Below are 57,671 nucleotides of genomic sequence, written 5' to 3' on the forward strand. Positions count from 1 at the left end.
TCGTGAGACAGTTCGGTTTATATCCGGCATGATCGTTAGGAATTTTGAGGAGATCTGTCTCTAGTACGAGAGGACCGAGATGGACGAATCTCTAGTGTACCGGTTGTGGTCACCTACTGCATCGCCGGGTAGCTATGTTCGGAAGAGATAAGCGCTGAAAGCATATTAAGCGCGAAGCCCACTCCAAGATAAGAATTCCCTAGGAGACTCCAGAAAGAAGATCTGGTTGATAGGCGCAAGGTGGAAGCATGGCAACATGTGGAGCCGAAGCGTACTAATAGGTCCATCGCCTTTTTATGTTCCATGTTCTCATTATAATTTTTGCCTTTGCGGCGACGCGGTGAGAATTTACGGCGAGAACATGGGAGACTTAGCTAGCAATCGGCGTTTGATACGTCGTGCGTCATTAAAATCTAAACACCTTATGGACATCAATAGTAATAATAGTGACGCTGTTATTACGATTTGGTGCCCATAGCGCTGGGGAAATACCTGTTCCCATTCCGAACACAGAAGTCAAGCCCAGTAGCGCCGATTATACTGCTTTGCGGGAAACTAGGAAGGTGCCAAATTATCGTTCTGGGGCTTTCTTGAAAGAAAGCCCAAACGAGAGAACTTATTATGAAAAATAAACTGGGAGTCAATTCCAGTTTATTTTTGTTTTAGGTGGGTCTTTTTTGCGCGAGATTTAAGATTAGTTTGTTATGTGAGAATAAGGCCGCATCGCGACCTTATAAAAATGATTTAATTTTGGATGTTATTTCTGCTTCGAGAGTTTTATAATCTGTGCGAGTTGTATAAAGCATGTAGCGTTTCCTTGGCGAGAATCCTGGATAAGCGATATTGAGTATTGCCAGAAACCAACTGGCATGTTCGACGTCTACAATCAAAAGCCCATCTTCGTATTGGTATTTGAATGGGATGTTGGGGGCTTCAGGTGGAAAGCATAGTATTGCGTTTGTGGGCATTATCGGTGTGTCTACGGCGGTATAATTGCCGTCCGATAATATTTCGTAATACTGGTAGTTATCGAAGCTATGCTGATAATACACTAAAGCTATACGTTTGTGACTCGGGTCGATATTCGCTGCAAGTTCTATCTCGATATTCACACAAAACAACCTCCTTTGTAAAGTACTGTTGTAATTTTAACATATTTTGTCTATAAAATCAAGTAGTAGTATGGCGGGTCTTTTTTGTGAGAAAAAAGTAGCTCCCTTATAAGGGGGCTACTGGATATATGTTGGTATATGAATTATTCTTCGGAAGAGGTCTCCTCGATGGCGGAAAGTAAAGAATCTTCCACATTCTTCTTTTTCTTCTTGGGCGCAGTTTTTTGAAGTTCAATATCGATGTCATAGCCAGTAAGTTTGGAGGCTAAGCGAACATTTTGACCTTGCTTACCGATGGCAATTGATTGTTGATCTTCGGAAACAAAGACCTTGGCTTTTTTGCCGTCGATTTCGACTTTATTGACTTCGGCAGGACTTAAAGCTTCGCGAATGTATTCCGAAGCGTTGTCGCTCCAAGTAATAACGTCGATTTTTTCGCGGTCGCCGATTTCGTTCATGACAGCTTGGACACGAATGCCGCGACCACCGACAAAGGTACCGACTGGATCGACACCGGGGACGGTAGATATAACGGCGATTTTGGTGCGGCGACCAGCTTCACGGGCGATGCCGCGGATTTCTACGGTGCCGTTTTCAAGTTCTGGGACTTCTTGACGGAAGAGATATTCTACGAACTCGGCGTTGCCACGGGAGAGGATGAGCTGAGCGCCGCGGTCACCGTGCTCGATATTTTTGATATAGACCTTGATACGACTACCAACGGTATAGTATTCGCCATCGATTTGCTCGGAACGAGGCATGATGCCGGAGGCTCGGCCAAGGTCAATACGAACGAGTTTTGGCTCGATGCGTGACACTGTACCGGTAACGACGGTGCCGATTTTATCCTCAAACGCCGTAAGAACGGCATCGTTTTCGGCTTCGCGGAGACGCTGAACGACAACTTGTTTAGCAGTCATAGCGGCGACACGACCGAAGGTGCTGACTTTGGATTTTTCTTCGACGATGTCGCCGAGTTTGGCATCTTTGTTGTTTTCTAGAGCTTCGGCTAGAGGGATTTCGGTAGATGGGTTATAGCCCACACCATCTTCGATGACTTCACGAGCAACGTAGACGTCGGCTTCACCAGTTTTGGTGTTCAGGACGGCGCGGACGTTCATCTCGCGATCGCCGTTATCTTTGCGCCAAGCGGCAGCAATAGCTTGTTCGATTACATTTAAGACAGTGTCTTTTGGTAAGCCTTTTTCTTCGGCAATAATATCTACCATGGCAGACATCTGTTTAAGATCTAGATTTTCCATTTGGTCCTTTCTGTTAAAAATACCGCCTCTTTTTGGGAGCCGGTCGAATCTGTATATCTTGATTGTAACAAAAAACTTGAAAAAGTGCAAGAGGTTTGGTATAATTAGAGTAACAGAGTTTGCTTGTAATAAAAAGGAAAATTATGAATTTAAAAGAGGAGGAGCGTCGTGCACGCTTGCTAAAATCTAGGGCTGAGAGGCTGCCAGATATCAAAAAACAGTTTGAGATGGCACAAAACCGTAATTTTAACTCTAATTTCGCCCCCGGGGGAAAAGATGCAAAGCTGGTGGGTAAGACAGCCAAACGCACTAAAAACGCCGGAAAAGGGCCAAAAAATGGCTCTGAGGGCAAAAATACAAACGCGAAAGCGGTAAAAGGCAACAAAAAAGTTGTTAAAACAGCACAAACTGAGGCGGAAAAGCGAAAAGTAAATCTATCTGTGAGCACACGTAAGGGAGAGATGGTGCATCATCAACGAATGCTTTCTCAAGATGTGAACGCACAAGCAACGCAGCATATTATAGGGGTGCCAGTGAATAAATCACGTTATAATGGCTATGGTGGTACTCAGGTAACGAATGCACAGTTAAAGTCGGCGCGACCAGATCCGGAATCGGTGCGAATTATCCCGATTGGGGGTTTGGGTGAGTTTGGTATCGGTAAAAACATGACTTTAATCGAGTACAAGTCTGAGATGATTGTGGTAGACATGGGGGTGCTGTTTGCCGGCGAGGATTATCCTGGGGTAAATTACATGATTCCAGATATTAAATATTTAGAAGATAATCGCGATAAGGTAAAGGCAATTTGCTTTACACATGCGCACTTGGACCATATTGGGGCGTGTAAACATTTGCTACCAAAATTTGGGCCTTTGGTGCCGATATATGGGACCGATTTTACGATTGGGATGATAGAACGGCAAATGAGTGAGCTTCAAGATGAGCCAGACATGAATTACGTGAAAGTGGATCCATTTAAACATGAAAAGTTTCAGGTTTCGGAGCACTTGAGCGTGGAATTTATCCATACTTTGCACTCTATTCCAGGAAATACGGCAATTGTAGTGCGAACGCCGAATGGGGTGATTTATCTGTCCGGTGACTGGCGGCACGAAGAAAATCCGATGGGAATACAGACGGACTATGCGCGGATAGATGAGATTGTGGCAAAGGAAGGCATTGATTTGATGCTAAATGAGTCTACGAATATTGACTCGCCGGGACGCCATCCGCATTCAGAATATGATGTGGGGGAGAATTTGGGCCGGGTAATGGACCATTATGCGAGTGGACGGGTGATTATTTCGTGCTTTTCGTCACAGATTTTAAGAATTGAATTGATTTTGAAAGAAGCAGCTAAACGTGGAAGAAAAGTTGCATTTAGTGGTTTTTCGATGATCAATAACGTGGAGGTGGCGCTCCGTGCTAAGTCTATTAAGGTTCCAAAAGATACGATTGTAAAAATGGAAGACATTATAAAGATGCCGGACGAGAAAGTTTGTATAGTGTGTACGGGCTCGCAGGGGGAATTAAATGCGGTGTTGAATCGGATGGTGACGGGTGCGCATAAGTATATTAAGATTAAATCTACTGACACGATAGTATTTTCGTCTAACCCGATTCCGGGTAATGAACCACATGTAGTAAATACTGTGGACGGGTTATTGCGTGAGGGTGCACAGGTAATCCAAAACGGTAAGACGCACTTAACGAATATTGGGCCTTTGCATTTGTCTGGGCATGCCTATTATGAGGATCATGTGGAATTTGTGACGAGGTTGCAGCCGAAGAACTATATGCCATATCATGGTGAGTTTTATATGTTAGAGCATAATGCTGAGATGGCGGAAAATGTGGTAGGGATTGCAAAAGAGCGGATATTGATTGCGGATGATGGTGATGTGGTGGAATTGACTCCGGAAAAGAAGATAAGAAAGTGTGGACGGATACACGTGGGGAATAAGTTATATGATGATGCGGATCAGCCGGTACATGAAGCAGTAGTAAAAGACCGGATTCATATTTCGCGCGAAGGTATCTTTGTGATTGTACTAACTTTGAGCAAGAAAACAGGGCATTTGATGAAAACGCCGGATATTGTGTCGCGAGCGTTTATATATTTAGATAATTCGGAAGAGTTAATTGGAAAGATACGGCATTATTTGAGGCAGAAGACGGATAAATCTATTTCTACTGACCCAGAGATGAAAGTACTGAAAGAAGAAATTAAGGAAGATATTACGCATATCTTGTTTGATGCGACTGGACATACACCGATTGTGATACCGGTGATAAATAAAGTTTAGAGTGAGTATATCGCTAAATGACTGTTGAAAGGTTAAGGTTTTTGTTCTATTGAAAAAATAATGAAGGTATCGGATAATAGAGGAAAAGGAGATAAAATGAGCGGGATTTATGACTTTAAGGTAAAAAATCGCAAAGGTGAAGAAGTAGATTTGGCGGATTATAAGGGTAAAGCTTTATTGATCGTCAATACGGCGACAGGGTGTGGGTTTACGCCACAATATGAAGGGTTGGAAGATTTGTATGAGAAATACCATAGTAAGGGATTAGATATTTTGGATTTTCCGTGTAATCAGTTTGGGCATCAGGCGCCGGGGACGGATGATGAGATTCATGAATTTTGTACAGCGAAGTATAAAACGACTTTTGATCAGTTAGCGAAGATAGAGGTAAATGGTGATAAAGCGGATCCGTTGTTCGTGTATTTAAAAGAAGAAATTAGTGAAGACCCAGAACCGAAGGGGATGAAAAATAAGGTTGCGATGGCGGCAATTTCTAAACTGCCGGGCGTAGGGAAAGAGAAAGGGTTTATCAAGTGGAACTTTACGAAGTTTTTGGTGGATAGGGATGGTAAAGTGGTAGATAGATTTGGCCCGACGGACGAGCCGAAAGATTTTGAAGGAAGGATAAAAGAATGTCTGTAGAATTGATTGATTTTTATGCGGACTGGTGTGGGCCGTGCCAAATGATGAAGCCGGTGGTGGCGGAGCTGGAAAAAGTGCACCCGGAAATAAAAGTAACATCGGTAAACATAGATGAAGAAGATGAGTTGGCCGAGAAGTATGGTGTATCCTCTATTCCCTGTTTTGTGGTGCTGAGAGATGGCAAAGAAGTGGCACGAGAAGTGGGTGTGGTGCCGCTAAAAAAGCTAGAAAAAATGTTGGAGAAATAATGAAACATTACGACGTGATAGTAGTGGGGGGCGGGATTGCCGGGATGACAGCGGCGATTTATGTGCGACGAGCAAACAAGACAGTGCTGGTGTTAGAAGGTCGGACTTATGGCGGACAGATTATTAATACGCTAAATATTGAAAACTGGCCAGGCGATATGGGAGTGAGCGGGGTGGATTTGGTGCAGAAGATTTACCAGCAGATGACGGAACTGGGTGCGAAGATGGAATTTGAAACTGTGACAGCAGTGGAGAGAAGTGACAATGGGTTTATGGTGAAAACGGAAGACGAAACATACACAGCTGGTGCGGTGATATTAGCAGTGGGGGCAGAAGATAAAAAGCTGGGCTTAGCTAGCGAAGAGAAATTTACTGGCCGGGGAGTGAGTTACTGTGCAACGTGTGACGGGGCGTTTTATAAAGGTAAAAAGGTTGCGGTGATAGGCGGCGGCAATACGGCGTTGTATGATGCATTGTATCTGGCGGATATTGTAGAAAAAGTGTATTTGGTGCACCGCAGGAGTGAGTTTAGGGGCGACGCGGTATTGGTGGAGCGGCTATGCGGTAAAAGTAATGTAGAATTTGTGCTGGGATATGTACCAGAAGAAATTGTGGGTGGTAAAAAAGTTTCTGGTGTGAGGCTGGTGTCAAGTGGTAAAGTGGCAGACGTGAAAGACGGAATGGACCTGGACATAGATGGGGTGTTTGTGGCGATAGGGAAATTACCAATGACGGGGGGCTTTGCAGGGCTGGTAGAGCTGGATACTGGTGGATATATTAAAGCGGCAGAAGATTGTGTGACGAGCTGCCCGGGGGTGTTCGCGGCAGGGGATTGCCGAGTGAAAGATATGCGGCAGTTGGTGACAGCGGCGGCAGATGGTGCAGTAGCAGCTGACAAAGCGGTAAATTATTCAAATAATTAATATGGTAGATAAAGCGACTGAGGCGGAGTGGGAAAAATCCAAACGGATAGAAGCGGAGCGGATGAAGGCCGTGCGGGCTTTGGAGACGGAAAAGTCTGATAGTGCAAATGTGGCGTATCTAGATCCGCAGACGACAAAAGTGAAAGGCTGGTCTAGCGACAAAAATGTGATATTAGCTAGTATAGAGAGACTAGGTAATAGGTCTGTAGTGTTGGCGGTTGCAGGCGTGGCGTTAGGCGTAGTGGGCTATGGCGGTGGTATGGTGACTTCGAGCTTTCAATTGGGAATGGCAGGAGTTATGATCTCTGGATTGCCAAGTGGGGCTGGTTTCATTTGTTTAGGATTAGCAGTATTGATGGCGGTGATTACGATTGGTAGTGAAATTTGGCGTAAAGTTAAACATAAACAGAGAGTTGGTGCGGCGTTTGGTTCGGCTATTGGTGCGATAGTAATTGTAGTGGTTTATGTATTAATAAGATGGCTGATTATTAGATTTGGCTAAAATGTGGTATAATAATGATGTGCTCGGATGGCGGAACTGGTATACGCGTTCGACTTAAAATCGAATGGGGAAACCCGTGCGGGTTCGATTCCCGCTCCGAGCACCATGTCGAGCTTTGAGATTAAAGTAGGGTTCAGAGTTCGCCATGAATATATTATATTGTGGCGATAAGGGGATAGCGCGGGGGGTGTTAGTTTCGATTTTGTCTCTAGTGAAAAATAATTTTGAACCGCTGAATATTTATATTCTGACGATAAATTATGAAGATACTGCGGCGTTTGCAGAAAAAGCGGCGAAGTTTTTGGATAAGTTGGTGAAAGAAAAAAATGCGAAAAGTTTTGTGAAACTGATTGATGCTACGGATGTATTTGTAGAGAATTTGCCAAAGAAGAACATGGGATCGTATTTTACACCATGCTCGATGCTTCGGCTCTATATGGATAAAGTGCCGGAAATTGCGAAGTTAGATAGAGTGTTATATTTAGATTATGATGTGGTGTGCCGAAAGGATATCAGTAATTTTTATAATATGAATTTGACTGGAGTGGAAGCGGCGGGGGTGCTAGATATTTATGGGAAGAATTTTTATCATTACCGCGGGATATTAAATTTTGATTATATGAATTCTGGGGTGATGCTATTTAATATGCCGGAATGTATAAAAACGAAAATGTTTGAAAAGGCGGTAAGGTTATGTGCGGAGCGGTGGATGATGCTAGCGGACCAAGCGGCGCTAAACAAAGCCATTGCGCGGCGAAAATTGGTGGCGCGAAAATATAATGAACAAGGTGAACGGCCGAAGGAAGATACGGTATTGCATCACTTCAGTAACAATTTTAAGTTTTGGCCGTATTTTAGGGTGCAAAAAGTGAAACCGTTTGAGGTGGAAAAGATTCACAAGGTTTTGAAGATTACGGAATATGATGATATCTTGGCAGATTACGAAAAACTTAAAGCTAATGTGATATAATGAATTTTAAGTTTATTTTAAAGAATTGAGATGGCGAAGGCAGAATTATTCCAAAAAGATATTCCGGTAGAAGAACGGGTGTTTTACTACGCTTCGGAAGAAGATGATCCGATTAAAACAGACGAACAAGAACAAAAAGTAGAGGTGGGGTTACCGGAAGGCTATGATTTTATCCCTAAAAACCTGTTCACAAAGATGTATTCGGCAGTGTTGTTTCGGATTTTCAAACTTTTTGGGCAGTATTATGAACGAGGATATTGGCAGGCGAAGTTCCATGGGCGAGAAAAATTGAAAAAGGCGAAAGGAAAAGGCTATGTACTGTATGCTAATCATACTAATCCTTTTCACGATGTGTTTGGGCCGGCATTAGCGGCGGATAGACGGATTTTTACAATTATTTCGCCGGTGAACTTGAAAATTCCGGGGATAGGGAAAGTGTTGCCATATATTGGCGGGTTGCCGTTAGGAAAAACTAAGGAAGAAAAAGCTGCCTTTCATGAAGCGGCGGACAAGAGGCTGAAGCAAGGGAATTGTTTGGTGATTTATCCGGAGGCCCACGTGTGGCCTTATGCGACGACAATTAGGAAATTCCCGGCGGGAGATAGGTCGTTTACCTACGCAGTGCGAAATAATTTGCCGATTTTCACGATGACGACGACATATCATAAGCGTAAAGACAAGAAGCGGGGAGATTTGCCGCGAATGGATGTGTATATAGATGGGCCGTTTTGGCCGGATCCGAAGAAGACGGAAGAGGAAAATCGGGCGAAGCTGGCGCAAGAAGCTTATGATTCTATGGTAAAATGGAGTAAGAAGAATAGCTACGAGTATTTTAAGTATATAAAGAAGAAAAAATGAGTATTTTTGATACGGGTTTGAACCCTTTGAAAAAAACTAAGGTTGTACCAGTTTTTTTGACGATTAATAGCGCTTATGCTCCGTATGCAGCGGCGGCGATTCATTCATTGACTCAACATGCGAACAAAAAGCGGTATTACCGAGTGATTATCTTGCATGATGGGCTGAACTGGGTGAATCGGGTACGGCTGAGAAGCCTGGTGACGAAAAACGTGGCGATACAGTTTAAAAAGATTAGCAGTAGTTTATATCTTAAGGCAATTGTTAAATATTGCTCACGGCGGAAAGGAGCAGGAGATTTCTTTTCTTCGGCGGTATATTATTATAGGTTTTTTATTCCGCGACTGTTCCCGATATATAGCAAGTGTGTATATATAGATAGTGATACGATTTTGCGCGGAGATATTGGTGAACTATTTGACATAGACCTAGAGGGGAAAATGATGGCAGCGATGGTAGATCCAAAAGTGGAGGTGATACCGGAATTTCGTGAGTACGTAGATAGAGCGGTAGGAGTGCAATATTGGGATTATTGTAATTCTGGGGTGCTGGTGATGGATATGAAGGCCTTAAGGAAGTTTGGATACTTGTCAGCTTTGGTGGATACAATAAATAAGTATGATGCTGATCTGGTGGCACCGGACCAAGATTATATGAATGTGATTTTGCGCGGAAAGATTTTGCATTTGGATGCAAAGTGGAATATGGAACCGGCGGAAGAATTGCCGAAAGATGCAAAATTGGTGCACTTTAATTTGTTTAATAAACCGTGGCATTATAAAAATGTGCCGCAAGAAAAGATTTTTTGGAATGCGGCGAGGGGGACTGGATTTTATGGTGAGCTAAAGAGACAACAGCAGGCATTTGATGCAGAAAAACAGAAGGCAGACCATGAGAAGATAGAAGCATTGATCAAGAAGGCGGGGAGGCTTTCTAAAACTAAAGAGCCGATTTTGAAGTTTGAAGATAAGTAGGGCGGGGTTTGCGGACGATATTGGAAAATATCGGTATGTTATAATTACTCTATGAAAAAGAAGAAGGCCCCAGATATGGTGACGGTGAATCGCAAGGCGCGTTATGATTATGCGCTAGGTGATGAGCTGACGGTGGGGATGAGCTTAGCGGGGCCAGAAGTACGAGCGATTCGGGACCATCATGTGCAGTTGAAAGGGTCTTTTGTAACGATAAGGAATAGTGAACTATGGCTAAATAACCTGACTTTGGGTGCGGAAACGGCGCGGAACATTAAGTTATTAGCCACAAAAAAACAAATTGCTGCGCTAGAAAAAGAGAAAGTGGCTGGGTGTACGGTGGTGCCAGTAAAGCTTTTGGGCGGTGGAAGACATATTAAACTAGTGATTGCGGTAGGGAAAGGCAAGAAAAAATATGATAAGCGTGAAACGATAAAGAAACGTGATATAGAGCGGGGGCGGTACGCATGAGAATATTTTCGTGGAATGTGAATGGGCTACGAGCGGTGCTAAATAAGGGCGCTTTGCAAGAGTTTATGACGAACGAGCAGCCGGATATTTTGTGCGTGCAAGAAACTAAAGCCAAACCGGGGCAAGCGGAGGTGGATTTTCCGGAGTATGAAGAATTGTGGAATTCGGCGGAGCGGGCGGGATATAGCGGCACGGCAATTTTTACAAAAATCAAACCGATTGCAGTGAATAATGTTTTGCCGGTGGAAGCGGATTTGGCGGATCAATTTGGCGACCCCTTAAGTGAGGGTAGAGTGCAGACGGCGGAATTCGAGAAGTTTTATTTGGTGAATATTTATACGCCGAATTCGAAACGAGGGTTAGAGAGATTAGAATTAAGGGAAAAGATGTGGGATCCGGCGGTATGTAAGTATTTGAAAGAATTAGAAAAGAAAAAACCGGTGGTGGTGTGCGGGGACTTTAATGCGGCGCATACAGAAATAGATTTAGCACGACCAGCGGCAAATCGTCATAATGCGGGGTTTACGGATGAAGAACGGCGGGGCGTAACAAATTTGTTGAAGGCGGGGCTGGTGGATACGTTTAGAGAGTTGAATCCGGATGTGCAGAGGTATACTTGGTGGAGCCATTGGGGGTATGCACGCGAGAATAATGTGGGATGGCGGATAGATTACTTTTTTGTTTCGAAAAGCTTAAAGGGCAATTTGAAAGCGGCGGAGATTTATGAGGATGTGATGGGCTCGGATCATTGTCCGATATCGATTACGTTGGAGTTCTGATGGAATATTTTGAAAAGTTAGAGAATAATACGGCGGAAGATTTGCTGTGGAATATGCCAGAGCGCAAACAAGGGGCGGTGAATGTGGTGGGCGGAAATGCACAGAATTTTCGTACGCCAGTGAAAGTGGCAGAATATTTGGTGGAGAAGTATCCGGTGGAAACGGTAAATTTGGTGTTGCCGGATGTTTTGAAAAATAAATTGCCGCCGATGCCGAATTTTATGTTTTTAAAAGCTACAGAAAGTGGTTCTTTTGCAGATAGTGAGGAGTTTGGTGAAGCTATGGGGAGGGCGGATTATAATTTGGTAATTGGGGATTTATCGAAAAATGTGATTACGGGGAAGGCTGTAGCGAGCGCGTGTGGAAGTTCCGAAAAACCAGTGATGATCACGAGAGATGCGGTGGATTTGGTGACGGAGAATGGACCGGAAAAATTGCTGTTGAATGAAAATTTGGTGATTTTTGGATCGTTAGCGCAAATGCAAAAAATGTTGCGGTCGGTGTATTATCCGAAGATGCTACTTTTGTCACAATCTCTGGTACAGGTGGCGGAGGTGTTGCATAAATTTACGTTAAGTTATCCGGTGGGGTTGGTGACTTTGCACAGCGGACAGATATTGATTGCGAGAGATGGCAGAGTGAAAGCAGTACCATTAGAAAAATCTGGTTATTCGCCGATAATGTTTTGGGATGGGGAACTCGCGGCTAAGATTGTGGCGTTGAATTTATATAATCCTGGTGATTGGGTGCAGGCTACCGTAGCGGCGATTTTTGCGTAAGTATGATATGATAAAAATATGAGACTAAAACACTTTCTTTGGGGTATGGTGATTGTGTTGGCTTTGGTGCCGATAAACAATGTCTTTGCAAGTGCTCAAGATTTTTATTTTGAGGATTTTACGGCAGATTATTATTTGACAAAACTAGAGGATGGGACGAGCAATTTACATGTAAAAGAAGTGCTGACTGCAGTTTTTCCGGAGACAAACCAGAATCACGGAATTACGCGGACGATACCGTATACGAATCAGGGTGGGGTGAACCGGACGATAGCGAATGAAGCGGCGTTGAATTTGACGGTACTAAGAAACGGGAAGTCGGAAAACGTGAATAAGATTGTGGATGACGACGGATACTATACGATATATATTGGCAGTGCAAGTGAATATGTGCACGGGGAGCAAGTGTATACCTTGGAATATGATTACACAGACGTGATTACGGAATTTGCGGCAGATGGTGAAAATGTGAGTGGAAAAGAAAATGCAGAAAAGGCGTTTCAGGAATTGTACTGGGATACGAATGGTACAGGTTGGAAACAGGAATTTGGTAAAGTGTCGGCGAGACTACACGTGTCGGCGGACATGTATGAAAATATGTTTGATGATGCATGGTGCTATGTGGGACGGTACGGTGCGAAGGGTGAAGATAGGTGCGTGATTATGCCGACTGGTGATGGCTTTGAGTTTGAAGCGGTGAAACTGGGTGCGGGCGAGAATTTGACTTTCGTGACGGAATTTGAGCCGGATACGTTTAAGGTGGTTATTAAAAAAGACTACACGTTGGTGATAATATTGGCGACCGAAATTATGTTAGCCGCAATTATCGTGATATGGCGGATATTGAAGTGGAAAAGTGAAGCGAAGCCGAAATATGACATGTATAAGAAAATTTTTGTGGTGCCACAGTATCAACCACCGAAGGACAAGAATGTTTGCGTGGCGGAAGGTGGGCAGGTTTACGTAAAGAAAACTAAATCTTCGTACGTGGCGACTTTGTTAGAATTAGCAGTAAGTAAAAAAGTGACGATAAAAAAGATAGAAGGTGAGAAATATGATTGGGCGGTAATTTTAAATGTGGAGCCGGAGAAACTGACTGGCTCGCAGAAGCAAATGATGAATATACTGTCTGGAGATGGTAAATTTAAAAAGGATGATGAAATAGCAATTCAGAAACATATAGAAACTAGTTATTTGTCGGACTGTGCGAAAAAATATGAGGAGGGGGCTGAAGATGTACTGAAGAAAAACGGGTATTTTATTAAGGAAGAAAAGGAGAAAAATAAATTTAAATGGTTATCGGTAATTTTGCTTGTGTTCGTAATGTGGGGTGTGATATTCGGGATTGAAACGATTGAAAACTTTGTAGAAAAATATGTAGCAAATGCAAATGGGGTGTTGGTTGGAGGGGGTTTGATCCCATTGCTAATACCTGTGATATTTATGATAACCGTAATAATAATATCCAAAATAGAGCAGCAAAGACGTAAGTATGCTAAATATACAGAAGAGGGCTTGAAGTTGGTAAGGTTTTTGGAAGGTCTGGAATTGTATATTAAAATGGCAGAAGCGGATAGGCTGAAGTTTTTACAATCGGTGGAAGGGGCGGATATGTCTAATGCGGGTATTGTGAAACTGTATGAAAAACTTTTACCATGGGCGAGTTTGTTTGGAGAAGAGAAAAGTTGGGCGAAGGAACTAGAAAAATATTATGATTTTGAAGGTGTAAATGAAGTTATTAGTTCTGATGTGCTGAATGGGATTATTGCTTCTAATATGGTGCGGGATATTAATAATACAATTATGAAATCGACAAGCTACGCGAATGCTGGTGGCGGGGGAAGTTCTTTCTCGTCTGGTGGCGGAGGCGGTGGATTCTCCGGCGGTGGGGGCGGAGGTGGAGGTGGGGGCGGCTGGTAAAGCTGCCGCTACTTCTTTTCTTTTTTGGCTTTTCTGGTTAATTCTTTTTCGATGTCTACCGCATCACGGGAAATGTTCTCGCGGCGTTGGCGAAGGAAAAGCCACATGTAGATGTATACTGAGCAACCGGCGGCAAAGAGGATGTATTTGACTGGGTTAGGCCAGCTGGTGGCGAAAAGTACTACAGCATTAATGATGCCGATGCAGATGGTGTAGATGTAGCGGCGAACGAGAACAAGTTTTTTGGCGAGAGGGAAGTTTTTCTTGGTGAGTGAGTTTGGCGTACAGTTGTCTGGATGACCAAAGAATTTGCCATAAACGATAAGCTCAATAATACTACAGATTACGACGTAGAAGATGATGACAGAAATGCCGAAGATGGCATTGACATGTAGAGTCAAGAAGAGTACTTGAGAAGCTGCGAGAAGGACATCAGAAACCATGTCGTAAAGGGCGGCGTATTTGCGATATTTGGGCTCTTTGCCTTTAGGGAAAGGCCATTTACGAGCGCATGTACCATCGAAAGTGTCTGTAAGTACAGCAGCGAAGAAAATGATAAAAGCGCCTTCAGTAGATCCGCCAAGGATAGCCCAGAAGAATAGAACAATGGCTAAAATGAATCTTGATAATGTAAGTATGTCTGCTAAGTATCTCATATTCGTAATTATAGCATAAGATGAAATATATCTTCGAGAGTCTTGATTCTTTGAGAAATTAAGGTCTCTTGGCGATGTTTTAGCATAATTTTGCTCATTTGCTGGATTTTGTCTGGGTGATTAAGTAAATCGTTGAGGGCCTCGGCCATTTGGAAGGGAGTAGGGCCAGAACTTAAGATATAGCTGTCTTTCGGAATGATTTCTTGCATGTCTGGGTCGCAAATAAAAACTGGTACGCCACTGGCTTCGGCTTCCACTAAAGTCATTGGGTAGTTGTCAAAATTATAAGAGGCTAATACGTCTAAGTGGGATTTGAGGATAGCGTTTTGAACTGTATTAAATTTGCTGTTGCCGTGGAAGGTGACGTTTAGGTGGTGTTTGGTGGCGTAGCGTTTGGCTTTGTTAAGATTGGCACCGTCACCGTAAACGTTGAGATGATATTTCCCGTTAACTTGATTTAATGCGCGCAAAAATGGCAGGATACGCTTTTCGCCGGAGAGACGCGAGTGCCAAATGATTTCTAAGGTTTGGCCTAGCTTTAGTGTTTTTACTGAGGGGTTAGTGGGGAAGTTTTTGTCTGGGTAGCCGTTGGGGAAGATCTTGATCTTGTGCTTGACCCCGTAGTGGTTAAGTTTTTTGGCAAAGTGGTGGGATGGCGTGATGACACAGTCGGCGTAGTTGGCGTGGTTTACCATTAAAGTCCACATTTTAGCTTTAGCGACGGTGTTGGCTAAATAATTGTCTTTATGAACTCTTGTGGGATGGGGTATATACCAAGAGTGAAACCAGTTTAATAAAGTAGCGACGATGGTGCGGAGACCAAAGGGGATAATACTGGTGACGCCCATATCTTCGCGACCATGCATTACTTGGATAGAGGGAATTTTTAACTTTTTGGCAAGGTGTAGACCAGCGATAGAGCAGCCAGATTCGTAATGGATATAGTAAATATCAAAATCTTTGATTTCGGGATGTTCTTGAAGAAGCCATTTTTCGACGAGTTTAGGGCGACGTGAGACTGGCGTGAGGCCACGGAAACACCAGTGACAACTTGGTACTGGGAAAATATTTTCTTTGGCAAGATTTTGTCGCTCTTTTGGAGTTTTAGGGTAACTAGTACTAAAGATGTAGACGGTGTGGCCGCGGCGTTCAAGTTCGGTTTTTTGGGCATTAATGGAAGAAGTGATGCCACCGGTAAGATCTAGGTAGCAATCCGAGAAAAATGCGATCTTCATATGCTATAATAATAACATATTTAAGTGGAGGTATTTATGTTCTATAGGACTGCGGAAAGTGTTTCTCCGAAACACCCGGATAAATTGTGTGATCAGATTAGTGACGCGATTTTGGATGCGTATTTAGCGGCAGATCCGGATGCGCGTGTGGCGGCCGAGGCTTGTGGCGGGCACGGCGTAGTGTTCGTGACGGGAGAGATTACTTCTACGGTGGATGTTGATATTCCTTCTGTTGTAAAGCGTATTGCTGGCGATGTGGAAGTGCATACTAAAATTGTGAAGCAATCGCCAGAAATTGCACAAGGGGTGGATACTGGTGGTGCGGGTGATCAGGGGATAATGATTGGCTATGCGTGTGATGAGACACCAGAAATGTTGCCTTTGGAAGTAATATTGGCGCGACGGTTGAATCAATATATTTATGAAAAATACCCATACGACGGTAAAACGCAAGTAACAATTGCGCCGGATGGAACGATTGATTCAATCGTAGCAAGTTTTCAGAATGTGCCAAAAGGGGAATTGGAGAAATTGGTGCGTGAGTTTGTGGAGAAGGAGGGGCTAGAAGGGAAGTTGGAGCTACATATTAATCCGGCGGGGGATTGGCAACAAGGTGGATTTGATGCGGATACTGGTTTGACTGGGCGGAAGTTGATAGTGGATAATTATGGACCAAGAGTGGCGATTGGCGGTGGGTGCTATTCGGGTAAAGATCCGTCAAAGGTGGATAGATCAGCGGCATATATGGCACGGAGGATTGCAGTGGATTATCTTAGAAAGCGGAAAGCGCACGAAGTATTGGTGCGGTTGGCTTACGCGATTGGTTATGCCGAGCCTTTGGAAAAGACGGTGATTGTAGATGGTGAGGCTGAAGAGATTGAGGGGTATGATCTTACACCGAATGGGATTATAAAATTCTTAGATTTGAAGAGACCGATATACGAGGGTACGGCATGTTACGGGCATTATGGCGAGGGGTTTGATTGGGATAAGTAATTAAGCTAGAAAAATACCCCGGGAGGGGTATTTTTTTGTGATATTTTTGCTCGATTGTCAATGGTGGGCGAGGAGGGACTTGAACCCTCACGGCCTTACGACCACAAGATTTTGAGTCTAGCGCGTCTACCAGTTCCGCCACTCGCCCGTGATGTTATTTTACCATATTTTCTCTAATTATGCTATAATTTTGTTATGGATTCCGAAAAAGGTGGGCGATCTTCTAGTGATTTGCAGAGACAGACAGCTGCTCAGATAGCCAGAAAGAAGGTTCTGGCGGCTTATGCTGCTTCGGCCAAAAAAGCGGTGAAAGAGACGGAGAATGACGGGCATCTGAAAGATGAGCCGATTACTCCTAAGATTAACTCGGAGTCTTGGAAAAAATATCATTCGGCTTGGCAGGATTATTATCAGAAGTATTATAGTGATTACTATTCTAAGGCGGCACGAACTTATATTGAAAAGGAGCGTTTAAAAGATGCGAGAGAAAAGGCCGAAGAAGAAGAGATTTTGGGCTCTCTGACTCGGGCAAGTATGAAAAGCGATAAGAAGGCTGGGCTCTCGTTGAGACGTGATGATTCTAGTGAAGAGGGAACTACGAGTGCCGAAGATGACATAAAGAGCCGATTGCGGCAGAGGATTAGAAAAAAAGCGACCGAGAATGTTAAGAAATCGCGTCGGAAACGTCATTTGTTGCCGGTTTTGGCTGGCGTGGCGGTAGTGTTGTTGATTTTATTTTTGCAATATAATAGATTGATCTTTGCGCCAATTATGGCTTATGTGTCACCTGGTAACGCTCCGGCTTCGGAAATAGAAGCGATAGACCCGACTGTGACGCAGACGGTTTCGGCGGAACCGCGTTTGATTATTCCGAAATTGAATATAGACGTTCCTGTGCATTTCGGTATTTCGGTGAGCGAAGTGATGTCTGCCATGAATAACGGAGTGGCGCATTATAGGATTGCGGGGGCAAGTGCGTATCCTGGAGAGATAGGAAATTTAGTGATTACGGGACATTCGGCGGGAGATGTTTATAGTTCTAATCCATACAAATATATTTTTTCGGGTTTAGAGCGGCTGGGTGATGGAGATTTGATTTATATAAATTATAATTCAGTGAGATATACATATAGGGTGATTAAAAAGGAGGTGGTGGAGCCGTCTAATGTAGCGGCTTTGGTGGTGGACACCAATAAGCCTTTATTAACTTTGGTGACTTGTACTCCGTTAGGTACTTCTAGATATCGTCTGCTGGTGACGGCGGAACAAATATCGCCGAGTTATGATGGTGCAGATAAGTCTGAAGATATGCCTACGGTGGATCAGAACGTGAGTGAAGATTTGCCGTCTAATGAGCCTTCCTTCTTTGAGGGCATATGGAATTGGTTAACTGGTAATTAATCAGTTATGACTTCTCTAATTAATGTGTCATTGTTGAAGTAGTATAGCCACTTGTTGTTGGTGATGGCGGCGGGGAAGTAGGGGGATGCGTTATTGGCAATGACGCGATGGTTGAGCCCGTCGTAGTCATAAACTGAGAGACTGTTGTTTTCGACCGAATAAACCATGTCGTTGTCGATCCAGCCGTAATTAGTGCTGGCAGTTTGCCATTCCGTGACGGCGAGGGCTTCCATATCGAGAGTAGCGATTTGACTGTCTAATGACATAGTGATGAATTCGCCGTCATGACCGACTTCTATGGTGTTGGGGATAAAGCTTAGATTAAAGGTGTCGATTAATTTGAAATCTTCTTTTTGATAAAGAGAAACTGTGGTATCTTCTAGAACGGTGATATATTTATCTTCATAGAAACGACTAAGAGTGGTTTTTGCTGGGGTGGTGGTATTTTGGAGTTTGGCGATGTTGCTGTCACCGATTTTGAAGTAACCGATATAATAATTGGGTGCATCGGATTCGGTAAGATTGGCAGCGGAAAAGACGATTTCGTTGTTGTAGTGGTCAAAATTAATAACGCTTTCGACGAGGACTGCAGACAGAGATTTGTTGGATATGTCTATTTTATGGAGGTTTCCATTTTGAATGGCGAGGAGATTATTAGAAGAATTGTCGAGGATTTGGATTTCGCTAAAATTATTTCCGAACTCCCTGGTAATATTGACGCTTTTGGCAACATTTTTGATATCTAAGAGTACCCACTCGGTGATATTTTCTGGTGATTGAGTTTTAAAGAGGACGTGGGAGCCGTCGTAATCCCAGTGAGTGTCCAAAATTTGGCCGGTGAAAAGCCCTTTTTCGGCGTTGTCGGCAAGACTAACACTAGAGAAAAGTTGTGAAATATCGATAGCTTTTGGTTCGATATTGTCAGTGTCTAGGTTGATGTATGCCCATTCGGTGGTGTTGTTGACTAGTAGAAGTGAGTTGTGGTCGGGAGAGATGGTGGCGAGAGTAGTGCCAGGAACGTTTAATATTTCTTCGGCGGTTCTATCTAAGAGGAAAAGGCGGGGATAGTGCAACCTGTATAGTAGTCCTTCGGAGATATTGATGGTTTTGGACCAAGAATCGTAGCCATCTTTGGTGAGAGTAATGGTGTGTTCTCCGCTAGGCAAGACTTTTGAAGTGTTGGTGCGTTGAAGCCAAGAGGAACTACCATCTATGTAGACATCGGCGCCGGTCGGGACGGAGGATATCTGAAGGAGCCCTTGACGTTCTACTTTGAAGTCGGAGTTAATCCAGTACCCAGAAACTAATAGCGCGAGGATAATAACTGTTAAGATGACGGCGACCACCATGATAGTTTCAGAAACAATGATCTTGAAGCTTTGGCGTCGCTTGATTTTTTCTGGATTCATATGTTTGTATTATAACATAAAATGCCACAAAATTAGCTCTTGCGTTTTCGTGTTAGGGATAGTATGATGATTATAAGAATAAGCGAGGTAAAAATGCAAAAATCCGATATTAATCAGCAAGCTGCTACTGTTCGTCGAAAGACACGACCATCTACCACGCTGAATCGTAAGTATGTGAAGAGGCCAAGTAAAAGCGGCGATGTGATGGTGTCGGTAAAACGTAGTCCGCAGGTGAGACATTTTAGTTCTGCCCAGGTGACAACTAAGAAGGCACAAGATAACACGCCGGTGGCTCCAGCCAAGGCGCATCCTATGCAGGCTGCGGCTATTAGTAAGATGCAAAAAAGAACAGCTTCTATGCCGGTTAGCAGAATGACAGCGAAAGAACTTAAGGATCAGGCTATTAAAAAGGCTTTGGCTGACGCATCGCGGTCTATGAATGAGAAGAAGATGGCTGAGGAAGTGAGAAAATCAGAGAAAGAGAAGTCGACAAGGATGCATTTTGGGCTTGGTAGAATAGTTTTGGCTTTGTCGTGTGCAGCAGCAGCGGTTTTTGCGATTGTTTATTTTGTGAATTTGAATATGCCAGATATTTCTATAAGGGTGGCGGCAATACAAACGGGCATCGAAGCTTCATATCCTAGTTACGTGCCAAGGGATTTTAGTTTGTCGAATATTGCATCGGAGGACGGAAAGGTCACTTTGAGTTTTAAGAGCAACGAGACTGGTGATGAGTTTTTGCTGATTGAAGAGCAATCATCCTGGGATTCTAATGCTCTACTTGCTAATTTTGTAAAAGATGAATATGGTGAAAATTATTCAATCGTGCGAGAGCAGGGGCTGACAATATATATGGGTGAGGACGGTGCTGCTTGGGTGAACGGTGGAATGGTCTATAAATTGAATGCTGCTACTGGTTTGCTTACAAAGAAGCAAATTTGTTCGATTGCTGTGTCGCTGTAGGGCTCTGACTTTTATATTGAGCGAGCTACCGTGTTGAGGCGGGCGAGGGTTGTTTCGCGTCCTAATACTTCCATGGTGAGGTTGAGTGCTGGGCTAAACGGGGCAAAACTGATAGCTATACGGATGAGGCCAAAAAGTTCGGCGGGTTTCTTGTCAGTTTCAACCAGGAGCTCGTTAAGAGAGTTTTGTACGTTGTCTGCATCCCAAGCTTTAGTGTTAGTGAGTTTTGTGATGGTTTGTTTGAGTAAAGTTTCGAGTTCGGATTCGGAGAATTTTTTGAGAAATTTATTTTTAGTTAATAGGTCTAGGTCAATGGTTGGATCTTCGAAGAAATAGCTAGTCATGTTGCGAAGATCGGAAAGAGTTTTGAGACGATCGTAAATGATAGATAGGACTTTGATTTTATAGTCGTCAGGATAGTTTTCGGCGCTTTGTGGCCAGAAATTTTGGGTGCGTGGGTATAGGTTCTCGACGCCTTGTTCATCGAAGATTTTGCGAATCCATTGACCATTGAGCCAGATTAGCTTAGTTTCATCGTAGCGTGCGCCTGAAGTCTGGATGCGCTCCAAAGAGAAATTCTGGATAAGTTCGTCTTTAGTGTAAATTTCTTGTTCGGTGCCATCGTTCCAACCAAGACAAGCGAGGTAGTTTAGCATAGCTTCTGGCAGGATACCATCGTCGCGATACTCAGTGACGGATTTAGCTCCGTCGCGTTTCCCAAGTTTTTTGTTACCTTGCGAGGCGAGGATGTGAGGCAGAGAAACCAGCTTCGGACGTTTTAGGCCCAGAGCTTCATAGATCGCTAGGTAGTTTGGTGTACTTGAGAGGTATTCGACACCGCGCATTACGTGCGTGACGCCCATTTCGGCATCGTCTACGATATGTGCAAAGTTATAGGTAGGGTAACCATCTTTTTTGATTAGGATAATGTCATCTAGAACTTCGGGACCGGCGTGCATATCACCCATGACTTCGTCGTGCCAAGAATAGTTTTTGGGTTCAGTTTTGAAGCGAAGTGGGATGCCGGGTTGCCATTCTGGGACATCTGTAGGGCGGAAGTTCCGGTAGAGGAAGGGAATTTTTGCTTGATTACATTGTTCGCGGTATTCGGCGATTTTTTCTGGAGGGGTAGGGTCGGCGTAGGCACGGCCGGATTTTATTAATTTGTTGGCCCAGTCGTGATAGATTTTTTGACGTTCGCTTTGGAAGTATGGGCTGTGGGGGCCTTCTACAATTGGGCCTTCATCCCAGTTGAGACCAAGCCATTCGAGGGTATTTTCGATGAGTTCGGTGGCGCCTTCAACATAACGTGCGCGGTCGGTGTCTTCAATGCGTAAGATGAGAGACCCGTTTGATTGGCGGGCTAAAAGATAGGGATAGATTGCCGAGCGGACGTTGCCAATGTGAATATAGCCGGTAGGGCTGGGAGCAAATCTAGTAATTGCTTTTTCCATAAGACATATTATAACATATTATTGAATTGATGGAACTTGGCAGGATGGTCGCTGGTATTTATATTGTGACAAAACTAAAAAAGAATTGTGCTAAAATAAGTATAAGTAATATCAGGAGTTAATATGACGCCAGAAAAACAACCTATAGATAAGAAAAGTTTGATTTTCTTGATTAGTGGCATAGTTGGAGTGGTAGCTGGGATTGGGTGTTTGCTGGTTGGGATTTTTGGCGTAAAGATAGTTGGGGCGGATGTAGTTTTTCCGCAGGTCGGTGAGGTAGAAAATAGGGAGGTTAGTTATAGTGATTTGACTGGGGAGCCATTGGCAGATGCGGCGGCAAAAACAGCTCCAGTGTATTGTATACAGACCCCCAATGGTACAGATGGTGCGCGGCCGCAGGCTGGGTTGAATGAGGCTGGCGTGGTATTTGAAGCAATTGCTGAGGCGGGTATTACGCGGTTTGCAGCGATTTATCAAAATCCGAGTTCAGCAGTGATTGGCCCGATTCGATCGCTTCGTATTTATTATCTTGAGTGGGATACGCCGTTTGATTGTACGATTGTGCATGCTGGGGGATCAGGGGATGCATTGGCGGCAGTGGCGGCGGGGGGATATAAAGATTTGTCGGAGGACTATTCTTATATGTATCGTGGAACTTATGGTTCTAGATTGTGGAACAATCTGTTCACGACCGCGGCTTATTTGAAACAGTTTAGTGATGATCATGGATACAATACTTCAGACGTACAAGGGTTTGCGCGGATGACACCAGAGGAATCGGCAAAGTCTAGAGTGGATGCCTTAGCGGCGGAAGTCTTGGATATCGTGAAGGCTACTAATGTAGACACATCGGAAATGGTGGATGGCGTAAATAATATTGCTTTGAATTTTGGGGGTTGGGCGAATTTTAATGTTCGTTACGCTTATAATGCAGAGACTAATACTTATTTTAGGAGTTATGAATCTGGCGTACCGCACGAGGTGTATGCGTGTGACGCTATAGATTTAGGAGAAAAAAATCCGGAGGACGTATGTAGCTTAACACAAATTAACCCTTCGGTGGTCGTAGCAATGGTAGTGCAAGAGAGTAAAGCGTCAGACAATTATCATGAGGCGATTTCTACGATTGGTACGGGAGATGCGTATATTTTTCAGAATGGCGTAGCGATTAAAGGTTCGTGGGCTAAAGGTGCTAAGGACGAGCAAATTAAGTTTTTCGATGAAAATGGTGAGGAAATGGCTTTAGCTCCGGGGCAGACTTTTGTTTCGGCGGTGCCAGCGTATGGCAGTGTTGAATATTAGGTGAGTTTGTGTTAAAATAGTGATAGTGGCTCCTTCGTCTAGTGGTCCAGGACGTCTGGTTCTCATCCAGAAAATCGCGGGTTCGACTCCCGCAGGAGTCACCATTTTTTTGGAGAAATATAGGTTAGCGGAAGTCGGACCTTCGGTGCGACTCCCGCAGGAGTCACCACATTGACATTTTAGCGTAAATGTGGTATAATGAGAATATGGTGCCCCAGTTGGGGATTTTTTGTGTCGAAAAAATGGATAAGAAAAACCCACCGAACAGATTCGGTGGGTGATGAATTAGTGTTTGTACGGGCGACTGTAGCTGAAGGGTTTGGTGGAAACTTGAAAGACGTGGCCGTCGTAGTTTTCGGTGGCTTTAACGTAGGTCGCTGCAACCAGTTCGGCTAAGACTCTGCCCATGTCCGCGGCAGGAGCATTTTTGCATATAGCATATACGGCGAGCGTACCGGATTCTTCTTTTTGGTACGGCAGACTGTGCCCACTGTCTTTTGTCGGATATTTGTAATTATAAGGTAAGATTAGGGCGGATTTTTCTTTGATGGCTAGTGTCGCGATTTGGTCGCTGTCTTCGTTCGCCATGCCCTGACCGATATCGAGACGGAAAGCAATTTCTATATTGCCAGGGCCGTAGTCTCGTTCGACGATGATACGAAAATCATATTGGTTTTGGAATTCGTATCTTAACGATCTTTCTGATTCGCCTTTAATTTCGGTTTGACTAGGACTGATGCGCTTTGCGATGGCTTTTTCGATATTGCCAGCTATAGCTGCATCATGTTCGTGGGTGAAATAATGACGATATTCTTCCGGGCATCCTTTTACGTACATAGTTTAACCTCCTTTGTACCCGAACTAAGTTTAAAAAGTTCCTAAGAACTAAGCTTACATTATAAATTATATCATATTTTCTGAATAAGTAAACTTAGAACTCTTAGAGCTGTTTGCTTTTTATGCTAAAATCTGCTATAATTTAGATATGAAAAAGTTGCCGATTATAGCGTTAATAGGACAGACGAATGCTGGGAAATCTAGCATTCTTAATCGTATGGCGCGCAAAAATATTGCGATTGTGGCGCGCGAAGAGGGTACAACACGTGATAACGTGATGGCGACAATAGACGATAGTTTTATATTGGTGGATACAGCGGGACTGAAAGACCCGAATGATGATTTCGAGGCTTCGATTCAGGATCAGATTGCGGACGCTATAGATGTAGCGGATGTGATATTGGTGACGCTGGACTCGGCAAGATATTTCGACCATCGTGACGCAAAGATTGCGAAAGATGCGCTGCGTTCTGGGAAGCCGGTCTACTTGGTGCTGAACAAGTGCGATCTTGGGGATTCTTTGCCAATAACAGAATTTCGGGCGCTAGGTGTTGCACCGGAAAATATTTTCTATGTGTCAGCGACGACTGGGCAGGGGATTAGTAAACTAAAAGATGCTTTGCCAAAGGGCAAAATTTCGCAGAAAGATGATGTATTGAAGATTGCGTTCATTGGTAGGCCGAACGTGGGGAAGTCGAGCCTGTTTAACTCATTAGCGAAAAAGCAGCAGGCGATAGTATCGAGTCTACAAGGAACGACGCGGGATGTAAACCGGGTGACAGTAAAATACAAAGGGCGGGATCTTGAGATTTTGGATACTGCTGGTCTTCGCAAGCCGGGGAAACGTGAAGTTGGCATAGAAAAGTTTTCGGCGATTCGGACTTTGGCAGCGATTGAGGAAGCTGACGTTTGTGCATTGCTTATCGATTCCACTGAGCCTCATTCCAAGTTAGATCAATCCTTGGCTGGTCAGATTGTAGAGGCTGGTAAAGGCATCATTATGGTAGTGACGAAATCGGATTTGTTGGATGAGGCTACGCCTACGAATTATTTTGGTGAGGAAAATGTAGGGAATCGTACAGCAGCTGATTTTTTGATAGATAGTTTGGAGAAGGATTTTGATTTTTTGCCGTATGCGCCGGTGCTGATTACGAGTTCGGAGACGGGGGAAAATGTAACTCGGTTATTTGAGCTGACTTTGGAAATAGACAAAAATCGCCATACGGAAATTAAAACTTCGGATCTCAACAAGATTTTGAATGAGGCAATAGTGTTGCATCCGCCGGCGGGACTAAAGAATACGCGGCCAAAGCCGAAATATATCGTACAGACGGACGTTTGCCCGCCGTGGTTCGTGGTGCATGGACGTGAGCTAGGGCTTTTGCACTGGTCGTGGAAGAGGTTTTTGGAGCGGAAGATTCGTGAAAAATATCCGTTTGTGGGAACTCCAATAATGTTTTCGTATCGTAGTGATAAGGGGAAAGAATAATGAAACTGGTGGTGGGATTAGGAAATCCTGGAGCGCGATATAATTTTACGCGGCATAATTTTGGGTTTTTGGCGTTGGATTTTTATTTTAAAGTGCGGGGGCTAGAGTGGAAGGACAAGCCGAAGTTTGGCGCATTGTGGGGGCGAGATGGCGACACGATTTTTGTTAAACCGCAGGAATTTTATAATGAAACTGGGCGAGTGGTGGCGGAATTTATGCGGTTTTACAAGATTGATGTTTCGGATATTTTGGTAGTGTGCGATGATTTTAATTTGGAATTTGGCAAGTTGCGGTATAGAGCGCAAGGTTCGGCTGGCGGGAATAACGGGCTAAAATCTATTATTGCGGCGCTAGGAATGGAAGAGTTTGGTAGGTTGCGCTTAGGCACGGGGAATGACGAACTGCGCGGTAGGATGGGGGATATGGATTTTGTGTTGTCTAAGTTTACGCCAGAAGAAAAGGAAAAATTACCGGATATCTTAGAACAAGTTGTAGAAAAAATTGACGAAAAAAATGGAGGTGCCTACCGGAATTGAACCGGTGTACGCGGTTTTGCAGACCGCTGCGTAACCACTCCGCCAAAGCACCACCTGGAAGTATTATAGCATATTTGGCTTTGCTTCTTTGAAAGAAAAATTAACTGAAAATTGGTGGGGAAGTTAAATTTGCATGAGGAGTATGCCGATAACGATTAGGATGGTGGCGATAAGATGGACAAGGACGATTTTTCTTTGTAGTTTTTCACGGCCAAACTTAGGCCAGATGAGAGTGAGGAGGATCCCCATAAAGAAGATAACAATTGGCTCAGCGGAGTCTGAAGTCACTGAGGCGATTGCTACGGCAGGTGCGGCAGTTAATGCTCCGCGGTAGGTAAAATCTTTGACTAGGCTGGTGGAAAAATTGAGTAATAGCGGGCGAAAAACTTTCTTTTTACTTGACTTAACGACATAATGAAAACGTTTGCGCCATTTTGGACGGCAATATACGATTAGAAGGTTGCCAATGCCTTTGCCTAAAAAGATGAGAATCATTTCATGTACGAAGTTGACGCCTACACTGTTTTCTTTGACGAAAATAATGTTGCCAATGACATCAATTAGTACATAGAGAACAGCGTAGAGGGCGGCGCGGATCTTGATTTTACGGCTGCGTTTGCGAGAAGAAAGAATGATGAGCAGCGGTGCAGCGAGAATGATGATGAACGCGATTAATTGGAACGGGGAGAAAGTTTCGCCGAGAAAAAACCAGCCGAAAATTAGGTATAAGATAGGTGATAACTGGATAAAGATGCCGATATTGGTAGAATCGTCTATTTCAAGAGCTTTGTAGTATGGAATGCCGGAGAGACTATTAAGAAATCCGGCCAGGAGTATTAGAAGGATGGTTGATGCAGATAAGGTGAAGACGTCAAATCCGGAAATAATTGCGACGACTATGGATGCAATGATAAAAAGGTAGCCGAAGAAAAGTTTTTGCGATACTGCGTGTTTATCTTTGAAGTAGACATCTGAGGTGTAGTTATCAATAAAAATACGTAAAACGTCGAAGAATACGGCGACGGCGACGAGGATTAACCAATTCATGCTAGTGCTCCGTAGATAATGCATCCGTAATAAATTGCGAATATAGTAAGCATAAGAGCACCATCAACGCGAGAGATTTTATGATCTCGGCGTGTTAGGATGAACAATAAAACGGCAGATGAAACAAGCATGATTAGGTCGATAGCCTGGAAACTTTCTGGAGTGATAGTTCCGAAGATGGCGACCGGTAGTCCCATAACTATGCAAATGTTAAAAATATTGCTGCCGATGATGTTGCCGACTATTAGATCGGTTTCTTTATGGCGAGCGGCAATGATAGTCGTGACAAGTTCGGGCAACGAAGTCCCGATAGCGATAACAGTGAGAGCGATAATACGATCAGAGACCCCTATGGTGGAGGCAAGAAAAGAAGCACTGTTAACCACGAGTTGGCTGCCTAAAACTAAACCGACTAATCCGACTACAGTGAGAAAAAAAGATTTGCCAAGTTTGTACTGTGGTTTTTCGCTTTTTTGAGATTTGATTTCGTGATTACGTTTTGCCATGACGATGAGATAATAGAGGAAAATAGCGAAAAAGAGTAGACAAATAATAGCGTCACTACGAGTGATGGAGTTGGTGGCGGCGTTGGCTAGGGACATATCTAGGGATAATACTACTAGGGCAGTAGAAATGAGCAAGAGGATGGGGAGTTCTTTTTTGACGGTATTCTTATTGACGGTAATAGGGCAGATAAGGGCGCCAACACCGATTAGTAGTAGTATATTGATGATATTGCTACCAATGACATTGCCAAGCAGCATGTCAGTGGAACCAGAAGCGAGGGAACTGATAGAGACAGCGAGTTCTGGTGCGCTGGTGCCAAATGCTACAATTGTGAGACCAATTAGAGTTTTGGAAACTTTAAAATTAGTAGCGATAGATGAAGCACCGTTGACGAGCCAATCTGCGCCTTTGATAAGAATGGCGAAACCGATAATTAGGAGGGCGATTTGTAGAATTATTTCCATATGTTTGTCTTGATTATATTTATGTTAATTATAGCATGGAACTTTACAAAATTAGCTATTTTTGGTATATATGGGGTTATAAGATACAAAAATAAAAACGATAGACAAAAAGGAGAGTTAAATGAAGGTAACTTTCAGGGTGGCGAGTAAGAGAAATTTGAAGAGTATAGTTGAACTATGCAACGAGTGTTTTGACGAAAATACTTCTTTGGCTTATGCTAAGAAAATTTGGAAGAAGAATAAACACGACAAGAACCAAATTTATATAGTTGGTTATGTAGATGGCAAGATTGCGGCGCATGCCAAAGTTAATATTATTCCGACGATTTATGAAGATATGAATACTTACGCTATTTTGAATCATATTTGTGTGAAGCCGGGTTTTCGGCGCTTGCATATCGGTACGAGGTTATTGGATGCTTGTTTTAAGGTGGCGAAGCAGCATAATTGCAAGACGGTAGAATTGTGGTCGAAGAATTTTCGGGTAGCGGCGCATGGGTTGTATCACAAGTACGGCTTTGAGGTGATGGATGCAAAATTTTTTGAAAAACGTGTCTAAAGGAGGCATCAATGAAAATCAATAACGTTTATGTGGGTGGGTGGTATCAGAGAACAATGTTGCAGCTCTCGGAGATTTATGATTTCTTGCGAAACTGTGAGGTAAAAATTAAACTTGATAAAAAGAAGCTAGAGGTACATCGCAAAAATTTGGAAATTGGAAACATTTCTTATGGCGTGTCTGGTGAGGAATTTGTGTATTTTACCACTGCGAATGGCATTAGCGTAAAGATTTTTGAAGACGGGTTGATAATACTTGGCAATAAAGATATTAGCGAAGATACACTTTTTACAGACATTGATAAAGTACAAAATTATTACGAGACGAAATTGTCTCCAGCTTTGAATTATTTGTTTAGTTTGGGTGCGCCGGTACCAAAAGAGTTGGCGGGCATAAAAAATATATATCCTTACTTTATCGTGTGTGAGAAAGCTACCGATTCGGAGATGCAGGGTTTGTTGGCGAAGACCGAAGGGCAACAGTATTTTGAGTTTAAGAATAATAAATATGATGTAATTCGGGGAGATAAATATTACTTTATCAACAATAAGACGCGCTCAGGTGATCAAATAGAACGTTATATTGAAGAGCAGGTCTTTATTCGTGAATTTAAAGCGCAGTTACATCGGTATTTAAATATTCATCGGATTATTTGGGAGAAGATTGATCAGGTAAAAGCTCATTCAAGGGTGAAGGGGGCGGATATTGTAAAATTTACTACAAAGTTGGAAGCTTATGCCAAGACGATTAATTTGATTGATGGGCGAATTAAACAAATGAGCACTTACATTCCGACGCGAGAAAGAATTGCAAAGAGCGATAAAGATTTGGAAGAGTTTTTGGAAATTTCTGGATACCGCTACGAAACTTTGCGCGATACATTGGACTATATCAAATATCTTTGGAATATGACAGAGAATTACGTAAGTGCGGCCTTGAAACAGTTTGAAAGTTTGAAGAGTGATATTACAAGTAAATCAGTAAATAGTTTGACGATTGTGACGTCGATGAGTGCTGGTGCGGCGATTTTGGGATTATTCACTAAAGCAGAGCCTACTTTTACGGCGTTTGGATTTATGTATTTCTTTATTTTAGCGTTAGTAGGTTGGGGATCGCAGAAGATTTTGTCTTACGTTGGTAATCGTCAGAAGTACGATGTGACCGACGTGGAATACGAAAAAGATATAAAATAAAAAAATGGTGCGAATGAAGAGACTCTAACTCTCGACCTCTTCCTTGGCAAGGAAGCGCTCTAAACAACTGAGCTACATTCGCACGTTGATGTAGTTATTATATCATATATTTTTGGTCTTGCATACATTTTTGCCGAAAAAACTGTGCTATAATGGTTATATAAATTAAAAGGAGAGAATATGTCCACAGGTGGAATTATAGCAATTGTGGTGGTCGTGGTTATTATCTTGATTATCGCAGTAATAGCGGGGTCTTATAATGGCCTAGTAAAGTTAAATGAGCGCGTGAATGAGGCATGGTCTGATATTACTGTGCAGCTTAAATATCGTGCGGATTTGATTCCTAACGTGGTAGAAACAGTGAAGGGTTACGCTAAGCACGAGAAAGAAACCTTCCAGATGGTAACTGAAGCACGCAGTGCAGTGATGGGTGCGAAGACTGTAAAGCAGGTAGCTGAGGCGGAGAAGGAAATGCAAGGTGCCCTTGGCCGGATTTTTGCGATCGCGGAGGCTTATCCTGAACTTAAGGCCAATGAAAATTTTAAAACTTTGCAGACACAACTCCAAGATGTAGAAGATAAAATTCAGGCGGCGCGCAGGTTTTATAACGCTGGTGCGAAGGAACTTAATACTAAGATTATGACTTTCCCGACTAATTTGATTAATAATATGGTGGGACATTTTAAGAAGCGGGATTATTTTGAGGTAGAAGAATCTGAGAAGGCAAAGATTGAGAAGGCACCGGAAGTAAAATTCTAATTAATATTGTTGTAGGCGTAAATAGAGGCTGACAATGTATAAACAGATTGCTGAGAATAAGCGCAAGACCGTGTTTATAATAATAGGGTTTGTGATAATGATTGGCGCGATTGCGGGGGTTTTTGCGTATTTTTATAAAGACTCGTGGATTGCGGTGTGGACGGTTGTAGTATCGATTATTTACGCCTTAATACAGTATTATCTTGCTGGAGATATCGCGATGGCGATGACTGGTGCGAAGGAGATTGCCAAAAAAGATAATCCTAGACTTTACAATATAGTGGAGAATTTGTCGATTACTACTGGATTACCGATGCCCAAGGTATATGTTATAGATGATAAAGCGCCGAATGCATTTGCTACGGGTCGTGATCCGAAGCATGCAGCGGTGGCTGCTACTACTGGACTTGTGGACATTATGGATGATAAGGAATTGACTGCAGTGATGGCGCATGAGATGTCGCATGTAAAAAATTACGATATTCGGGTGAGTATGATAGTATTTGGGTTGGTGTGTGTGATAGGGCTAATTTCCGATATTGCGTTTAGGATGATGTTTTATGGTAATCGACGACGCGATAATGAGGGTAGTCCGGTGGGATATGCGTTGATTGTAATTGCTGCAATACTTTCGCCGATAGTGGCCGGAGTGGCGCAGATGGCGGTTTCGCGACAGAGGGAATATCTGGCGGATGCGTCAGCGGTTAATATTACACGGTATCCGGAAGGTATGATAGCGGCGCTTAAGAAGTTGCAATCACATTCGCAACCGATGAAGAGCCAAAATATTGCCACAGAGGCCATGTATATAAATAATCCTTTGCGGAAGGGTTTCTTTAGTAATCTGTTTAGCTCACATCCACCGATCGAGAAACGAATAGAAAGGCTGGAACATGGTAAAAAAACGTTCTAAAGATACTAGGGTGAAGGATAAAACTCTAGAGAAGATTTTGATGGATGCAGAAAAACCTCGTAGAGTGACGGTAGAGAAGAAGAGATTTAAATTAAAGGGTTCTTTGAAACGAGTTAAAGCTAAAGTTAAAGAAAAACGTGTGGGGCGAGTGCAGTTGCATAGATCTTTTCGGCGATCGTACCGCGATGACTATCATCGCGAGATAGAAGTTCCGGGTATTATGTACCATATTTTTGCGGCATTTCGGATAATTTTTAAAAACTGGAAACTGTTTGTACCTTTGCTAATTATTGTGGTAATATTGAATTCTATTTTGGTGGGGATAATGAGTGAATCTACTTATACGCAGTTTCAGGATGTGCTTGATCAAACTAGTGTGCAGGTAGCTGGCGGTGATATTGGCAATGTAGCAAAGGCTGGATTGCTTTTGATTTCTACGGTTACGACTGGTGGGCTATCTGGTGAATCTTCGGAGGCAGCGACGGTGTTTGGTGTGATAATTTTCTTAATTATTTGGCTTACGACAATATTTTTGCTCAGACATAGATTAGCGGGACATAAGGTGAAGTTGCGAGATGGACTGTATAATGCAACCACGCCGCTTATATCTACGTTTGTGGTCTTTGCAATAGCAGTGATTCAGTGCGTACCTATCTTTTTGTTGATTATAGTATATTCGGCGGCGGTGCAAACGGACTTTTTGGCAACTCCGTTTTATGCTTTAGTGTTCTTTATTTTTGCGGCTTTGATGATACTACTGTCTGGATATTTATTGTCGAGCTCTTTGATAGCATTGGTGGCAGTATCTGCTCCGGGTCTTTATCCTCTTAAGGCTTTGAATGCGGCGTCTGATTTGATGATGGGACGTAGAATAAAATTTATTTTGCGGGTGGTGGCATTAATATTGGTGCTGGCAATAGTGTGGGTGATAGTGATGCTGCCGTTGATTGTGTTTGATCTTTGGATGAAGACCTTTGAGTGGACGGCAGGGATACCATTTATTCCAGTTTGTTTGAATGTGATGACTTGTTTTACTGGCATATATGTGACGACGTATCTATATTTGTATTATCGCTGGATGTTGAATTATGACGAAGAGTGAAGTAGAAGATAGAATCCTAAAGCTCCGGGAATTGATCAATGATTATCGTTATCACTACCATGTGTTAGACGAATCGATTATGTCTGAAGCGGCGGCGGATTCGTTGAAACATGAGTTGGCTAGGTTGGAGTCAGAATATCCGGAATTGGTTACGCCGGATTCGCCAACACAACGTGTAGCTGGGAAACCTTTGGATAAATTTGATAAGGTGATGCACAAGAGGCGAATGATTAGTTTAGCAGATGTATTTTCGGAAGAGGAAATTAAGGATTGGATCTCGCGCAACGAAAAACTAACTTCGGGAAGGAAGATTGAGAGTTTTTTTACAGATATCAAGATGGATGGTTTGGCGTGTGCGTTGAAATATCGTGACGGCATGTTTTATCAGGCAGTGACGCGTGGGGATGGTATGGTAGGTGAGGATGTGACGCAAAATGTTAGAACCATACAAAATGTACCATTAAAATTAACTTTCGAGCAATACCCGTCTTCTTCGGACACACTCAAGGCCGTTCGGTCAAGCTTACGGTCCTCAGAAGAGAGTATTGTTTCGGAAGTTGAGGTAAGGGGTGAGATTGTAATATTCAAAAAAGATTTTGAGAAATTAAATGAGGAACAACGAAGAAAAGGATTGCCAGAATTTGCTAACCCGCGGAATCTTGCGGCAGGATCGATACGACAGTTAGACCCAAGTGTTGCGGCGAGTAGGCCGCTAAGGTTTATTGCGTATGATTTAGTAATACCTGATTCTGCGACTTGGCATGAGGCTTATAAAAAGTTGAAGGCGTTTCGATTTCAGACTTCGGGCGAAGATAGGGTTTTTGGGGCGGATGAAAAAAGTAAATTGTTTGAATATATTAGGAATTTGGACGAGTATCGGAAAAAGTTACCGTTTAATACAGACGGGATGGTGATAAAAATTAACGATCGTAAGATATATGATGGTTTAGGGATTGTGGGGAAGACGCCGCGCGGTGCAGTAGCTTTTAAGTTCCCGGCGGAGGAGTCTACTACCAAGGTGCGCGATATTGTAATTTCGATTGGTCGTACGGGTGCAGCTACGCCAGTGGCAATTTTGGATCCGGTAGAGGTAGCTGGTTCGATAGTGCGACATGCGTCTTTGCATAATGCCGATGAGATTGCACGATTAGATGTGCGAATTGGTGATACGGTGATTATATATAAAGCCGGTGATATTATTCCACAGGTGAAAGAGGTTTTAAAGACTTTGCGTACGGGGGATGCTGAGCCTTTTGATTACGAAGAAGCCTTGCGACGACAATATCCGGATTTGGAGTTTGAACGACCGGTTGGCGAAGTGGTGTATCGGGTGAAGGGAGAAAGCTCAGATTATATTTTGAAGCGTGCGATAGAGTATTATGCTTCTAAGTCAGCGTTGAATATTGAGGGATTAGGCGAGAAGAATGTGGCGGCTTTAGTGGATGCAGGTCTAGTAAAATCTATAGCGGATTTATACAAATTAAAAGTTGATGAGGTAGCGCGTTTGGAGAGATTCGGTGAATTGTCGGCGCAGAATTTGGTTAGTGCGGTGGCGATGTCTAAAACTCCGGCGTTAAATAAATTTATTACAGCTCTAGGTATAAGGCATGTTGGAGCTCAGACGGCTGCAAGCCTTGCGCGGAATTTTAAGTCTTTAGAAAAGTTGGAAATTGCAACAAAAGATGAGCTTCTTGCAATACCGGATATAGGTGAGGTGGTGGCAGAATCGATCTTGGCGTATTTTAATGATGAAGAAAATCTTAAATTGCTAACAGAAATGAAAGAGTTAGGTGTAGTGCCGGTGGTGGAAAAAACTGATGATTTACCGTTAGCGGGGAAGTCGTATATAGTGACTGGGACTTTAGCATCCATGGGGCGTGAAGAGGCAGAGGATAGGTTGCGCGCTCTAGGAGCTGTGGTAACTTCTTCTGTTACTAAAAATACTACGGCGTTGATATTGGGTGAGAAACCTGGAAAATCAAAAACGGATAAAGCGGACAAATTAGGAATTCCACGTCTTTCGGAAGCAGAATTTTTGGAGTTAACAAAAAAAGTGGTGACCTCACCGAGAGTCGAACTCGGATTGACGGGATGAAAACCCGTTGTACTAACCGTTATACTATGAGGCCAGCCAGTGGATTTATTATAACAAAAGCTGCCAAAAACTGCAAGAGCGGGCGAATGTTATGGTAAACTAGTATATATGAGTAAACTTTTCAAAAGAACAAAAATTTTAGCGACGATTGGGCCAGCGACGAATACGGCCGAAAAGATTGAAGAAGTGATTATGGCGGGGGTAAATGGGTGTAGGCTAAACTGTTCGCATGGATCAAACGAAGAGCGCGATCAGCAGATAAAATGGATTCGTGAAGCAGCAGCAAAAAAGGGGCGTAGCGTGGCGATCTTGCAGGATTTGCAAGGGCCAAAGATTCGTTTGGGTTTTATTAAGGACAATCATTTGGATTTAAAGGTTGGTGACGAATTGATATTGGAAGCGGCAGAGGGGTTTGAGCATGATGGTGGAATGGTAGTGCCGGTGCAGTATAATTTAGCCGAGAAAGTGAAGGTGGGTGAACCTTTGTCGATGTTTGATGGAAAAGTAAAAAGTGAGGTGATGGAAGTCGTCTCGGATACAGCGATTAAGGTGAAGATTTTGAACGACGGATTTATTATGTCTAAGAAAGGCTTAAATTTGCCGGATACGGATTTCGGTGGGGACATTTTGACCGAGAAGGACATGGCGGATATTGAATATGGTGCTGGATGTGACTATGATTATGTGTCTTTGTCTTTCGTGCAGTCTGCAAATGACATTGAGAAATTAAAACAGATTTTGTTGTCGTTAGGTTCTACAGCTAAAGTTGTAGCAAAGATTGAAACAAAGAAAGCGATTGAGAGTGAAGAGAATTTGGAGGCTATAGTAAAAGCGGCCGATGGTATTATGGTGGCGCGTGGAGATATGGCGGTCGAGGCTGGTGCAGAAGTAGTACCGATTATCCAGCGCAAATTGATTGCGATGTGCAGAGCAAACTCGAAACTTTGTATCGTAGCGACGCAGATGCTTAGTTCGATGGTGGATTCGCCGGAGCCTACACGTGCGGAAGTTAGCGATGTAGCTACAGCTGTAGTGCAGGGTGCAGATGCAGTGATGCTTTCTGACGAGACTGCGAACGGTAAGTATCCTCTAGAAACAGTAAAAGCTATGAAAAAGGTGATTTTGTATACGCAAAATCATTCACGTTTGGCAGCAGTGTCCAGAGCGATTAGCAAAGATAAGATTTATGATGCGATTTCTAACGCTGCGGCGAGATTAGCTGAGAATATTGAGGCTGATGTGATAGTGTGCCAGACGGCGTCTGGGGTAACTGCTACGACGATGGCGGCGCAGCGACCAAACTTGCCAATTATTACTGTGACGGCGAATCAAAGAGTAGCGAACCAGTTGGCGCTCATATACGCAAATTCAGCATTTGTGCGTCCGTATTCACCAGATTTCGGTTACGATTTAGCAAAAGAATTGAAGAATTCAGAGTATTTACATACTAAAGAGGGCGAGAAGGATTTGTTGGCAGTGATAGTATCTGGAGATAAGGACAAAATTGGCACAGATACAGTAAAAGTGCGTTATGTATAGGAGGATGTGATGTATCAAACGATTCGCGATGTAGATGTAAAGGGTAAGACTATACTAGTGCGGGTGGATTACAATGTGCCACTTGATGGCGACAAAATCACGGACGATCTTAGAGTGCGAGCGAGTCTGCCGACGTTAGAATATTTGCGTGCGGCAGGTGCAGAGAAAATTATAGTGATTTCGCATCTAGGGAGACCGGAAGGAAAGGATGAATCTCTCTCACTGGGAATAGTAGCAAAGGCATTGGGGAAGATGCTGCCGGATGTGGCTTTTGTCTCTGAGGTTGATGGTAAAGAGGTAAAGGAGGCCGTTGCTAGATTGAAAAATGGTGGGATTTTGATGTTGGAAAATTTGCGGTTTTATTCTGGGGAAAAGGCGAATTCGTCAGATTTTATTCAGAGCATTATTGAAACGACTGGTGCAGAAATTTATGTACAGGATGGGTTTGCGGTGGTGCATCGAGCGCATGCTTCGACGGATGCAGTGGCGAAGTTTTTGCCGGTGTATATGGGATTGTTGCTAGAGAAGGAAATAACGAACTTAGAAAAAGTAGCTAATGATCCGGAAAAGCCTGTACTTTTGATAATTGGCGGGTCAAAAGTTGAAGATAAAAAACCATTGATTGAAAAGTTCATGAGAAGCGCTGATCGAATCGTGGTAGGTGGAAAGATTGCAGCGGATGGTTACGAAGGTAAAGGAAATATCTATGTAGCGGAAGATTTCGATGAAGATAGTGCTGGAGCGAAGTTAGATGTAGGTCCACTATCTATGGCAAAGATTGCTGGTTTTATTACAGATGCTAAGACGATAATATGGAATGGCTTGCTTGGCAAAGCAGAGGACCCGGCTTATGCAACTGCGTCGACTATTACTGCAGAGATGATTGGCGAAAAGGAGGATGCTGAGACTGTTATATGTGGCGGTGATACGACTGGGTTTGTGGAGAATTTGATGAAAGACCATTCGAACCTGAAATATTCGTTGGTCTCTACTGGTGGTGGGGCAGCTTTGGAGCTCTTGGCGGGTAAGAGGTTGCCTGGGCTTGAGGTGATTAAGAAGAACTAGAGTTTAAATACCGGTAAGCGGAGTGATATCTGCGCCTAGATGGCGAAGGCGGGCGGCGAAGTCTTGATAGCCGCGATTGATAGGATAAATGTTGCGGAGAATGGATGTGCCTGGTGCGGCTAACATGCCGATAAGTACAACTACGGCAGGGCGGAGAGCTTGGGGTGCGACTAACTCGGCCGGGCGCCAGTTGGTGGGACCTTCAATATAAACACGGTGAGCATCGAGGAGCTCTACTTTGACGTTAAGGTTAGCTAGTTCGGTAGTATAAACGGCGCGGTTTTCGAAGACCCAGTCATGGATAAGCGTACGTCCTTCAGCGACAGCAGCGATTACTGAGAAAAATGGCAGATTGTCGATGTTGAGACCAGGGAAAGGCATAGGGTGGATTTTGTCTACTGGTGCTACGAGTTTTGATTTTTTAATGGTAAGATCCACTAGCCTGGTACGACCGTTCATCGAAAGATATTCGGGGGATTTTTCGAACTTAGCATGCATGTTTTTTAATACTTCTAGTTCGATTTCTAGGAATTCGATTGGGGCGCGAAGTAGGGTGATTTCGGAATTGGTAACAAGTGCGGCAGCAATAAAAGACATTGCCTCAATGGGGTCTTCGGACAGGTGATAGTCGATATCAATATCGATGCGAGAGCGGCCGTGGATAACAAGCGTGGTAGTACCGACACCGGTAATTTTGATGCCAAGTTTTTCCAAAAAGAAACAAACGTCTTGAACCATGTAATTGGGCGAAGCACCAATAATAGTAGTTTTACCAGGGAATAGAGCGGCAGCCATTAATACATTTTCAGTAACGGTATCGCCACGTTCAGTAAGGACAATGTAACGACCCTCTTTGCTAAGCAGAGTGTTTTGATCGACTTCTACTTCATAAAAGCCACTGTTGCACTCGGCGTCGACCTTGAGCCCAAAAGTTTCTAAGGCTTTAAGATGCGGTTCCACGGTGCGAGTACCAAGTGAGCAGCCTCCGGCGTAAGGAAGCTTGAATTTGTTGTAGCGATGAAGTAATGGCCCGAGGAACATAATAATAGAACGTGTGCGACGGGCGGCTTCGATGTCCATTTCGTCTAATTTTAATTCGCGGGGTGATATAATTTCTAGATCGCGGTGGCGGTTTTGCCAGCGGCATTTTACGCCAATTGACTCTAGGACTTCGATGATACGGAAGACTTCCTCGATACGGGCCACACGATGGAGTACGGTGCGCCCTTCGTTTAGCAACGCGGCGCAAAGTAATCCGACAGCGGCGTTTTTGGAAGTATTAATGGTGATTTCGCCAGTGAGTTCTTTACCACCTCGGATGCGGAAACTTTGTGAAACAGAGTCATTAATAGAGAGAATCTGATTGCCTAAGGCCTCAGAGAGTTTTTTGATCATCTCGAGAGAGATGTTCTGGCCACCTTTTTCGATGCGGTGGATGGCAGACTGGGAAGAACCGACGGCTTTGGCGAGGTCTTCTTGAGTCCAATCTTTTTTGAGGCGCATGTGTTCGATGGTCTCACCGATGACTTGTTGGTATGTCCTAGGCTTTTTCATGTTTATAATTATATCATAGCGCGAATAATTTGAAAAGGCTTAGGTATGGTATAATTGGATGATGGATACGATTCTGGGAGGTTTGAACTCGGCACAAAGAGAGGCGGTAGAAACTTTGGAAGGGCCGCTTTTGATATTGGCGGGGGCGGGGTCGGGTAAGACTAAAACTCTGACACATCGAATTGCTAATTTGATAGCGCATGGGGTGCAACCGAGTAATATTTTAGCAGTGACGTTTACTAACAAAGCGGCGAAGGAAATGCGAAATCGTCTGTGGGATTTGCTGCAAGGGGTTTCGGGGCACGGGCCGCTTCGGCCCGTCGTTACGGGCGAATCGCCCTCTTTCTCGGTTGTAACCTCCGAACGGTCCCGAGAACTCCTTGTGGCAAATCCATCCGACCCTCCGCGTTCGTTCATGCCTTATATGGGTACTTTTCACGGGATTGCGGTGAGGATATTGCGGATTGAGGCAGATGCGGCAGGACTAGATAAAAATTTCGTGATTTATGACACGGATGATCAGGTTTCGTTGATTAAACGGATTTTGAAGAGTTTAAAGCTATCTGATAATAAAAATTTGAAACCAAAATCTATTCAGGCGATTATTTCTAGTGAAAAAAATCAAGGTAATGGGCCAGAAGAATATGCGGCGGGAGCGTTTTATCCGAACCAACAAAATATTGCCAAAGTTTTTAGGCATTATGAAGAAGAAAAGGCTAAGGCTGGGGCGCTAGATTTTGACGATTTGCTTTTGAAAGAACTAGAACTTTTTCAGAAAAATTTGAGCGTGCGAAAAAAGTGGCAAGAAAAGTTTCGACACATTTTGATAGATGAGTATCAGGACACGAATATGGTGCAGTATAGCATTGTGAAACTTTTGGTGAATGAGCGGAAGAATATTTGTGTGGTGGGGGATGATTGGCAGTCTATTTATAGCTGGCGGGGAGCGGACTTTACGAATATTTTGAATTTTGAACGGGATTATCCAGGCGCAAAGGTGATAAAGCTGGAGCAAAATTACCGTTCTACTGGCAATATTTTGGCGGCGTCGCAAAAAATTATTAACGAAAATAAAACGCGGACGGATAAAACTTTGTTTACGGAAACCGGCAAAGGTGAGCCGGTGGAAATAGAGTCTTTGCGCGACGAGACGGAGGAAGCAAACTACGTGGCGCTAAAGATTATGAGTATGCAGCGGCAATATCCGGATTTTAGTGATTTCGCGGTGCTGTATCGCACCAACGCGCAGTCGTATACTTTTGAAAAAGCGTTTATCAATATGCATATTCCGTACAAGATTGTAGGTGGTGTGAGATTTTACGATCGGAAAGAAGTCAAAGATGTATTAGCAATACTGAAATTATTAGTGAGTGGGCGCGATAAAGTGAGCTTAGAACGAGTAGTAAAAAATGTACTCTCGGGCGTGGGTGAAGCATCACTTGCGAAAATTTTAATGGCGATAGATGCGTTGCCGGATGCGGAGCCGCTGAAAAATTCGGATCTTTTGGAAGTACTAGGTGCAGCGAAAGCAAAAAATGGGTTTATGCGACTAGTAAATTTTATGAAAAAAGTTTCGCTGGATGAAAATCCGGGTGAAATCGTGAAAAAAGTGATTGAATATTTTGATTTTAAAACTTTGACGGATGATGGCACGCCGAGCTCGGAGGAGCGAATGGGAAACTTGGAAGTTTTGGCGAGTAACGCGGCGGTGTATGATAATTTGGAAGATTTTTTGGCGGATGCGAGCTTGATGTCTAGTGCGGATGAAAGTTCGGTGAAGAATTCGGTAACATTGATGACTTTGCATGCGGCAAAAGGATTGGAATTTCCGGTGGTGTTTATGGTAGGGATGGAAGATGGGCTGTTCCCAAGCGGTAGAGCGACGGATAATGAGGAAGATTTAGAGGAAGAGCGGCGTTTGGCATATGTGGGGATGACGCGAGCAATGCGGAAACTGTTTTTGACGTATGCGGCGAGTAGATATTCGTATGGGAACCGAAATTATAATATGCCGTCGCGGTTTTTGACGGAGTTGGGATATAATCCGTACGGATCTTCTGGATATAAGGATAACGATGGTGATGGATTTAATGATTTTACGGAGGACGATTTTGACCCGTTTCCGGAAGACGTGCCGGTATTCGAATAAAAATAAACTCCTGACTTGCTGGAGTTTTACTAGTTTTTACCTGATAAAATATTTTGATTGGCATTGCACGTCAGTTTGAAGCATCGCTCTTGCCGTCCTTTGCGAGATGATACGGATAATCCCAAAAGCCATTTTTGCACCAATCTGCGCCAATTTCGAAATTATCCGTATCAGCTCGGATTTCTCTCTATTCTCCAGGGAGGCTCAACAAGCCAAAACTATACAAAATGCCTAAATAACTGTGCTATATGCTAATTCAATTCAAGACCTTGGCTACAGCTCCGTTCTTTGTTGAGTTTCTTTTAATGTTTCTTTGGCTGGGATGTAGTCTCCTAAACACTCTTCTCTTAAAGTCTCATAATATCATCTTGGAACTTTTTACCAAACTCCGGGCCATTATCTGTTTGAATCGTATCAAAATTAAAACCAAACTTCTTTCTCGCTAAAAGTACAGCTTTTGCAGAATGATATTGTTGTATCTATACCACTTACTTTTAGCTCTTTCTAAATGTGCTCGTTTAATAATTCTCCTGACACTAGATAGACTAATATCTATGCCTTTATCTCTAGCTTTTTCTTGTAGTTTTGTTTTATTATAGGACATAGGTAGTCTCTACTTTCTATAGGTTATTTTACTTTTAAATCTACAGTTTAGAGGACTACCTTTTTGTTGGCAATATTTGTTGCGAGGGTGCTGAGTTAATATGTAAACATTGACATTTTATTTAAAGTGTGCTATAATTGTACTTATGGAGCTTATGATTAAGTTTCAGGCAAATTAATAATGATTCCCCCCTGTTATCGGTAGGATCAAGAGTACCTTTACTGGCACTATTGATTCCGCCGATAACGGCGAGAATATTCTTTTTATTCTTGAAGGGGGAATTACCGTGGACACTACTAAACCGAGAAATTACCAACAGAGCTGCCTTGAGAATCTCGCTCTTGCGAGAGAACAAGGCGCGAATAAAGCATTGGTTGTGATGGCGTCTGGTCTAGGTAAAACCTTGACCGGCGCTTTCGACATCAAGAACTACCTGAACTCGGCCCAGGGCACATGCCAAAACAGGCGTGTGCTCATACTCTGTCACTCCGAAGCAATCCTGAGCCAAATCAAGGAAGTCTATAAGACTCTGTTTGGCGAAGAATACAGATACGGAATGTACAACGGCTTTGAGAAAGCGACTCATCAGACAGACTTCCTGTTTGCAAATTTGCAGTCTGTAAATCTGCATAAGGATGAGTTCGATCCGAATGAGTTCGTTTACATTCTCGTAGACGAGGCTCACCACAGTCCCGCAAAGACCTACCGGCAAGCGATCGAATACTTCCACCCGCAGTTTCTGCTGGGTATGACGGCCACGCCGGAACGCATGGATGATGCTGTTCTCTCCGAGATATTCGGGGAAACGGCGTTTGAGTATCGGCTGGTGGACGCTGTCCAAGACGGATGGCTGTCCGAAGTGGAGTATCGTGTAAAGACGGATGAATTACAGAAGCTGGAAACCATCCTAGATTCCGGCGAGAGGTTCTCCCTGTCTCAACTGAACCGTGAGGTGTTTGTGCCGAAGCGGGATGAAGAGATTGTCCGGATTATTCGCGAGGATATTTCGGGCAAGAACGATCCCACGATGGTTGTTTTCTGCCAAACCATTGCTCACGCGGAGAAATTCGCAGAGCTGATGGGCGACGCGGTGGTAATCCACTCGCAGATGAGCAACGAGGAACGGAACCGGAGGCTGAAAGGCTTCCGCTCTGGGGAAATCAAGACCGTTTGCGCCGTGGACATCCTGAACGAGGGCATCGATGTACCGAGGACTGACGTGATCGTTTTTTTACGCGTTACGCAGTCCAAGATCGTGTTTACCCAGCAACTGGGGCGTGGCCTTCGCCGCGCTAAGGGGAAGGGTAACGTCCTCGTACTGGACTTCGTCTCGACGGCGACCCGGCTGGAGATGCTGTACCGGTTCGAGCGCGAGTTCAAGGAGGCAACCGGGCGTTACGTACGTAGGAAGCAAACCGAAGAGAGGGAGTATTTCAATCTCGATATCGAGGCCCCCGTCTTCCGCGAGCGAAAGGTGGACATAATGGCTCTGATCGAGAGGGCGAGGCGCGTCAGCGAACGTTATAACTCTACTTATACAGACGAGGAACTGATTTCTCTGCTAAAGGCATTTGCCGAAAAACGGGGGCATGCTCCGACGCAAACAGAAGCAGATATGAGTCAAGAAATACCGGCTTCGACGACATACGTAAAACGATTTGGAACTTGGGAAGCAGCGATGTCTTTAGCGGGAATGAAAGCGTATCGTAGTTATTATTCTGATACAAAGATGATTGAATTGCTGCGCAATTTCATTGAGCGATTAGGGCACATTCCAACGATAGGTGAAATTGATGCAGACGAAACGATGCCGTGTTCCGCGACGTATATCTGCCATTTTGGTTCTATAGAAAGCGCAATCAAGAAGGCTGGATACAACTATGGACGCGCCAAAAGAAAAGTATCGTATGAAGAGGGAATAGTTCTGCTAAAAGAGTTTTTCGAGAAGACTGGACATCCGCCCAAGACGACAGATCTAGGGAAAGGAGTTCTTCCCTCCTATCTTTTTTACACGAGGAAATACGGTTCATGGTCGAATGCATTAGCACTTGCAGGGCTTGGAGTGGTTGGAAAAAATGCAGGCTATTCTGATGAAGAAATGTTAAATCTACTTAGGGATAAGGCAGAGCGTGATGGCAAGGTGCCGTCACGCAGAGAAGTAGAGGCAGACCCCGATATGCCGAGTGCGACGACTTACAGAGCACATTTTGGAAGTTGGGAAAATACTCTCAGACTAGCTGGTCTGAAAAAATGAGGGTGTTCATTATAGGCCCCGACTTACGTCGGGGCTTTTTCATGCCAACAATAGAGTTTACTAATATTGTTATTGATCGACTTCACCTGATTAATGAATATATGACAGCAATCGCGATAGTAATAATTATTGTAGGCTTGAGAAATAAGTTAACCACAGACAATAGACGTAAGTTTGTTTTTAGCTCTATTATACCAGATAATATAGATACGATTGCTAGCGGAACACCCAATGTCCAATAGTTATAAGCCACTAAACTGCGCCTGGTCCATTTTCATTTGCGCTTCCACCAGAAACTATCAGGCAGTAAAATCAAACCAATATTGGGATAATAGTAGTTATTATTGATAAAACCGAGTAAGCTTTTCGTTCTTGCATTCTGTTTTGTCCTATTTCTGTAATGCTTTCAGTCGAAGGCTGAATCGTCGGATTACTTTCTTTAGATCACAAGATTTGTACCCCTTCAACTACTGTCCAAATATATGATATTACTATGAGATGTTGCAAAAACATGGTTATTACAGATGTATTATAGCGATTGTCTGCATTGCTGCACAATGCGTTAGTTATCATGTGCGGGGCATAGCACGCAATAGCTATAATAAAATGGTCTGGGTGATCAGACTTGAACTGACGACCTCAGCGTCCCGAACGCTGCGCGCTACCAACTGCGCCACACCCAGATATATCTGTGGTCTGGGATAGGAGATTTGAACTCCTGACCTCACGCACCCCATGCGTGCGCGCTACCAGGCTGCGCCAATCCCAGATTGGTAATATAATATTCTTGACGTTAAGTCAAGAATATGCATAGTTATGGTCTGGGTGACAGGACTTGAACCTGCGACCTCGACTTCCCAAAAGTCGCGCGCTACCAACTGTGCTACACCCAGCCACGGTATTATTATAGCACATTATGCATGGATAACAAAACACAAAATAGATTATAAAACTAGATTGAATTATGATAGAATTATAGGATAAGGAGAAAAAATAGTGGCGGAAAAAATGACCAAAAAGCCAGCGGGGCGGCCCGGCAATATGAATAAGTCGAATACGATTAGAAGTGTTTTGTTTACTTTTATTTTGATTTGTTTTGGAGCGTTGCTGATTGCAAATATGAATTATGGTGGTATTCAGAAGACTGAGGTGCCGATTTCTGAGGTAATTCAAAGGGCGAATGATCCAAATGGTAATATTGCTAAAATTACTGTAACTGGCGAAACTCTGGATATTACTTTGAAAGGAAATGACAAAGCGACTGAAACTTCGCGTAAGGATTCGTCTGGCACGCTTTATGATCAGGGTTTGGTGAATTATTGTGATAGTTTAGCGGGTGAAGAGTTGGTAGAATGTCAAGAAAAATATCCAGTGATTGAGTATAAGGAAGACACGAATACTTGGGGAATTGTGTTGGATGTGGCATTGACGGTACTGCCGATTATTGCGATTGTGATATTTTTTAGTTGGATGATGAGACAGGCAAGTGCGGCGAACAATCAGTCTATGAGCTTTGGCAAAGCAAAAGCGCGGTTGTATGGGCCAGACAAGAAGAAAGTAACTTTTAAGGATGTGGCAGGAAACGAGTCGGCGAAACAAGATTTGACGGAGATTGTGGATTTTCTAAAATCACCGAAAAAATACGAGAAATTAGGTGCTAAAATTCCGCGTGGCGTGTTGTTGGCTGGTGAGCCGGGTACGGGTAAAACTTTGATGGCTCGTGCGGTAGCGGGCGAAGCGGACGTGCCGTTTTTCTCAATTTCTGGTTCGGAATTTGCTGAGATGTTTGTAGGCGTGGGCGCGAGTCGGGTACGTGATTTGTTTTCTAAGGCGAAGAAAAATGCTCCGTCGATTATCTTTATTGATGAAATTGATGCGGTGGCCCATAAACGTGATGCGCGGGGTGGCGCGGGCCGTGAAGATGAACAAACTCTAAATCAGATTTTAGTGGAGATGGATGGGTTTGATAATGATAGCGGCGTGATAGTGATGGCGGCGACTAACCGGGTGGATATGCTAGATAAGGCGCTTTTGCGTCCGGGGCGGTTTGATCGGCACGTGAATGTGGCTTTGCCGGAAAGAAAAGATCGGCTGGAGATTTTGAAGGTGCATTTTAAGGGTAAGCCGGTAGAGGAGAATGTAGATTTAGAGGCTTTGGCGAAGAAGACAGCGGGGTCTAGCGGGGCGGATCTTGCGAATATCGCAAACGAAGCGGCGATTACGGCAGCGCGGGAAGGTCATAAAGCGATTTCGAACAAAGATTTGACTGAAGCGTTCGAGCGAGTAGCGATAGGGCCGGAGCGCAAGAGTAAAGTGATGAACGACAAGGAACGTAAAATTACAGCTTATCACGAGGCGGGCCATGCGATAGTAGGGCATGTATTGCCAGACAGTGATCCGGTACACAAGGTGACGATCATCCCGCGTGGGCAAACTGGAGGTGTAACCTGGTTCTTGCCGCCAGAAGATAGAAGCTATAAGAGTATTTATGAATTGAAGGATATTTTGGCGCGAGCGATGGGCGGTCGCGTGGCGGAGAAATTGATTTTTGGTAAGGATGCAGTGACAACTGGGGCATCTTCTGATTTAAAGAATGTAGCGGAACTGGCGAAGTCGATGATTATTGAAGAAGGTATGGGTGATGGCACGCGGAATTTGGTGTTCCCGAGCGAAGCTGCCGGTTATTATACGATTTCAACAGGTAAGCCATATTCAGAGAAAACGGCGGAAATAATTGATGCGGAGATTAAGAAGCTTTCAGACGAAGCGGCAAAGCGGGCAGAGGAAGTACTGAAGGCGAATAAATCAGTGTTAGATAAATTGGCAGAGGAGTTGTTGACACACGAAACTTTGGAAGAAACCGAGTTGGGGCCGATTTTGAAAGATGCGAAAATTCCAGAAATTGTAAAATTACATAAGTAAACTTAACAAAAGTGTGGAGGTGAAATGGAAAGATTGATTAATTATTTTGTGCCAGAGAAATATATTCTGGATCTTGAGGTAGATAAGGGTGCTAAGACTATCGGCGGTAAGGTGATGGTGTTGGGACAGGCAAAAGCGGAAAATATTAAATTTCACGCAGTGGGTTTATCTGTTGACTCGGTGGTGGTAAACGGTGAAAGTGCCAAATTTGAAGTGGCAGATGGCGTTTTGACAGTATTTAAAGTATCTAGCGGCGATTTGAAGGTAGAAATAGGGTACCACGGCACTTTAAATGAAAATATGCAAGGAGCGTACCTTTCTACCTATGAGTATGATGGCAAAACAGAGGTGATAGTGGCGACGCAGTTTGAAAGTCATTATGCTAGAGAGGCTTTCCCTTGTATAGATGAACCGGAGGCGAAGGCAGTGTTTGAATTATCGATTTCTATTCCGGATAGTTCGGAAGATATAATATTGTCTAATACGCTAGAACTAAAGTTTGATTCGTCGCCGCGTCCGTCCGGCCCGTCGCCACGGGCGGACGGCGCTAATTCTCGCGCTGCCGCGCTCCGAAATGCGCCGAATCAAACTTTAGCTTCTGGCTATAAAACTATTTCTTTCCAACCAACTCCTAGAATGAGCACATACTTACTCGCCTGGGTGATTGGTAAGTTTCACGGTAAAACGGTGAAAAATGCGCATGGAGTGGAGATTACGACGTATTGTTCACTAGCGCAAGATATAGATTCGGTGGATTTTGCTAATGAGATTGCCGCGAAATCTTTGGAATTCTATGATGACAATTTTGGCGTGCCGTATCCTTTAAAAAAAATAGACCAAGTAGCGTTGCCAGACTTTGAAGCGGGAGCGATGGAAAACTGGGGATTAGTGACATATCGTGAGTCGATGCTTCTGGCTGGTAAAAATGCGACGCTTGGTACTAAAAAAGGTGTAGCGCTAACTGTGGCGCATGAGTTGTCGCACCAATGGTTTGGTGATTTGGTAACAATGGACTGGTGGGATGATTTGTGGTTGAACGAATCGTTTGCTAGTGTAATGGAATATTACGCGGTGGATTATATTCATCCGGAATATAAGATTTTTGAAGGATTTTTCACGGGGGATTCATATGCGGCATTAATGCGTGATGCATACAAAGATGTGCAATCGGTGCATCAGGATGTAAATAGTCCAGAGGAAATTGCTACGCTATTTGATGGAGCAATCGTGTATTCCAAGGGTGCACGACTGATGTTGATGTTGATTCGGGCGATGGGTTGGAAAAATTTTTGTAGAGGCATTCGTGATTATTTTGAGAAGTTTAAATATCAGAATACGGTGGGGGATGATTTGTGGGCGGCATTGAAGCCATATGCCGAGTTTGACCCGGGCAAATTAATGCACGCATTTATTGACAAGCCGGGATATCCGGTGGTAACTGGAGAAAAACAGCAGAGATTCTTGTTGGACGGGCCTTTAGAAGATGAAAATTGGCCGTTGCCAGAAATTAGTGAAGACATGAGCGGACATTATATTTTGAATTTGACGGATGCGGAATTTGAAGAAAGGCTGGCGCGGTTTGATGAATTAGATTTGGAAGAAAAGCTGCGGCTTTTGATAGACCGGAATTTGTTGGCGAAGACGGAATTGGTAAGTAGCGCATCATTGCTACCGCTGGTGGCGAAGTTTAAAAATGAAGAAGCGGCGGCGGTATGGAATATTGTTTTGGCTATTGTGGGGAATTTAAAGATTTTCTTTGAAGCTGGTTCGGCGGAAGAAAAGAAATTTAAGAAATTTGTGGGCGAACTGGTGGCGCCGAAATTGGCAGAGATTGGTGTGAAGACGCGAAAAGATGACGACGAAAACACCATTCGGCTGCGAGCGATATTACTTAGCTTGGATTACTATGCGGAAACAGTGGAGAATCTGGAAAAGCTGGCGGCAATGTACAGTAAAAATTACGAAAAACTGGATACGGAGATTCGCGAAGATATTTTGGATGCGAAGCTTTATTTAGAGCCGGGCGTGATAGACGATTATTTGAAAGCGTATCAAAAGATTGCCGATCCAGAACTGAAGTTTGAGTTGTTATTTGCTGGAACTTTATCGAAAGATGAAAAAGTGTTAGCGAAGATGCTAAGTTTACTGGAAAAACCGGAAATTGTAAAGCCGCAAGACCAAACGCATTTGTTTATTTATCTATATCGTAATTTGAAATCGCGTGAGCAAGCGTTTGAATGGCTGACAAAACATTGGGACTATGTAAAGAAAATGGCGGGAGATAAATCCTTAGATAGCTATCCGCGATATATGGCGAATGTGATTCGGGCGGAAAAAGAATATCGGGCATGGCGAGATTTCTTTGAGCCAATGAAAGATAATCCGGCACTAGCGCGCGCGATTAAGATTGGCGAAAGAGAAATTAAGGCACGGTTAAAACTAATTGCAGATGATAAAGTGGCGGTGTGCGCTGAGCTAGATGCTATAATGTAAGCATGAACGTTTTAGAATATGCTAAGGGGGTAGAAAAATTAGTAGACCCGATGGCAGTGGGGAAAGTGCAGTATCTGCAGACGAAGTTGAGACGGTTGCCGGTGTGCTGGCAAAAGAAAATCGTGAATAGCGCTACGAAGAAAGCAGACAAAATGCCGTTCGTGGTAGAGCCGTACTGTACTTTCTTGTTCTATGAAATTCCGGATCCTAGTAAGGTGCAGAAATTTATGCCGGACGGATTTTTGCCAGCAAAAGCGGCGGTGTTTGAGGGTGGGGCGAAAAAGTATTATGGGATAGTGAGTATGTTCCGTATCCATACTAGCGTGTTTTGGGGTGCGCGGGCGGAATATTATTTGGTAGCGGAGAATACGAAAACGGGCTTGCTCAGTTGGATAATGATGGACTATATTAGTGATACGATTTCATACGATGAGAAACATGGACTGAAATCGCCGGATGCGAAAAAAGCGGTGATGACGACGACTTGTGAAGGGGATTTCGTGTGCGAAATGCGAGCGGATGATGGCAAACAGAAGGTGATTTGCCAAGCGAATTTGATGCGGGCCAAAATGAAACTGCTGAATCAACGGCTGTGGATAGAGGGTAACACTTCTATCGCCTATGGTCGGTTGGCGGGCGAAACGGACGGGGACCTATTTTCGCTAACTTTCTTTCCGGAAGAAATGAAACAAGCGTTAGAAATACCGATGGAAGACGTAGCGCTAGCGGAAGTGGCATCTAGTCGGACAGGAAAGTTTGGCGCGGTGTTAGATAAAGTGGTGAGTTTTCCTTTCGCACAGCACATGCTAAGTGATGCGCCGGGACAGCAGACGCATTACGATAGTGAAGTGGCGCTAAGGGCGGCGGTTGAAGGTGTGGATTTTAATAAAATTAGAACTTTGAACGATTAGTGATATTTAAAACCAAGTGCTTGATAAAAATCCATTGCTGAGTATAGGCGGAAGATTTTGGCGGTGAGATTGTAGAGCTCGTCCGCCATTATAAGTGAGAATAAAGTGATGGCAAGGATGAGAAAGGTTTTGCGGCTGAGTTTTTGTGAAAGATAAATACAAGATGGTAAAATGATATACATTAAAAGAAGCGAGGAAAAACCAAAGAACAGTACACTACGTAAACAGACAAACCCGCCGATATTGCCGAAGTTTAAGATTTCGGTATTGTAATCCCAGTAGCGGGTGCCATTGCCGATGGTGTAGACCAGCCAGCCGGCTACAAGTTCTAAAATACCGGTGACGAGAAAGGAAATGAAAAATACGGCTATGGGGTGCTTTTTGATTTTGTAGGTGGTGAGTAAAATTAGGATGCTACCGATGGCGTAGATATTGATCCACGGAAGGAAATTGCCACCTTGCATATACCATTCTTGCATGCCGCCGTTGAAAAAGTAAAAGATAAATTCGTATACCCAGCCGAAAAAGCCAGAAATGACGATTAATAGAAAGATAACGCCGAGTTTTTGGTACGGTTGTAATTTTAATTTGTCATCTAGGTAATTATGGAATAATTTGCGGTATTTTAACATAAGTTTATTATAGCAAGTTTGGCAGCAAAAAAGCAGTTAAAACTGCCGTGGTGCCCGCGAAGAGATTCGAACTCTTACACCGGTGAAGGCACTAGCACCTGAAGCTAGCGCGTCTACCAATTCCGCCACGCGGGCCTAGAGTGATTGTACCATAAAAATGCCCCGAACGGAATGTTCGGGGCGGGCGAGATTAGAGAAGGCTTAGAAAAGCATAGAAGGAAGCTACTGAGTCTTGGTAAAGCTGTATTCCAATACCAGACCATTATCGAATTCTTCATCTAATCTCTTGAGTACTGCTTCTGATAAAGGTTCGTCTTTGCTATAGAAACATTTGTAATAGTGCGGGACGTTGCCCTGATCGTCGATATCGTCATCTTGGGAGATACCGGTAAGGTTTATCCGGTAGGTTCTGAATCCATTTTCTCGCAGATAGACACGAAAAGGTTGACTTCCTGAACTTAATTTGACTGATGCGTTTTGATGCATTGTTTCACCCCCCCTGAATATTTTGGATGTACGAGCAGTATTGCGTGAGATATATTTTACCATCTTTTATGGTTATTGCAATATGTGATATAATTTCGGTATAGATTGGAGGTGAGATGATAAAAGTTAATTTCAATGCGGAAGTGGACGAGGCGCGAGCACAGAAGATTTTGGCTGAAATCAAAAAAGACAAAATGGGTGGTTGGATGGAACTTCCCCGCAAGTACGATATGGGGGAATTTGCAAGGATCAAAGAAGCAGCAAAAAAAATCAATGAAGAGAGTGAATATCTGGTATGTATTGGGATCGGTGGGTCGTATTTGGGGCATAGGGCGGTAATAGAAGCTTTGCGCCCGAAGTCTGAAACGAAGATTATTTATGCTGGGAATTCTTTGAGTAGACGAGAACTAGAGTGGGCCCTTGCAAAGGTAGGAGATCATGATTTTTCAATTAATGTGATTTCTAAGTCTGGGACCACATTGGAACCAGCGATTGCTTTTGAAGCGTTTAAGAAAAAATTGGTTGAAAAATACGGGGCGGAAGAAGCGACACGGCGGATTTATGCAACGACGGATGCCAAACAAGGAGCATTGCACGATGAGGCTACAGAGAATGGTTATACGAAGTTTGTAGTACCGGATAATATTGGTGGGAGATATTCAGTGTTGACGGCGGTGGGGCTATTGCCGATGGCAGTGGCTGGCGTAGATGTAGACAAAATGTTGAAGGGAGCGGCTGAGGCGGTAGAAACAGCGGTGGAACCGGCGTTGAACTATGCTTTTATGCGGTATGCTTTGGATGCAAAGAAGTATGATACGGAAATATTTGCGAGTTTTGAGCCATCGACTGTGTATTTTAACGAGTGGTTGAAACAATTGTTTGGCGAAAGTGAGGGAAAAGATAAACGAGGAATTTTGCCGGATTCAGTGATATATTCTACTGACCTTCATTCTCTAGGACAGTATCTCCAGGATGGACGACGGAATTTGTTTGAAACTATTATTGATTTTCCAACTGATGATTTGAACGCCAAAATTGTGGCGGCAGTGCGGATTGCGCATACTGGAGGGGGAATACCAGTATTAAATATTAGCGTAACTTCGTTTGATGAAAAAGGATTTGGTGAGTTAATCTATTTCTTTGAACTGGCATGTGCAGTAAGCGCAAAACTTATCGGAGTAAACCCGTTTGATCAGCCTGGGGTGGAGAAATATAAATTAGAACTACATAAATTATTAGGATAATATTTGAAGAAACAAAAATAATAGTTTCAGGATACACTCAAGTCCGTTCGGTTGAGCTTACGGTTCTGAAACTATTATTTTTTATTTCCTGATTATTGTCCCGGCTTTGCCTTGTAATGCTTCGCTTAAATGTTCTATGTCGGTGATGATCCCGGTGCCGCCTGATTCAGCGAATTTGATGGCGGCATCTACTTTGGGGAGCATGGAACCAGTTTTGAAGTAATTGTATTTTTTATAATTATGGAGTTCTGTAATAGTGACGTTTTGTAAGGCGGTTTGATCTGGCGTACCGTATTTAATATAGACGTTGGGCACGGCAGTAACGGAAACAAAGATATTAGCCTTTACTTCTTCGGCGAGTTTTTCGGCGGCATAATCTTTGTCGATAACAGCGTCTATACCTTTAAGCCGTTTTAGAACTTTGGTGCGAGTAACGGGAATGCCACCTCCGCCGGCGGCTATAACAATCACGCCATCTTTGACAAGTTCTAAAATAGTGCGTTTTTCGACGATATCGATAGGTTTGGGGCTAGCAACTACGCGACGCCAGCCACGGCCAGCATCCTCTTTGACAGCCCAGCCGGTAACTTTGGCTAAAGCTTTGGCCTGTTTTTCGGGATAGAATTGGCCGATAGGCTTGGTGGGGTTTTTGAAAGCCGGATCGTTTTTATCTACTACAACTTGTGAAATCACAGTGGCAACTTTTTTATGTTTGCCGAGTTTGGCAAAAGCGTTGTTGATAGCTTGAGTGAGCCAGTAGCCGATTTGGCCTTGGCTCATTGCGACAGCAGTTTCTAGTGGCATAGCGGGAGCTTTGTCGGTGGCGGCGGACTCTTCGTGGATAAGAATATTACCGACTTGTGGGCCATTGCCATGAGCGACGATGATTTCGTATTTATCGGCAAGACTGGCGATAGTTTCACCTACTTTGGTGGCGATTTTTTTCTGAGCTTCAGCAGTAGCTTCGCCATTTTTTTGCAAAGCATTGCCACCGAGAGCTAAAACTACGCGTTTTTTCATATGTTTATTATAACATTTAAATGCTTGTGCTTAAAATAAACTTAATATATAATAAAGTTTATGGATAGGGCATATACTTTGACGCATCAAACACCGACTAGAAAAGATTTTGTGGATACGGCGGATTTTGATCAATCGGAGATTGTGGATATTATCAAACTTTCGCGAGTTGTGCGGGGATACATAAAAGAAGGTGGTTTGTTGAATTCTTTGTTACATAAGACTTTAGCGATGTTGTTTGAACAAAAGTCAACGCGAACTAGGGTGTCATTTGAAGTGGCAATGGTGCAGCTTGGTGGTCATGCATTAAATTTGGCTCCGGGCGCGATTCAGTTGGGAGCGCATGAAACAATTGAGGACACAGCGCAGGTGTTGGGACGAATGTGCGATATGATAATGTCGCGGGTGGATAAGCATGAATCAATTGAGGCGCTGGCAAAATATGCTCAAGTATCGGTGATTAATGGTATGAGTGACAGAGCGCATCCAACTCAGGGTGTTGGTGATATGATTACGATTTTTGACCATTGGCCGGCTGGGAAAAAACCGGGTGAAGTGAAAGTGATTTTTGTGGGCGATGCGACGCAAGTATGTAATACGTTGTGCGATATGACGACAAAGATGGGTATGAATTTTGTGCATTATGGACCAGAAAATCACAAAATTGGTGAGGAATGGTTAGAGATTGGTCGGAAAAATGTAGAAAAATATGGTGGCTCGGTGATGTGGACAGACGATGCTGAGTGTCTGAAGGGTGCAGACTTTATCTACACGGATGTGTGGTATGGCTTGTACGACAAAGAGACCCCGAAAGAAGAGTATATGAAGGATTTTTATCCGAAATATCAAGTGAATGATGAGATGATGGCGGCGACTAGCAATCCGAATTGTAGGTTTATGCATTGTTTACCAGCAAATCGCAACGAGGAAGTGACGGATTCGGTATTAGACGGGCCGAATTCGATAGCGTGGGATGAGGCAGAAAATCGTCTGACAGCTCAGCGCGGGCTGGTGTTATATTTTGGTCGGGTAGCGCAGGTAACGCTCGATTATATAAAACAACAAAAGGAGGGCAAAGATGCCAAAGAAGAAATATAAATTCAGGCTGTTTTCGGCAGTGCTTGCGACAGTCTGTATAATTTTGGTGGGAGATGCCGTAGCACCTACTGCAGCCATCGGGAATTCGATGTATGTGTGGTGGGCGATTATGCTAATTGGCTTCTTTGTGCCGTATGCGTTGATTAGCGCAGAGTTAGGTACGCAGTACCCGTCTGAGGGTGGTATGTATACCTGGATTAAAAAGGCTTTTGGCAAGAAATGGGCCGGTAGAGTAGCTTGGTTTTACTGGGTGAACTATCCACTATGGATTGCCTCACTTGCAGATCTCATCACTACGATGATTATGCAGATGTTTGGTATCGAGATGGAAATGTGGATGGTGCTGGCAATTCAGATATTCTACATTTTCCTAGTGACGATATTGGGAATGCTAAGGATTTCGCAGTCTGACTGGGTATCGAATATCGGTGCGATTATTAAAATTTTGCTACTTTCTGGTATTGGCTTCTTAGGCCTTTATGTGTTGTTTTCTAAAGGAACGGCAAATCCGGTAGAGGGTTGGCAAGATTTTGTACCTTTAGCATCGGCTGATGGAGGAATTGATTGGGCGGGGCTGTCATTTGTGTCGCTTATTATCTTTAATATGCTTGGTTTTGAAGTAGTGGGGACGTTTTACGATGATATGGATAAGCCAAAGAAACAAATTCCAAAAGCGATTATCCTAGGTGGGATTTTGATTGCTATTTTCTACATTTTCCCGTCGTTTGGTATGGGCGTAGGTACGCCATTTGAAGAAATCCAAACCAATACTGGTTTCTTGGATTCTTATACTGTATTAATGGCAAATGCCGGCTTTGAGGCGGCGGCAATTCAATCTATCTTGGTAGTGGTAGGCGGGTTGTTTATTTTGACACTGATTTCCAATGTTTCGTCATGGAACTTCGGTGTGTACTCGGTGATTGCATGCGCAGCCGAAGATGGGATGTTCCCGAAGTCTTGGAAGAAGCGCAATAAAGACGGCGTGCCATATATGGTAGGAATTTGGACCGGCATCGTGGCAACGATTCTAGCGGTGGCGGGTATAATTATTGCCTATGTATTCCCAGAAATGGAAGAGCTATCTAATATGTTCTGGGCATTCTTCTCACTGTCTTTGGTGTGTCTACTTTTGTCCTATATTCCAATGTTTGCGGCGTTTATCAAATTGCACAAGCAAGGGCAACAAGTTAAGAATGGCTATTGGCTAAAGATTGGTCCGGTACTACGTTGGGTAATGGGCGTTGTGCCACTAATCTTGCTGTTTGTATCACTATTCTTCACTTTGATACCAGAGCTTAGCTTGGAAGCGATTTTGGACAACTATATATTGATTATTAGTACAGTAATATGTATAGGCATTGGTGAAATAATGGTATTCCATATGAGCCAAAAAGATAAACAAAAGAAATTGGCGCGTAAAAAGAAGACAGCGCTAAAGTCTGGCAGATAGTTTATAATAAATAGTGGGGTAGTTAAAGCCCCACTATTTTAATAAAAGAAAGGAATTAAATGAGATTGAGTTCTACTCCGAAGCAAGATGGTTTTCATATGCCATCAGAATTGGCGCCACATAAATGCACTTATCTTTTATGGCCGGAACGTCCGGATAACTGGAGGGGTGGTGCAAAACCAGCCCAGAAGGCTTTTCGGGAAGTGGTAGAGAAGATCGCTAAACATGAGCCTGTGGTATTGGGCGTAAATCAATCGCAGTATTTGCATGTGTTGGGTATGAACATGAAGAATGTGCAGGTAGTAGAGATTTCTAATAATGATTCGTGGATCCGCGATACTGGCGCGACGATGGTGGTAAACGATGCTGGTGAGATGCGTGCGGTAGATTGGGGTTTTAATGGTTATGGTGGTTTGGTAGATGGGATTTATTTCCCGTGGGATTTGGACGATCAAATTGCAGCGAAGATGTCTAACATTGAGGGGGTAGATAGATATAGAACGGATGATTTTGTGTTGGAGGGCGGTTCGATTCATACGGATGGCGAAGGTACTTTGCTGGTAACAGAGGAGACTTTGTTGGCTGAAGGACGCAATCCGGGCAAGAGCAAAGAAGAGATTGAGGTAATTTTAAAAGAATATACTGGAGCCGAGAAAGTGTTGTGGTTGCCTTATGGTGTATATAAGGATGAGGATACGAATGGTCACGTGGACAATATTTGCCAATTTGTGGCGCCTGGAAAGGTAGTGCTAGCTTGGGAAGATAATCCAGAAGATCCGCAGCATGAACGATCAGTAGCTGATTTGGAGTATCTACAAAGTGTGACGGATGCACGAGGGAGGCAACTCGAAGTTGTAAAGATTCATGTGCCAAATGTAATAACAATTACAAAGGAAGAATCAGAGGGCGTAGACGTGGTGGAAGGTACTTTTCCGCGTAACGAGGGGGATCGCTTGCCGGCATCGTATATCAATTATTATAACTGTAATGGCGCGATAATTTTGCCGGTATTTAACGATGAGCATGATGCAGAAGCGGTACGAGTTTTGCAAGAGTGCTTTCCGGATCGGGTGATTGAGACGGTGTATGCGAGAGAGATTTTGCTGGGGGGTGGGAACATTCACTGCATTACGCAGCAGGTGCCCAAAGTTTAGCAAAAAGGCTAGTTAGAAAATTGAGTTGGAAGTGAACTCCAACTCAATTTTTGTTGACGGTATTTTAATTCCGTTGGAATTAAAATGGTTATGGTATAATTGGGCTATGGATAAATTATCGTATGATGGGCCGATAGTTTTGGCAATTTTGGACGGTGTGGGGTTGGCGCCGGATGGGCCGGGTAACGCTGTAAGCAGGGCTCGGACATCGTTTCTCGGCAAAGCAGCACGAGAGTATTTACACGTAGCATTGGACGCTTCTGGTGAAGCAGTGGGGTTGGTGGCTGGTCAAATGGGTAATTCTGAAGTAGGACATAACACGATGGGCGCGGGTCGGGCGATCAAACAAGGTATTGCGAAAATAGAAGAGGCTTTTGCTACTGGTGAAGTGTTTGACTCTGAAGCTTGGAAGGGTGCGATTTTAAGAGTGCTT

At 43.6% G+C, this 57,671-nt stretch carries 49 protein-coding genes, 10 tRNA genes and 2 rRNA genes (1 of these 61 running past the window's edge); 40 read left to right on the plus strand and 21 right to left on the minus strand.

Annotated features, from left to right (window positions below):
• Positions 1-299, plus strand: a 23S ribosomal RNA gene (locus tag G3RUM_RS00005); the annotation flags it as partial.
• 165 nt (positions 300-464) lie between these two features.
• Positions 465-572: ribosomal RNA gene (gene rrf, locus G3RUM_RS00010) — 5S ribosomal RNA — on the plus strand.
• Positions 573-731: 159 nt separating this feature from the next.
• Here the strand turns inward: rrf and G3RUM_RS00015 are convergent.
• Together G3RUM_RS00015 and nusA are read right to left on the minus strand one after the other, a co-directional pair.
• The gene (locus G3RUM_RS00015; RefSeq protein WP_129734171.1) at positions 732-1,112 is read right to left on the minus strand and encodes a hypothetical protein; all 381 of its coding nucleotides are present in this window, start codon (positions 1,110-1,112) and stop codon (positions 732-734) included.
• A gap of 143 nt (positions 1,113-1,255) precedes the next feature.
• Positions 1,256-2,374, minus strand: coding sequence for a transcription termination factor NusA (gene nusA / locus G3RUM_RS00020; RefSeq protein WP_129734173.1), 1,119 nt, complete (start codon positions 2,372-2,374; stop codon positions 1,256-1,258).
• 143 nt (positions 2,375-2,517) lie between these two features.
• Here nusA and G3RUM_RS00025 point away from each other — a divergent pair, with 143 nt between their 5' ends.
• The 13 genes from G3RUM_RS00025 (at position 2,518) to G3RUM_RS03840 (ending at position 13,746) form a co-directional block, all read left to right on the plus strand.
• Positions 2,518-4,683, plus strand: coding sequence for a ribonuclease J (locus G3RUM_RS00025; protein WP_129734175.1), 2,166 nt, complete (start codon positions 2,518-2,520; stop codon positions 4,681-4,683).
• A gap of 96 nt (positions 4,684-4,779) precedes the next feature.
• Positions 4,780-5,325, plus strand: a complete 546-nt coding sequence (locus G3RUM_RS00030; protein ID WP_129734177.1) for a glutathione peroxidase — start codon at positions 4,780-4,782, stop codon at positions 5,323-5,325.
• Entirely contained in the window at positions 5,316-5,573 is a 258-nt protein-coding gene (gene trxA, locus G3RUM_RS00035; protein ID WP_129734179.1) for a thioredoxin, read from the plus strand. Before G3RUM_RS00030 ends, trxA begins: the two co-directional genes overlap by 10 nt.
• On the plus strand, positions 5,573-6,496 hold the full coding sequence (locus G3RUM_RS00040) for an NAD(P)/FAD-dependent oxidoreductase (protein ID WP_129734181.1): 924 nt from the start codon (positions 5,573-5,575) through the stop codon (positions 6,494-6,496). Before trxA ends, G3RUM_RS00040 begins: the two co-directional genes overlap by 1 nt.
• Position 6,497: 1 nt before the next feature.
• The gene (locus G3RUM_RS00045) at positions 6,498-6,998 is read left to right on the plus strand and encodes a hypothetical protein (protein ID WP_129734182.1); all 501 of its coding nucleotides are present in this window, start codon (positions 6,498-6,500) and stop codon (positions 6,996-6,998) included.
• 21 nt (positions 6,999-7,019) lie between these two features.
• A tRNA-Leu gene (locus G3RUM_RS00050) sits at positions 7,020-7,104 on the plus strand.
• A gap of 39 nt (positions 7,105-7,143) precedes the next feature.
• The gene (locus G3RUM_RS00055; protein WP_129734184.1) at positions 7,144-7,968 is read left to right on the plus strand and encodes a glycosyltransferase; all 825 of its coding nucleotides are present in this window, start codon (positions 7,144-7,146) and stop codon (positions 7,966-7,968) included.
• A 30-nt stretch (positions 7,969-7,998) separates the two neighbouring features.
• Positions 7,999-8,826 (plus strand): lysophospholipid acyltransferase family protein, encoded by an 828-nt coding sequence (locus tag G3RUM_RS00060; protein ID WP_129734186.1) that lies wholly within the window; start codon positions 7,999-8,001, stop codon positions 8,824-8,826.
• Positions 8,823-9,800, plus strand: coding sequence for a glycosyltransferase family 8 protein (locus G3RUM_RS00065; RefSeq protein ID WP_129734188.1), 978 nt, complete (start codon positions 8,823-8,825; stop codon positions 9,798-9,800). Before G3RUM_RS00060 ends, G3RUM_RS00065 begins: the two co-directional genes overlap by 4 nt.
• Before the next feature lie 51 nt (positions 9,801-9,851).
• On the plus strand, positions 9,852-10,268 hold the full coding sequence (locus G3RUM_RS00070) for an SsrA-binding protein (protein ID WP_129734190.1): 417 nt from the start codon (positions 9,852-9,854) through the stop codon (positions 10,266-10,268).
• Complete coding sequence (locus tag G3RUM_RS00075) at positions 10,265-11,047, plus strand: exodeoxyribonuclease III (protein ID WP_129734192.1); 783 nt, start codon at positions 10,265-10,267, stop codon at positions 11,045-11,047. Before G3RUM_RS00070 ends, G3RUM_RS00075 begins: the two co-directional genes overlap by 4 nt.
• On the plus strand, positions 11,047-11,826 hold the full coding sequence (locus G3RUM_RS00080) for a hypothetical protein (protein ID WP_129734194.1): 780 nt from the start codon (positions 11,047-11,049) through the stop codon (positions 11,824-11,826). Before G3RUM_RS00075 ends, G3RUM_RS00080 begins: the two co-directional genes overlap by 1 nt.
• 18 nt (positions 11,827-11,844) lie before the next feature.
• Positions 11,845-13,746, plus strand: coding sequence for a DUF2207 family protein (locus G3RUM_RS03840; RefSeq protein ID WP_195157055.1), 1,902 nt, complete (start codon positions 11,845-11,847; stop codon positions 13,744-13,746).
• Between the two features lie 8 nt (positions 13,747-13,754).
• Here G3RUM_RS03840 and G3RUM_RS00090 read toward each other — a convergent pair whose 3' ends face one another.
• Together G3RUM_RS00090 and G3RUM_RS00095 are read right to left on the minus strand one after the other, a co-directional pair.
• Positions 13,755-14,402: a CDP-alcohol phosphatidyltransferase family protein gene (locus G3RUM_RS00090; protein ID WP_129734196.1), complete on the minus strand. Its 648-nt coding sequence runs from the start codon at positions 14,400-14,402 to the stop codon at positions 13,755-13,757.
• Positions 14,403-14,410: 8 nt separating this feature from the next.
• Positions 14,411-15,637: a glycosyltransferase gene (locus G3RUM_RS00095; RefSeq protein ID WP_129734198.1), complete on the minus strand. Its 1,227-nt coding sequence runs from the start codon at positions 15,635-15,637 to the stop codon at positions 14,411-14,413.
• 36 nt (positions 15,638-15,673) lie between these two features.
• Between G3RUM_RS00095 and G3RUM_RS00100 the strand changes: the two genes are divergently transcribed.
• Positions 15,674-16,633 (plus strand): methionine adenosyltransferase domain-containing protein, encoded by a 960-nt coding sequence (locus G3RUM_RS00100; protein ID WP_129734200.1) that lies wholly within the window; start codon positions 15,674-15,676, stop codon positions 16,631-16,633.
• A gap of 61 nt (positions 16,634-16,694) precedes the next feature.
• Here the strand turns inward: G3RUM_RS00100 and G3RUM_RS00105 are convergent.
• A tRNA-Leu gene (locus tag G3RUM_RS00105) sits at positions 16,695-16,781 on the minus strand.
• Positions 16,782-16,828: 47 nt separating this feature from the next.
• Between G3RUM_RS00105 and G3RUM_RS00110 the strand changes: the two genes are divergently transcribed.
• A complete protein-coding gene (locus tag G3RUM_RS00110) occupies positions 16,829-18,034 on the plus strand; it encodes a sortase (protein WP_129734202.1) in 1,206 nt (401 codons plus the stop codon).
• Here G3RUM_RS00110 and G3RUM_RS00115 read toward each other — a convergent pair.
• Complete coding sequence (locus G3RUM_RS00115; protein WP_129734204.1) at positions 18,031-19,443, minus strand: PEGA domain-containing protein; 1,413 nt, start codon at positions 19,441-19,443, stop codon at positions 18,031-18,033. The two genes, G3RUM_RS00110 and G3RUM_RS00115, sit on opposite strands and share 4 nt — an antisense overlap.
• 93 nt (positions 19,444-19,536) lie before the next feature.
• Between G3RUM_RS00115 and G3RUM_RS00120 the strand changes: the two genes are divergently transcribed.
• Positions 19,537-20,406, plus strand: a complete 870-nt coding sequence (locus G3RUM_RS00120) for a hypothetical protein (RefSeq protein ID WP_129734206.1) — start codon at positions 19,537-19,539, stop codon at positions 20,404-20,406.
• Positions 20,407-20,417: 11 nt separating this feature from the next.
• Here G3RUM_RS00120 and gltX read toward each other — a convergent pair whose 3' ends face one another.
• Entirely contained in the window at positions 20,418-21,860 is a 1,443-nt protein-coding gene (gltX, locus tag G3RUM_RS00125; protein WP_129734208.1) for a glutamate--tRNA ligase, read from the minus strand.
• Between the two features lie 123 nt (positions 21,861-21,983).
• Between gltX and G3RUM_RS00130 the strand changes: the two genes are divergently transcribed.
• Both G3RUM_RS00130 and G3RUM_RS00135 read left to right on the plus strand, forming a co-directional pair.
• On the plus strand, positions 21,984-23,162 hold the full coding sequence (locus tag G3RUM_RS00130) for a DUF3048 domain-containing protein (protein ID WP_129734210.1): 1,179 nt from the start codon (positions 21,984-21,986) through the stop codon (positions 23,160-23,162).
• Positions 23,163-23,189: 27 nt separating this feature from the next.
• Positions 23,190-23,266, plus strand: a tRNA-Glu gene (locus G3RUM_RS00135).
• A gap of 181 nt (positions 23,267-23,447) precedes the next feature.
• On the opposite strand, the gene G3RUM_RS00140 is transcribed toward G3RUM_RS00135, so the two are convergent.
• Positions 23,448-23,999, minus strand: a complete 552-nt coding sequence (locus G3RUM_RS00140; protein WP_129734212.1) for a hypothetical protein — start codon at positions 23,997-23,999, stop codon at positions 23,448-23,450.
• 148 nt (positions 24,000-24,147) lie between these two features.
• On the opposite strand from G3RUM_RS00140, the gene der reads away from it, so the two are divergent.
• Together der and pth are read left to right on the plus strand one after the other, a co-directional pair.
• Positions 24,148-25,488 (plus strand): ribosome biogenesis GTPase Der, encoded by a 1,341-nt coding sequence (gene der / locus G3RUM_RS00145; protein WP_129734214.1) that lies wholly within the window; start codon positions 24,148-24,150, stop codon positions 25,486-25,488.
• Positions 25,488-26,024 carry an aminoacyl-tRNA hydrolase gene (gene pth / locus G3RUM_RS00150; RefSeq protein ID WP_129734216.1) on the plus strand — a complete coding sequence of 179 codons (537 nt, stop codon included), beginning with the start codon at positions 25,488-25,490 and terminating at the stop codon, positions 26,022-26,024. Before der ends, pth begins: the two co-directional genes overlap by 1 nt.
• Here the strand turns inward: pth and G3RUM_RS00155 are convergent.
• From G3RUM_RS00155 to G3RUM_RS00165, 3 genes are all read right to left on the minus strand, one after another.
• A tRNA-Cys gene (locus G3RUM_RS00155) sits at positions 26,003-26,076 on the minus strand. The genes pth and G3RUM_RS00155 overlap by 22 nt on opposite strands.
• A 71-nt stretch (positions 26,077-26,147) precedes the next feature.
• Positions 26,148-27,071: a DMT family transporter gene (locus G3RUM_RS00160; RefSeq protein WP_164998317.1), complete on the minus strand. Its 924-nt coding sequence runs from the start codon at positions 27,069-27,071 to the stop codon at positions 26,148-26,150.
• Positions 27,068-28,042, minus strand: coding sequence for a calcium/sodium antiporter (locus G3RUM_RS00165; RefSeq protein WP_129734220.1), 975 nt, complete (start codon positions 28,040-28,042; stop codon positions 27,068-27,070). Before G3RUM_RS00165 ends, G3RUM_RS00160 begins: the two co-directional genes overlap by 4 nt.
• A gap of 121 nt (positions 28,043-28,163) precedes the next feature.
• On the opposite strand from G3RUM_RS00165, the gene G3RUM_RS00170 reads away from it, so the two are divergent.
• Both G3RUM_RS00170 and G3RUM_RS00175 read left to right on the plus strand, forming a co-directional pair.
• The gene (locus G3RUM_RS00170) at positions 28,164-28,601 is read left to right on the plus strand and encodes a GNAT family N-acetyltransferase (RefSeq protein ID WP_129734222.1); all 438 of its coding nucleotides are present in this window, start codon (positions 28,164-28,166) and stop codon (positions 28,599-28,601) included.
• A gap of 11 nt (positions 28,602-28,612) precedes the next feature.
• Complete coding sequence (locus G3RUM_RS00175) at positions 28,613-29,794, plus strand: hypothetical protein (RefSeq protein ID WP_129734224.1); 1,182 nt, start codon at positions 28,613-28,615, stop codon at positions 29,792-29,794.
• 5 nt (positions 29,795-29,799) lie between these two features.
• On the opposite strand, the gene G3RUM_RS00180 is transcribed toward G3RUM_RS00175, so the two are convergent.
• Positions 29,800-29,876, minus strand: a tRNA-Gly gene (locus tag G3RUM_RS00180).
• Between the two features lie 98 nt (positions 29,877-29,974).
• On the opposite strand from G3RUM_RS00180, the gene G3RUM_RS00185 reads away from it, so the two are divergent.
• The 4 genes from G3RUM_RS00185 to ligA are packed head-to-tail and all read left to right on the plus strand — an operon-like array spanning position 29,975 to position 34,663.
• Positions 29,975-30,553: a LemA family protein gene (locus G3RUM_RS00185; protein ID WP_129734226.1), complete on the plus strand. Its 579-nt coding sequence runs from the start codon at positions 29,975-29,977 to the stop codon at positions 30,551-30,553.
• 34 nt (positions 30,554-30,587) lie between these two features.
• Positions 30,588-31,466: a zinc metalloprotease HtpX gene (htpX, locus tag G3RUM_RS00190; RefSeq protein WP_129734228.1), complete on the plus strand. Its 879-nt coding sequence runs from the start codon at positions 30,588-30,590 to the stop codon at positions 31,464-31,466.
• Positions 31,447-32,568: a hypothetical protein gene (locus G3RUM_RS00195; RefSeq protein ID WP_129734230.1), complete on the plus strand. Its 1,122-nt coding sequence runs from the start codon at positions 31,447-31,449 to the stop codon at positions 32,566-32,568. Before htpX ends, G3RUM_RS00195 begins: the two co-directional genes overlap by 20 nt.
• The gene (gene ligA, locus G3RUM_RS03890; protein ID WP_129734491.1) at positions 32,555-34,663 is read left to right on the plus strand and encodes an NAD-dependent DNA ligase LigA; all 2,109 of its coding nucleotides are present in this window, start codon (positions 32,555-32,557) and stop codon (positions 34,661-34,663) included. The genes G3RUM_RS00195 and ligA overlap by 14 nt, the downstream gene beginning before the upstream one ends.
• Here ligA and G3RUM_RS00205 read toward each other — a convergent pair.
• Positions 34,623-34,697, minus strand: a tRNA-Glu gene (locus tag G3RUM_RS00205). The two genes, ligA and G3RUM_RS00205, sit on opposite strands and share 41 nt — an antisense overlap.
• A 74-nt stretch (positions 34,698-34,771) precedes the next feature.
• On the opposite strand from G3RUM_RS00205, the gene pyk reads away from it, so the two are divergent.
• Together pyk and G3RUM_RS00215 are read left to right on the plus strand one after the other, a co-directional pair.
• The gene (gene pyk / locus G3RUM_RS00210) at positions 34,772-36,202 is read left to right on the plus strand and encodes a pyruvate kinase (RefSeq protein ID WP_129734232.1); all 1,431 of its coding nucleotides are present in this window, start codon (positions 34,772-34,774) and stop codon (positions 36,200-36,202) included.
• 9 nt (positions 36,203-36,211) lie between these two features.
• The gene (locus G3RUM_RS00215) at positions 36,212-37,267 is read left to right on the plus strand and encodes a phosphoglycerate kinase (protein WP_129734234.1); all 1,056 of its coding nucleotides are present in this window, start codon (positions 36,212-36,214) and stop codon (positions 37,265-37,267) included.
• Between the two features lie 3 nt (positions 37,268-37,270).
• On the opposite strand, the gene G3RUM_RS00220 is transcribed toward G3RUM_RS00215, so the two are convergent.
• A complete protein-coding gene (locus G3RUM_RS00220; RefSeq protein ID WP_129734236.1) occupies positions 37,271-38,821 on the minus strand; it encodes a helix-turn-helix domain-containing protein in 1,551 nt (516 codons plus the stop codon).
• A 61-nt stretch (positions 38,822-38,882) separates the two neighbouring features.
• Between G3RUM_RS00220 and G3RUM_RS00225 the strand changes: the two genes are divergently transcribed.
• Together G3RUM_RS00225 and G3RUM_RS00230 are read left to right on the plus strand one after the other, a co-directional pair.
• Positions 38,883-40,970, plus strand: a complete 2,088-nt coding sequence (locus tag G3RUM_RS00225) for an ATP-dependent helicase (RefSeq protein WP_129734238.1) — start codon at positions 38,883-38,885, stop codon at positions 40,968-40,970.
• Positions 40,971-41,860: 890 nt separating this feature from the next.
• Positions 41,861-43,828 carry a homing endonuclease associated repeat-containing protein gene (locus G3RUM_RS00230; protein ID WP_164998318.1) on the plus strand — a complete coding sequence of 656 codons (1,968 nt, stop codon included), beginning with the start codon at positions 41,861-41,863 and terminating at the stop codon, positions 43,826-43,828.
• Between the two features lie 607 nt (positions 43,829-44,435).
• Here the strand turns inward: G3RUM_RS00230 and G3RUM_RS00235 are convergent.
• The 3 genes from G3RUM_RS00235 to G3RUM_RS00245 form a co-directional block, all read right to left on the minus strand.
• Positions 44,436-44,511 (minus strand) — tRNA-Pro (locus G3RUM_RS00235).
• Between the two features lie 9 nt (positions 44,512-44,520).
• Positions 44,521-44,597 (minus strand) — tRNA-Pro (locus G3RUM_RS00240).
• A gap of 48 nt (positions 44,598-44,645) precedes the next feature.
• Positions 44,646-44,721 (minus strand) — tRNA-Pro (locus G3RUM_RS00245).
• Positions 44,722-44,824: 103 nt separating this feature from the next.
• Between G3RUM_RS00245 and ftsH the strand changes: the two genes are divergently transcribed.
• The 3 genes from ftsH to G3RUM_RS00260 are packed head-to-tail and all read left to right on the plus strand — an operon-like array spanning position 44,825 to position 50,154.
• Entirely contained in the window at positions 44,825-46,750 is a 1,926-nt protein-coding gene (ftsH, locus tag G3RUM_RS00250; protein ID WP_206660881.1) for an ATP-dependent zinc metalloprotease FtsH, read from the plus strand.
• A gap of 24 nt (positions 46,751-46,774) precedes the next feature.
• A complete protein-coding gene (locus tag G3RUM_RS00255) occupies positions 46,775-49,243 on the plus strand; it encodes a M1 family metallopeptidase (protein WP_129734240.1) in 2,469 nt (822 codons plus the stop codon).
• Between the two features lie 2 nt (positions 49,244-49,245).
• Positions 49,246-50,154 carry a hypothetical protein gene (locus G3RUM_RS00260; RefSeq protein ID WP_129734242.1) on the plus strand — a complete coding sequence of 303 codons (909 nt, stop codon included), beginning with the start codon at positions 49,246-49,248 and terminating at the stop codon, positions 50,152-50,154.
• On the opposite strand, the gene G3RUM_RS00265 is transcribed toward G3RUM_RS00260, so the two are convergent.
• The 3 genes from G3RUM_RS00265 to G3RUM_RS00275 form a co-directional block, all read right to left on the minus strand.
• Positions 50,151-50,786 carry a putative ABC transporter permease gene (locus tag G3RUM_RS00265; RefSeq protein WP_129734244.1) on the minus strand — a complete coding sequence of 212 codons (636 nt, stop codon included), beginning with the start codon at positions 50,784-50,786 and terminating at the stop codon, positions 50,151-50,153. The two genes, G3RUM_RS00260 and G3RUM_RS00265, sit on opposite strands and share 4 nt — an antisense overlap.
• A gap of 48 nt (positions 50,787-50,834) precedes the next feature.
• Positions 50,835-50,921 (minus strand) — tRNA-Leu (locus G3RUM_RS00270).
• An 87-nt stretch (positions 50,922-51,008) separates the two neighbouring features.
• Complete coding sequence (locus G3RUM_RS00275; RefSeq protein ID WP_129734246.1) at positions 51,009-51,335, minus strand: hypothetical protein; 327 nt, start codon at positions 51,333-51,335, stop codon at positions 51,009-51,011.
• A 53-nt stretch (positions 51,336-51,388) separates the two neighbouring features.
• Here G3RUM_RS00275 and G3RUM_RS00280 point away from each other — a divergent pair, with 53 nt between their 5' ends.
• The gene (locus G3RUM_RS00280) at positions 51,389-52,516 is read left to right on the plus strand and encodes a phosphoglucose isomerase-related protein (protein WP_129734248.1); all 1,128 of its coding nucleotides are present in this window, start codon (positions 51,389-51,391) and stop codon (positions 52,514-52,516) included.
• Positions 52,517-52,597: 81 nt separating this feature from the next.
• Here G3RUM_RS00280 and arcC read toward each other — a convergent pair whose 3' ends face one another.
• A complete protein-coding gene (gene arcC / locus G3RUM_RS00285; protein WP_129734250.1) occupies positions 52,598-53,536 on the minus strand; it encodes a carbamate kinase in 939 nt (312 codons plus the stop codon).
• Between the two features lie 60 nt (positions 53,537-53,596).
• Here arcC and argF point away from each other — a divergent pair, with 60 nt between their 5' ends.
• From argF to gpmI, 4 genes are all read left to right on the plus strand, one after another.
• On the plus strand, positions 53,597-54,634 hold the full coding sequence (gene argF, locus G3RUM_RS00290) for an ornithine carbamoyltransferase (protein ID WP_129734252.1): 1,038 nt from the start codon (positions 53,597-53,599) through the stop codon (positions 54,632-54,634).
• Positions 54,615-56,084, plus strand: coding sequence for an APC family permease (locus G3RUM_RS00295; protein ID WP_129734254.1), 1,470 nt, complete (start codon positions 54,615-54,617; stop codon positions 56,082-56,084). The genes argF and G3RUM_RS00295 overlap by 20 nt, the downstream gene beginning before the upstream one ends.
• A 59-nt stretch (positions 56,085-56,143) precedes the next feature.
• Positions 56,144-57,238 (plus strand): agmatine deiminase, encoded by a 1,095-nt coding sequence (aguA, locus tag G3RUM_RS00300; RefSeq protein ID WP_129734256.1) that lies wholly within the window; start codon positions 56,144-56,146, stop codon positions 57,236-57,238.
• A 106-nt stretch (positions 57,239-57,344) separates the two neighbouring features.
• A protein-coding gene (gene gpmI, locus G3RUM_RS00305) for a 2,3-bisphosphoglycerate-independent phosphoglycerate mutase (protein WP_129734258.1) crosses the window boundary here: on the plus strand, positions 57,345-57,671 show its start. The gene runs 1,296 nt beyond the window's last position; the window shows 327 of its 1,623 coding nt (coding positions 1-327); the start codon lies at positions 57,345-57,347; its stop codon lies off the right edge, out of view.

This window comes from Candidatus Nanosyncoccus alces (assembly GCF_004138395.1).
GTDB classification, from domain to species: Bacteria; Patescibacteriota; Saccharimonadia; order Saccharimonadales; family Saccharimonadaceae; genus Nanosyncoccus; species Nanosyncoccus alces.

Excerpts from the sequence above, each read along its gene's own strand:
- nusA (WP_129734173.1), bottom strand. The coding sequence starts at position 2,374 with ATGGAAAATCTAGATCTTAAACAGATGTCTGCCATGGTAGATATTATT.
- G3RUM_RS00025 (WP_129734175.1), top strand. The coding sequence starts at position 2,518 with ATGAATTTAAAAGAGGAGGAGCGTCGTGCACGCTTGCTAAAATCTAGG.
- G3RUM_RS00030 (WP_129734177.1), top strand. The coding sequence starts at position 4,780 with ATGAGCGGGATTTATGACTTTAAGGTAAAAAATCGCAAAGGTGAAGAA.
- trxA (WP_129734179.1), top strand. The coding sequence starts at position 5,316 with ATGTCTGTAGAATTGATTGATTTTTATGCGGACTGGTGTGGGCCGTGC.
- G3RUM_RS00040 (WP_129734181.1), top strand. The coding sequence starts at position 5,573 with ATGAAACATTACGACGTGATAGTAGTGGGGGGCGGGATTGCCGGGATG.
- G3RUM_RS00045 (WP_129734182.1), top strand. The coding sequence starts at position 6,498 with ATGGTAGATAAAGCGACTGAGGCGGAGTGGGAAAAATCCAAACGGATA.
- G3RUM_RS00055 (WP_129734184.1), top strand. The coding sequence starts at position 7,144 with ATGAATATATTATATTGTGGCGATAAGGGGATAGCGCGGGGGGTGTTA.
- G3RUM_RS00060 (WP_129734186.1), top strand. The coding sequence starts at position 7,999 with ATGGCGAAGGCAGAATTATTCCAAAAAGATATTCCGGTAGAAGAACGG.
- G3RUM_RS00065 (WP_129734188.1), top strand. The coding sequence starts at position 8,823 with ATGAGTATTTTTGATACGGGTTTGAACCCTTTGAAAAAAACTAAGGTT.
- G3RUM_RS00070 (WP_129734190.1), top strand. The coding sequence starts at position 9,852 with ATGAAAAAGAAGAAGGCCCCAGATATGGTGACGGTGAATCGCAAGGCG.
- G3RUM_RS00075 (WP_129734192.1), top strand. The coding sequence starts at position 10,265 with ATGAGAATATTTTCGTGGAATGTGAATGGGCTACGAGCGGTGCTAAAT.
- G3RUM_RS00080 (WP_129734194.1), top strand. The coding sequence starts at position 11,047 with ATGGAATATTTTGAAAAGTTAGAGAATAATACGGCGGAAGATTTGCTG.
- G3RUM_RS03840 (WP_195157055.1), top strand. The coding sequence starts at position 11,845 with ATGAGACTAAAACACTTTCTTTGGGGTATGGTGATTGTGTTGGCTTTG.
- G3RUM_RS00090 (WP_129734196.1), bottom strand. The coding sequence starts at position 14,402 with ATGAGATACTTAGCAGACATACTTACATTATCAAGATTCATTTTAGCC.
- G3RUM_RS00095 (WP_129734198.1), bottom strand. The coding sequence starts at position 15,637 with ATGAAGATCGCATTTTTCTCGGATTGCTACCTAGATCTTACCGGTGGC.
- G3RUM_RS00100 (WP_129734200.1), top strand. The coding sequence starts at position 15,674 with ATGTTCTATAGGACTGCGGAAAGTGTTTCTCCGAAACACCCGGATAAA.
- G3RUM_RS00110 (WP_129734202.1), top strand. The coding sequence starts at position 16,829 with ATGGATTCCGAAAAAGGTGGGCGATCTTCTAGTGATTTGCAGAGACAG.
- G3RUM_RS00115 (WP_129734204.1), bottom strand. The coding sequence starts at position 19,443 with ATGAATCCAGAAAAAATCAAGCGACGCCAAAGCTTCAAGATCATTGTT.
- G3RUM_RS00120 (WP_129734206.1), top strand. The coding sequence starts at position 19,537 with ATGCAAAAATCCGATATTAATCAGCAAGCTGCTACTGTTCGTCGAAAG.
- gltX (WP_129734208.1), bottom strand. The coding sequence starts at position 21,860 with ATGGAAAAAGCAATTACTAGATTTGCTCCCAGCCCTACCGGCTATATT.
- G3RUM_RS00130 (WP_129734210.1), top strand. The coding sequence starts at position 21,984 with ATGACGCCAGAAAAACAACCTATAGATAAGAAAAGTTTGATTTTCTTG.
- G3RUM_RS00140 (WP_129734212.1), bottom strand. The coding sequence starts at position 23,999 with ATGTACGTAAAAGGATGCCCGGAAGAATATCGTCATTATTTCACCCAC.
- der (WP_129734214.1), top strand. The coding sequence starts at position 24,148 with ATGAAAAAGTTGCCGATTATAGCGTTAATAGGACAGACGAATGCTGGG.
- pth (WP_129734216.1), top strand. The coding sequence starts at position 25,488 with ATGAAACTGGTGGTGGGATTAGGAAATCCTGGAGCGCGATATAATTTT.
- G3RUM_RS00160 (WP_164998317.1), bottom strand. The coding sequence starts at position 27,071 with ATGAATTGGTTAATCCTCGTCGCCGTCGCCGTATTCTTCGACGTTTTA.
- G3RUM_RS00165 (WP_129734220.1), bottom strand. The coding sequence starts at position 28,042 with ATGGAAATAATTCTACAAATCGCCCTCCTAATTATCGGTTTCGCCATT.
- G3RUM_RS00170 (WP_129734222.1), top strand. The coding sequence starts at position 28,164 with ATGAAGGTAACTTTCAGGGTGGCGAGTAAGAGAAATTTGAAGAGTATA.
- G3RUM_RS00175 (WP_129734224.1), top strand. The coding sequence starts at position 28,613 with ATGAAAATCAATAACGTTTATGTGGGTGGGTGGTATCAGAGAACAATG.
- G3RUM_RS00185 (WP_129734226.1), top strand. The coding sequence starts at position 29,975 with ATGTCCACAGGTGGAATTATAGCAATTGTGGTGGTCGTGGTTATTATC.
- htpX (WP_129734228.1), top strand. The coding sequence starts at position 30,588 with ATGTATAAACAGATTGCTGAGAATAAGCGCAAGACCGTGTTTATAATA.
- G3RUM_RS00195 (WP_129734230.1), top strand. The coding sequence starts at position 31,447 with ATGGTAAAAAAACGTTCTAAAGATACTAGGGTGAAGGATAAAACTCTA.
- ligA (WP_129734491.1), top strand. The coding sequence starts at position 32,555 with ATGACGAAGAGTGAAGTAGAAGATAGAATCCTAAAGCTCCGGGAATTG.
- pyk (WP_129734232.1), top strand. The coding sequence starts at position 34,772 with ATGAGTAAACTTTTCAAAAGAACAAAAATTTTAGCGACGATTGGGCCA.
- G3RUM_RS00215 (WP_129734234.1), top strand. The coding sequence starts at position 36,212 with ATGTATCAAACGATTCGCGATGTAGATGTAAAGGGTAAGACTATACTA.
- G3RUM_RS00220 (WP_129734236.1), bottom strand. The coding sequence starts at position 38,821 with ATGAAAAAGCCTAGGACATACCAACAAGTCATCGGTGAGACCATCGAA.
- G3RUM_RS00225 (WP_129734238.1), top strand. The coding sequence starts at position 38,883 with ATGGATACGATTCTGGGAGGTTTGAACTCGGCACAAAGAGAGGCGGTA.
- G3RUM_RS00255 (WP_129734240.1), top strand. The coding sequence starts at position 46,775 with ATGGAAAGATTGATTAATTATTTTGTGCCAGAGAAATATATTCTGGAT.
- G3RUM_RS00260 (WP_129734242.1), top strand. The coding sequence starts at position 49,246 with ATGAACGTTTTAGAATATGCTAAGGGGGTAGAAAAATTAGTAGACCCG.
- G3RUM_RS00265 (WP_129734244.1), bottom strand. The coding sequence starts at position 50,786 with ATGTTAAAATACCGCAAATTATTCCATAATTACCTAGATGACAAATTA.
- G3RUM_RS00275 (WP_129734246.1), bottom strand. The coding sequence starts at position 51,335 with ATGGTAAAATATATCTCACGCAATACTGCTCGTACATCCAAAATATTC.
- G3RUM_RS00280 (WP_129734248.1), top strand. The coding sequence starts at position 51,389 with ATGATAAAAGTTAATTTCAATGCGGAAGTGGACGAGGCGCGAGCACAG.
- arcC (WP_129734250.1), bottom strand. The coding sequence starts at position 53,536 with ATGAAAAAACGCGTAGTTTTAGCTCTCGGTGGCAATGCTTTGCAAAAA.
- argF (WP_129734252.1), top strand. The coding sequence starts at position 53,597 with ATGGATAGGGCATATACTTTGACGCATCAAACACCGACTAGAAAAGAT.
- G3RUM_RS00295 (WP_129734254.1), top strand. The coding sequence starts at position 54,615 with ATGCCAAAGAAGAAATATAAATTCAGGCTGTTTTCGGCAGTGCTTGCG.
- aguA (WP_129734256.1), top strand. The coding sequence starts at position 56,144 with ATGAGATTGAGTTCTACTCCGAAGCAAGATGGTTTTCATATGCCATCA.